Below are 57,671 nucleotides of genomic sequence, written 5' to 3'. Positions count from 1 at the left end.
GCCGACATTCGCGGCGTCGGCCCGCGCCAGCCCGCCACCCGCGTCCATGTCGACCAGACCGCGCTCTCGGGCGCCAACCGCGTGCGCGAGCATCTGCCTGACGAGGCCGAGGAGCTGCTCAAGGGTCGTGTGCAGGTGATCAATCTCTGGCGCCCGATCCGCGGTCCCTTGCGCGACTCGCCGCTCGCGATGGCCGACGGCACGACGGTGGCGCCGGATGATCTCGTCGCCTCCGACCTGATCTATCCCAACCGCCGCGGCGAGACCTATTCGGTGAAATACAATCCGAACCACCGCTGGTTCTATTTCCCGGAGATGACGCCGGACGAGGCGCTACTATTGAAGTGCTACGACTCCGTAACCGACGGCCGCACCCGCTTCGGGCCGCACACCGCCTTCGTCGATCCGACCACGCCGGCGGATGCACTGCCTCGCGAAAGCATCGAGGTCCGCACGCTGGTGTTTCACAAGCAGTAACAAAGTGTGATGGCACTGCCGGGCGTCGCCCGGCAGTTCCTGGAACTTAAGGGAACAAAGCGACGTTTGCAGCGCGGGGCAGGGCCAACCGGGAGCGGTGCCGTGCGAGCGCAGACGACATTATTATTATTGCTTTGTGTGACGACCTCTTCTCTCGCCCTCATTTCAATCGTGCATGCCGAGAGCGGGCTCGCCTCATATTATGGATACGGAAAAGCCGGCAAAGGCGGCGACCTGACCTGCGCCCACCGGACCCGCCCGTTTGGCACCGTGCTCAGGGTGTCCTACGGTAGCCGCTCGATCCAATGCCGCGTCAACGATCGCGGCCCCTTTATCCGCGGACGTATCGTCGATCTCTCCGTGCCGGCCGCCCGTGCGCTCGGCATGATGAGCGCGGGCGTGGTGCGCGTCTCGGTGGATTAGGCCCGCAAGCGCGCTATAGTGCCGCCCAAACCGGGGGTGAGGGGCGCTATGGCAAGAATCAGGGTGGGGCTCGTGGGCTGCGGCTTCGTGTCGGAGCTGCACATGTACGCGTTCCGGCGCGTCTATGGCGTGGATGTCGAGGTCGCGGCGGTGGCCGCGCGCGGCGACCACGTCGTTGAGTTCGCCCGCCGTCATCAGATCCCGCGCAGTTATCGCAGCTTTGCCGAGCTGATCGCCGACCGCGAGCTCGATGTCATCGACATCTGCACGCCGCCCAATCTCCATGCCGAGATGATCGTAGCCAGCATGCAGGCCGGCAAGCACGTGATCTGCGAAAAGCCGTTTGCCGGCTATTTCGGTCGTGAGGGCGACAAACAGCCGATCGGCAAGCATGTCCCGAAGGCCGTGATGTATGAGCGTGTGCTGGAGGAGATGGACGCGACCCGTGCCGCGATCGAACGCACCGGCAAGCTTTTCATGTATGCCGAGGACTGGATCTATGCGCCTGCGGTGACCAAGACCGCGGAGATCATCAAGGCGACCAAAGACAAGATTCTGTTCATGAAGGGCGAGGAAAGCCATTCCGGCTCGCACGCGGCGCATGCCGCGCAATGGGCGATGACCGGCGGCGGCTCGCTGATCCGCATGGGCTGCCATCCACTCTCGGCCGTGCTTTACCTCAAGCAGGTGGAGGCCAAGGCGCGCGGCGAAACCATCCGCGTCGCCAGCGTGACCGGTGACGTCGGCAATGTCACGGCTGGCCTGAAGCCGGAGGAACGCACCTACATCAAGGCCAATCCCGTCGATGTCGAGGACTGGGGCACGCTGACTGCGACCTTCTCCGACGGCACCAAGGCGACCGTGTTCTCCGGCGACATGATCATGGGCGGCGTGCGCAATCTGATCGAGACCTACACGAGTGGCGGCTCGCTGTTCGCCAACATCACGCCGAACACGCATCTGATGAGCTACCAGACCAGCGAGGAAAAGCTCGCCAACGTCTACATCACCGAAAAGGTCGACCGCAAAACCGGCTGGCAATATGTCTGCCTGGAGGAGGAATGGACCCGCGGCTATCTCCAGGAGATCCAGGATTTCATGGAATGCGCCGCGACGGGCCGGCAGCCGCTGTCGGACCTCGCGCTGGCGTATGAGACCATCAAGGTGAACTACGCGGGGTATTGGGCCGCGGACGAGGGACGGCGGGTGGTGTTGTAGGCCACCGGCGGAGCCGCAGTTCACCTCGCCCCGCTTGCGGGGAGAGGTCGGAATTCAAGCGCAGCTTGTATTCCGGGTGAGGGGGACTCTCCGCGAGTCCGACTATCACCACCCCCGTGGAGACTCCCCCTCACCCCAACCCTCTCCCCGCAAGCGGGGCGAGGGAGCGCAGTCCCGCTGCGGCGATAAACTTTCCCTACGTCCCGTAAGTCGAGCCCTTCGGCAGCGGAAATACCGGGTCCTGCGTGCGGATGTTCGTCGGCCACACCACGGAGATGTGCTCGCCGGCGTTCTGCATCACCACCGGTGTCGAGCGTTCGTTCTGGCCGGAGAGTGGCGTGCCCGGCGGGAAGAATTTCACGCCATAGCCCTGGATGGTGCCGCCGGCGGGGATGTCGACGTCGAGCGCGGCCTTGCGGATCGCCTCGGGCTCGAAGCTGCCGTACTTTTCCTTGGCGACCGGCAGCACRTTGTTGAGCAGCACCCAGGTCTGGTTGAAGCCCATCGAGCAGTGCGGCGGCACGTCGGTGGCGCCGGTCTTGGCCTTGTAGCGCGCGACCATGGCGTTGGTCAGATCGCCGATACCCGGTGCGAGCTTTGCCGGATCGAGCAATTGCGCCGGCACCGGATCGATGTTGCAGAAATTGTCGATGTCGGGACCAAAAGTGGCGCGCAGCTTGTCGAGCTGGCTGTAGCCGGCGCCGGCGCCGAACAGCATCTTGAAGCGCAGGCCGCTCTCGCGCGCCTGGCGCAGGAACAGGGTGATGTCGGGGTTGTAGCCGGCATGCGAGATCACGTCGGCCTTGGCCCGCTTGATCTTGGTCACCAGCACCGAGAGGTCGGGCGCCGAGGCCGAATAACCCTCGCGCAGCACCACCTGGATGCCGGCCTCCTTGGCGTAGGCCTCGTCGGCGGCGGCGACGCCAACACCGTAGGGGCCGTCCTCATGGATCAGTGCGACCTTGACCTCCTTGGGATCCATTCCGAGTTTTGCTTTCGCATGCTCGGCGAGGAAACCGGCGAAAGCCTGGCCGTACTGATCCGAGTGGATCTGCGCGCGAAACACGTATTGCAGGTTCTTGTCCTTGAACACGGCGGTCGAGACCGCGGTCGTGATCCAGAGGATCTTCTTCTGCTGCTCGACCTTCGCCGCGAGTGGCACCGCATGCGAGCTCGCATAGACGCCGTTGATGATGTCGATCTTCTCCTGGCTGATCAGGCGTTCGGCCTCGTTGATCGCAACGTCGGGCTTGCTCTGGGAATCCGCGGCGACTGGAACAATCTTGGTCTTGCCGCCGATACCGCCTTTCTCGTTGACGAGATCGATCGCGATCTGCGCGCCGATCGACGAGGCCACCGAGCCGCCGGCGGCAAACGGGCCGGTCAGGTCGTAGATCAGGCCGATGCGCAATGTCTCGGCTTGTGCCCTGGCGCGCGTCCAATCGAGGCTGAGTGCGGCGGCGGCCGCCGCCGAGGTCTTCAGCAGCGTCCTGCGTGAAGTGGGCATCCTATCCTCCCTCTGAACCGTCTTTGTGGCCGGCTTGCTATTTTTTCGAAGTATTGGGAGCGGGAGGTGGAAAGTCAACATCGCCCAAGGTCGATACCAGCGGCCGCGGCACACAACGCATGTGCGAAACGAGCCGGATCGAGCCCTCCGCTTCCCAACTCAGTCAGTTGGTGTCGGAACGGGTCGCCTCGAACACCGCGAAGCTCGCGCCGTCGAGCAACGGGATCACCCTTCCCAATCGGAAGCCGGCTCGCTCGAGCAGAGATCGATATTCCGCATCCGTGCGCTCCATGCCGGAAACATTGACCAGCATTTCCATGTCGATGTGAAGGACGCGCATCGCGTCGCGATGATTGGGCTCGATCCGCCGTTCGATCAGGAGAACCCTGGCATGCGCAGGCATCGCCGTGCGAACGTTTCGCAGGATTGCCAGCGATTGGTCATCGTCCCAATCATGAATGATTTGCTTCAGAATGTAGGCGTCCGCGTCCTTCGGGATGGATTCGAAGAAACTCCCGCCGATAGCCTCGCATCGCTCCCTCGCGCCTGCAGCCTCCAGTGCGGCGGCGGAGCCGGCCACGACGTCAGGCAGATCGTAGAGCACGCCGCGCATATTGGGATGAGCGGCCAGGATGGTCGCTAGCGTGAAACCGTGCCCGCCGCCGACATCGACGATGCGACTTACTCCTTGAAAGTCGTAGTGTTTGAGCAGCGCCGAACCCAATCGGGTGGAGCTCGTGGTCATCGTCGCGTTGAAGACCGCCGAAAGCCCCGCGTCCTTGCGCAAATAGTCGAACACCCCCATCCCATGTGCATGATCGAAGGCATGCTCTCCGGTTTGGACGGAGTGCAGGAGATGGCCCCAGGAATGCCAATGTGACTCGCCGAGCCACAGCCGCACCACTGGACAGATCGAGCCCGGAATGTCGGCGCGGAGGGTGGATCCCAGCTGGGTGAGCTCAAACCTTCCCGGAGAAATCTCGTCGAACAGTCCTGCTCCGGCCAGAAAGCGCAGCAGCCGATAAAGCGTGGCGGCATGGGTCTTGGTCGTCACTGCCAGATCGTCGCATTGTCGCGGGCCGGCCGACAGCAGGTCGGGAATTCCAAGCTCGACAGCGACGTGCAGCGCCTGCGAGATGCGGTACCCGCCGATCAGCCTGAATATCTGGGCAAAATCTTCCGGCGCAGGGGGACGCCCTGGGGAGATGCTTGGGTCCATCTGAGATGCTCCGCGCCAGCAGGGAGGCGGTCAGTGTCGCATCAGGGGAACGAACCGCATTGTGGTCAGGGGAACTGGGGGCAGGTCAACGCGACCCAAGGTCGCTGTGGCGGCCGGTAATGCGCATCGCGACAGGGAAAGAAAAAACCCACCGCGCAAGGAGCAATGGGCGCGATGTCGGCTGCTGCGCCGGTTACTGCGACAGTTTCACGAAGCTCGGAAACTTCATCTTGCCTTCGGCGATCTTCTCGGGCCAGACCACGATCTGCTTGCCGTCCTGCCACTGGAAGACGAGGCCGGAGACCGCACCGGGGCCGGACTTGATGCCGTGGGTGAACTCGTCGTTCTTGCCGTAGAACTGGATCTGGCCGATCGTGCCCTCGAAGTCGGTCTTCTCGAGCTCGGCGACCATCTTGTCGGGATCGGTCGAGCCCGCACGCTTGATCGCGTCGGTGATGATGTAGACCTCGTCATAGGCGGTGTAGCCGGTATAGGCCGGCGGCGTGCCGAACTTGGCCTTGAAGGCCGCGGCAAACGGCTTCGTCTTGGAGGTCACGGCGACGTCGGGCGTCGCAACTGCGAGCGAGGGCACGCCGTCGGCGGCGCCATTGGTGTCCTTCCAGAAGGTCGGGCTCAAGGCTTGCGCGCTGATGCCGAACATCGGGATCGGCACCTGCTGGTTCTTCCACTGCACCGTCGGCTGACGCCGACATGGGAGATGCCGGTCACGATCACGTCCGGCTTCTTGCCCTCGATGTTGTTGAAGATCGGCGTGAAGTCGGTGGTGTCGGGCGAGAAGCGCACATGCTCGACGACCTTGAGTCCGGCCTTGGGCAGGCAGGCCTCGTAGCCGACGTCGAGCGGCTTGGTCCAGGCCGCGTCCTCGCTCATGATCGCAACCGTCTTGAACTTGAGCTTGTCGACCAGCAGATCCTTGGCCGCGTCGCAGACGAGCTGGGCCTGCGCTGCCGAGGTCAAATAGCCGTGGAAGGTGTATTTGTTCTTCTCGTAGTCGTTGTGGATCGCCTTGGTGATCTCGTTCGAGGCGGCGCCGGGCGTGATCAGCGGCATCTTCAGCCGCGCCGCCCAGGGCTCGAGCGCCAGCACGACCTCGCTGATATAGCTCGCGATCACCGCCGACACCTTGTCCTCGCTCACCGCGCGCTGGAACGCGCGCACGGAGTCGGCCGACGAGCTCTTGTTGTCATAGGTGACGATCTCGACCTTGCGGCCGAGGATGCCGCCCTTGGCGTTGATCTCGTCGGCGGCGATCTGCGCGCCGCCCGGCGTCGCAGCACCCGCGATCGACTGCACCTCGGCGATCACGCCGATCTTGATCGGATCACCCGATTGCGCGTAGGCCGGCGCGGCGAGGCACAGCGCCAGCGCGGAGGCGAGGACGCTACGGCTCAAAATCGTCGATGGTCGCATGGTCGTTTCGCTTCTTTTGTTTTGTTGTCGTTGTGAACGTGACGTCAGAGATATCCAGCACCGGCCTCGCTCGCGAAGCGGCCGGGATCGCCCTCCCAGACGATCCGGGCGTGTTCGAGCACATAGACGCGGTCGGCATGCGGCAGCGCAAAGGTCACGTTCTGCTCGCCGAGCAACACCGTGATCGACGTGGTCTGCCGCAGCTTCGTTAGTGCCTTGGACAGGAGCTCGAGGATGACGGGCGCAAGCCCCAGCGTCGGCTCGTCCAGGATCAGGATTTGCGGCTGCATCATCAGGGCGCGGCCGATTGCCAGCATCTGCTGCTCGCCGCCGGAGAGCGTCTGTGCCATCTGGCCCTGACGCTCCTTCAGGATCGGAAACAGCTCGAACAGCCGCGCGAGCTGCGCGGCGCGCTTGTCGTCGGACAGATGCTGGCCGCCGAGATCGAGATTTTCCCGCACGCTCATCTCGCCGAACAGCTCGCGCGACTCCGGGCATTGCACCAGGCCGCTGCGGGCAATCTTCGCCGCGCTCGTGCCGCGCAGCTTCTCGCCGCCGCGCATGATCTCGCCACTGTACGGCAGGAAGCCCGAGATGGTGTTGAACAGCGTGGTCTTGCCGGCGCCGTTGAGGCCGACGATGGAGACGAACTCGCCCTCGTGGACGTGGATCGAGACGTTCTCGAGCGCCTGCGCCTTGCCGTAATGGACGCTGACGTTCTCGACCTGTAGCAGCGGCACCTTGTCCTTGAAGCTGGTCTCGGGCCGCGCATGGATTTCGAGCGCGCCGCCGAGATAGACCTTCCGCACGGTCTCGTTCTTCATGACGTCGTCGGCCTTGCCGGTGACGATTTCCTCGCCGAGATACATCGCCAGCACGCGGTCGACCAGCGCGGCGACGCTCTTGACGTTGTGGTCGACCAGCATCACCGCGCGGCCGTCGTCGCGGAAGCTGCGGATCAGGTCGGAGAAGACGTCGACCTCGGCGCGCGTCAGGCCGGCGAAGGGCTCGTCGACCAGCACCACCTTGGGGTCGCGCGCGATCGCCTTGGCAAGCTCGAGCCGGCGCAGGTCGGCGAACGRCAGCGTCGGCGGACGGCGGTTCATCACGTTGCCGAGCCCGACGCGATCGGCGATCCACTTGGCGCGCTCGACCAGCGCCTTGTCGGGGAATAGCATGAACAGGCTGTCCGGCAGCAGCGCGACCAGAATGTTCTCCAGCACGGTCTGCCGGTTCAGCGGCCGCGAGTGCTGGAACACCATGCCAAAACCTTTGCGCGCGATCTTGTGCGCAGGCAAGCCGGCGACGTTTTCGCCCTCGAAGATCACTTCGCCGGCGGTCGGGCGCTCGATGCCCATCACGCTCTTCATCGCGGTCGACTTGCCCGAGCCGTTYGGTCCGATCAGGCCAAAAATCTCGCCGGCATTGACCTCGAAGCCGAGGTTCTTCACCGCGGTTAGCCCGCCAAAACGCTTGGTCAGGCCGCGGACTTCGAGCACAGCCCGGTTTGAAAGCCTCATATCCATCACGAACGAGCCTCGCGCGAGAGGGCCGCTCCGAGGAAGCCGCCGGGGAAGAACAGCACGACCAGCAGTGCGACCGCCGAGACGATGAAGGTCGCAAGCTCACCCGTGGGCCGCAGGAACTCGCCGGCGACGATCAGGAAGATCGCGCCCAGCGCCGCGCCGAGCACGGTACGCCGGCCGCCGAGCACGGCCGAGACGATGACGTTCACGCCGACCGCGACGTCGACGACGGTACCGACCGAGGCGGTGCCGAAGTAGAACACCAGAAGCGCGCCCGACAGCCCCGAGAAGAACGCGCTGACGATGAAGGCGGCGAGCTTGTGCTTGACGATGTTGAAGCCGAGCGCGCCGGCCTGTACCGGGTCCTGGCCGCTCGCCTGGAGCACCAGCCCGATCGGCGATTGCGACAGGCCGTAGAGGATCGCCGCCGAGATCGTCATGAAGCCGAGCGCGATCCAGTAGTTCGCACCGGCGTTGATGGTGATGACGTCGGGGATGGTCAGCCCGATCTCGCCGCCGGTGAGGTCGGCGAACACCACGATGAAATTCTGCAGCATCAGCACCGCAACCAGAGTGGTCAGGCCGAAATAGGGGCCGCGCACCCGGAGCGCCGGCAGCGCCAGCACCAGGCCGGCGATGACGGAGGCGAGCGCCCCCAGCACGATGCAGAGATAGACCGACCAGCCGAACTGGGCATTCAGGATGCCGGCGGTGTAGGCGCCGACGCCGATCAGGAAGGTTGGGCCGAAATTGACTTCGCCCGCAAAGCCGAACAGCAGGTCCCAGGCCATCGCGAACACGCCGAAATAGAACGCGACGGTGAGAAGCCCGAGCACGTAGCCGGAGACATAAAGCGGCAGCGTTGCCGCGATCACGACCAGCGCGAGGGAGATGAAGAACAGCCGTGTGGTAAAGAAGCCGGCCATCTCAGCGCCTCCCCAGAAGGCCCTGGGGCCGGATGTACATCACGAACACGAGCAGCAGCAGCGCCGGAATGGTGCGGTAGGCGGGCGAGACCAGATAGGCCGTGAGGGTTTCGAGATAACCGACCACGAAGGCCGCGATCAGCGAACCGGAGACGCTGCCGAGACCTCCGAGCACCACGATCGAGAACGCGCTCGCCGTCAGCGGTCCGACGCTGTAGGAGCTGACGCCGAGAAACATCCCAAGCAGCACGCCGGCGATGCCGGCGAGGATGCCGTAGATCCCCCACACCACGATGTAGATGTTGGTGAGCTCGAGCCCGAGCAGGGTGACGCCGCGCGGATTCATCGACGCCGCCAGCACCGCCTTGCCGGTGCGGGTGCGGTTCACCAGGAGCCACAGCAGCGCGATGACGAGGCAACACACGATCGCGGTGAAGATCTCGTTCTTCGGCGTGCGGACGCCGAGGATCTCGACCACGCCCTCGACGATCGGCAGCACCGTCTTGGCGTTGTTGGTGAAGAAATAGGCGATCAGCTCCTGGATCATGATGCCCCAGAGCAGCGTGCCTGTGAGGACGAAGATCTCCTTCTCCTCATTGGGGATGCGCCGGGAATCCTGGATCGGCTTCACCACCGCGAAGTAGGTGGCAAACGCCGTCACGAGGGCGACCGCGACCCCGATCAGAGCGCCGGCATAGGTGCCGACATTGAGCACGCTGGCGGCGGCCCAGGCCGCCACGGCTGCCGCCACCATGATGGCGCCGTGGGAGAGGTTGAGCACGCCGGAGACGCCGAAGATCAGCGTGAAGCCGGTGGCACCGAGGGCGTAGAGAGCGCTGATGGCGAAGCCATCGATCAGGATCTGGAATGCTCGCATCTATGATTGGCAATCGGGTCTATGGCTTGAGGGAAGGTGCTGCGTACGACGCATGTGGAAGCTCCCGGGAGGTGGTCCCGGGAGCTGTTCCGGCTAGTTGCTGAGCTTGACGAAGCCCGGGAATTTGACGTCGACCTTGGCGACGTCCTTGGGCCAGACCGCACTCTGCTTGCCGTCCTGCCATTGCAGCATCAGGCCGGTGATCAGGCCCTTGCCGTATTTGATCGAGTGGGTGAACTGATCGTCCTTGCCGTAGAACTGGACCCGGCCGATGGTGCCTTCCCAGTCGGTCTTCTCCAGTGCATCGACCAGCTTGTCGGCCTCGGTCGAGCCCGCCCGCTTCACCGCATCGGCGATGTAGTAGACCTCGTCATAGGCGGTGTAGCCGGCATAGGACGGATAATTGCCGAACTTCTTCTTGAAGTTTTCGGCGAACGGCACCGATTTCGGCGTCACCGCGACGCCGGGGCCGGAGACGCCCTGGTAGAGCACGCCCTCGGCCGCCTGATTGGTGTCCTTGCCAAAGGTCTCGTTGGTCGCCTGGGAGGAGATCCCGAACATCGGGATGGGCACCTGTTGGTTCTTCCACTGCACCGTCGGCTGCACGCCGACATGCGAGATGCCGGTGATGATCACGTCGGGCTTCGATCCCTCAATCTTGTTGAAGATCGGGGTGAAGTCGGTGGTGTCGGGCGAGAAGCGGATGTGGTCGAGCACCTTCAGCCCGATCTTCGGCAGGCACTCCTCGTAGCCGATGTCGAGCGGCTTGGTCCAGGCGGCGTCCTCGCTCATGATGACGGCCGTCTTCATGTGCATCCTGTCGACGAGCAGGTCTTTGGCGCCGTCGCAGACCGAGAGCGCCAGCGCCGCCGAGGTCAGGTAGCCGTGGAAGGTGTACTTGTTCTTCTCGTAATCGGCGTGGACGCTCTTGCTGATCTCGTTGGAAGCGGCGCCGGGCGTCACGAACGGCGTCTTCAGGCGTGAGGCCCACGGCTCCAGCGCCAGCACCACCTCGCTGATATAGCTGGCGATGACCGCGTTGACCTTGTCCTCGTTCACCGCGCGCTGGAATGCGCGCACCGAATCCGCCGAGGAGGAGTGATTGTCGTAAGAGACGATTTCGATCTTGCGGCCGTCGACGCCGCCGTTTGCGTTGATCTCGTCGGCGGCGAGTTGCGCCGCTTGCGGAATGGAGGCGCCGGCGATCGCCTGCGCTTCCGCGATCACGCCGATCCTGATCGGATCGGCTGCAGTGCCGCGCCAGATGCCGTCATCAACGCACCGGCCGTGGCCGTACCGAGTGCTATTCGCAACGCAACAGAGAGTCTTTTTTTCATGTTGTTCTCTCCCTTGAAACAGGCCTCTCGTGAGCCATTGGCCGCGACTATAACGGTGGAGGCATTCTCGGCAAGTGAAACTGCGTTCAGGATTGTGAGAAACGGACCAAAGTGCAGTGCTGCGCAAATAGAGAGCAGCGTCGGGTATTTTGGCACGTCAGGCATGCAGATTTCGTCGGCGGGCATGCGTATGCGTTAAGGCGTACGTCAGGCGACGGTCGATGAAGTGCGTTACGGTTCAGCGCGCTTGCAGCAACGATGGATCGAGCGGCTGGAGCCGGGCGGGATCGAACGGCGAGAGGTCCACGTCGCGCGTTGCGCCCTTGGCGATCAGTTGCGCCATTGCTTCGCCGGTGGCGGGCGCATTGAGGATGCCCCAGACGTTGTGTCCGGTCGCAACATAGAGGCCGTCACTCTGCGGCACCCGGCCGATCAGCGGCAAGCCGTCCTGTGTCACGGGACGAAAGCAGGCCTGCTGCGCAATGATCTTCTCGGGCCGAAATAGTGGCGACAGCCGCTCGGACATGGTTTGCAGGCGCGAGATCGCGTCGCGCTCCGGCGTCACGGCTGCCGGGTCGAGCGGCAGCGGCGCGATGTCGGAGAGCGCCGTGATATGCGTGCTGCCGTCGGCCCGCGGGAAGACCTCGATCGAGACTGCGTTGCCGTGCTCCTCGTATTCCAGAAACAACGCATCGGCCGGCACGTCCGTGCCGGTGTCGTACACGATGCTCGGGCTGCGTTGGCCGTAGACGGCGGGCAGGCTCATCCATTGCGCGGCGAGCAGCGACCATGGTCCCATGGCAATCACGACCGCGTCCGCCTCGATGACGCCGCTCTCGACCTCGACGCCCTTCGCAGTCGTGCCATCCGCGTCGCGCACGATGCCCGTGACGCGTTCCGGACGAAGCGTAGCGCCTTGCGCGAGCGCTGCGCTCATCACAGCCGAAGTGAATTTGCGGGGATGAACGATCGCTGTGGTCTCGGTCGTGCCGATGCGCTGTCCGATGACGACGCCGTCGCTGAGCCAGCCGAGAGCGGAGCGTGCATTCCGGCGCGGATCGCCATCGGAAGCAACGAAGCCGCTATAGGCGGTCATCGGGCGGTAGCCCCAATCGTTCGCGATCTCTTCCGGCAGTTGCGCATGAAGCGCAAAACTGCGCTGCGCCAGCGCATCGAGCGGTGAACCGGCGCACCAGTCGCGCGCCAGGAAGCCGCCGGCCTTGCCCGATGCGGCAGCCGCGACCTCGGTTCGCTCGACGACGATGACGTCGATGCCGTGGCGGCGGAGGAACCAGGCGGTGCAGGCCCCGATCACGCCGCCACCGCAAATCACAACGCGCATGGTCACTCCCTTGCGTCAGGCATTCGGCCGCGCGGCCGGGGTCTTAGACGACGAAATCCCTGGCATGGAGATCCGCCGCATGGATCCCGTTCAACGTGATGGTATCGCTGGCCGTCAGGTGGATCACGGCATTGCCGGAGCCGTCGTCGCTGATCAGGCTCTGCAGCGCCGCCCAGTCAGCAAAGCCGTAGTCGTGCACGTTGATGACGTCATGCTCTCGGGCCGTGCTGCCGACAGCCTTGTTGCCCTGATCGAAATCTTTGATCACATCCTGGCCCGAGCCGGTGTTGAAGACGAACTTGTCGTTGTTCGGTCCGCCCCAGAGTTGATCGTTGCCGCGTCCGCCGTTCAGGATATCCCTTCCGCCCGTGATCGAACCCGGCGCGGACGGAGCGTAGGTGATTGCATCGCCATACAGCAGATCGTCGCGGGCGCTCCCGTGGAGGATGTCGTTGCCGCCATGCGCGTTGCCCGACATGTTTGAGGCATCGCCGACGAGCACAATGGAGGTCGAATCCGGATTGCCATCAACGACCGCGATCAGGATGTCGTTCCCGCCACGGGCGTTGTCACTCATGTAACCGCCGTCCCCGACCAGGGACGCGCCGCCGGAGCGGGCGCTGTCGCCGACTGTGTAGATGAGGATGTCGTTGCCGCCATGTGCATTGCCGCTCATGGACACGAGGGCATCGCCGGATATCGACGCTCCGCCGTAGATGCCGGCCTGGGTCACGTTGATGATGTCGTTGCCGCCATGGGCATTGTCGCTCATGGAATAGCCGGCGTCGCCGCTGAACGCGCCGGACGATCTGTTTCCCATCGACGCGATAATGGTGTCATTGCCGCCCTTGGTGTCACCCGACATGGTGCTATCGGCGTCTCCAAAAAGACTGAGACTCGAATTGATCGAGGTCGAGGCGTCGACGTGAAGCAGGTCATTGCCGCCATGGGCGTGGCCGGACATGGTCTGCGCATCGCCATCAACAAAGACATAATCGCCAAAACCGGTCACGGTCGCCGCAAGCAGGTCGTTTCCTCCATGAGAATGGCCCTGCAAGGTCTGGTCGTCGCCAACAAAAGTCAGAACTCCGTTGACCGCATCGACCGTCGCGATCATCGTGTCGTTCCCGCCGCGGCCGTCGATCGGCAGGCCCGGGTCTCCGAACTCGGTCACGAATTGCTGGTCCCCAACGCTGACGATGATCGTGTCATTTGGCATATGGCGCATCGTGCAACTCCCAGTTCATGTCGGACGTGGATCCAAGAGGACGTTATGCCTCCGCGCCGCGCTGCGGCCCTGCCGCGCGACCTATCTTCGTTGGATTGATGGCGGAGATTTGCCCGAGGCGTAACTTGATTGCGATCAAGGAACCGCGCCTCGGCGAACGTGTCTTGGTGTTGTCATAAGGCGCACGTCCACTGCGATGTCTGTGGCTGTTATTTAAGCAAATGGCGCGTGCCGAAAACGATCGGGCGCCGGAGGTTCACGCCGGCGCCCTTATTTTGGCTGCTCGCGCGGGCTCAGCCCGGCCCCGCGCCCTGTGTTGCCGTATACACCGCGTAGAGCGATTGGCTTGCGGCCATGAACAGGCGGTTGCGCTTGGGGCCGCCGAAGCAGACGTTGCCGCACACTTCCGGCAGGCGGATGCGGCCGAGCAGTTTGCCGGCCGGCGACCACACCGTCACGCCGCTATAGCCGACGGCGCGTCCGGCATTGCTGGAGGCCCAGACATTGCCGTTGACGTCGCAGCGCACGCCGTCGGGTCCGCACTTCACCCCGTCGATCACGCAATCGCTGAACTTCTTGAGGTTGGAGAGCTTGTTGTCGCTGCCGACGTCAAACACGAAGATTTCGCCGTTGCCGCCGGGCCCGGTGTCGCCGGGTCCCTTGCCGGTCGAGGCGACGTAGAGCTTCTTGTAGTCGGGCGAGAAGCACAGGCCGTTGGGATCGGGCACCTGCTCCTCGGTGACGACGAGGTCGAGGCGCCCCGAGGGATCGATGCGGTAGCAATTGGTCGGCAGCTCGCGCTTGCCCGGCGCAAAGCCGGCCGGCTGTCCGATCCGCGGATTGAGCTTGCCGCTCGCATTGCTCGGACCGCCCGCGACGTCGGGCTCGCCCTCGTAGAGCTGGCCGCCATAGGGCGGATCGGTGAACCAGTAGCTGCCGTCGGGATGCGCGGCGATGTCGTTCGGCGAGTTCAGTCGCTTGCCCTGATAGGAGTCCGCGAGCACGGTGGCGGTGCCGTCGTGCTCGTAGCGCGTCACCCGCCGGGTCAGGTGTTCGCAGGAGAGCTGGCGGCCCTGGAAGTCGAAGGAGTTGCCGTTGGAGTTGTTGGACGGCGAGCGAAACACGCTGACGCGGCCGTCGTCCTCGGTCCATCGCAGCTGCCGGTTGTTGGGAATGTCGCTCCACAACAGATAGCGGCCCTGTGCGCTCCATGCCGGGCCTTCGGCCCACAGCAGGCCGGTATGGAGCCGCTTGATCGCGGTGTTGGGCTGCGCGAGATCGTCGAAGGCCGGATCGACCGCGATGATGTCGGGGTCCCAGAAATAGGTGGTCGGCGCGCCGTTGGGGCCGAAATCGCGCGGCGGCGTGGTGATCGTCGTCGGTGGTGCGGCAGGTCCGGCCTGGGCCAGTGCCTGGCCCGCGCCCGCCACGGTGGCTCCGGCGCAGAGGGCAAGTCCCTGGACAAGTGTTCGTCGTGAAAGCGCAGCATCCTGGTCACGCTGCTCGTGGTCACGAGCCTCTTGGCGTGTCATCGCGTCCTCCCGGTGATGTTCGCTGGCCGGTTGATCCGGCCGAGCAGGGGAAGGTTAGTCCGGTCGGCGTCCGGTTGCGAGGGCTGGCTTGGCATCTTCTGCGCGATAGCCGCAACGACGGAACCGCGGCGCAAGGCGGGTGTGCGGTGCGAAGCGACAATTCGTCCCGCCCCTGAGGGGCTCACCGGGACCGGTTTTGGCGCCTGTCAAGCCTTGACCTCGCACGTGATGCTGGCAGAAGGTCTTCCCGGGGCAAATGCGGAGTTCGTTGTGGCCTTTGTCGTACTGTTCTTGTTGCTCGGGATCGCGTTCGCCGCCGGCTATTTCACCCGCGATTTCGTTTCCCGCAAACGGCGGGCGGAGGCGCGCCGCTGGCGCGAGTACACGCAGCCGGATTGGCTCCCCGCCGCCGCGCCCGCCAATACCAACGAGATCGCAAGCACCAACGGGATCGCGCCGCCGGCCACCGGCGAGCTCGGCCAGATGCTGAACCGCTGGGAAAGCCGGGCCCGCGCCCGCCGCGCCGGCTAGCTAGCTTTCAGCGGCTGATCCCCGCTCCGTTTCCGATCACTGCAATCCGACGAACTGAATTCCGAGATGTCAGAAGCGCGACGAGGATGACCGTCGCGTGTGCGCCCGCGCGGGTCTGCGCGCCGGGGTGCGCGACGAGTCCACGAAGCGTGCGTGCAATGAGAAGATCGCAGCGATGCTGCGCATCGCTGGCCGGCTTTTCATCCATCGTTCGTCGCGTGCTGCTCCGCGTTCATGTAACAGACATATCATTATGCGACATAAATTATGATATGAGGTGAATTTTCCTGGAGCGGGAATCGTGTGCCGTCTCGGCCTGATCTCTCGAAGATCCGCCGCATGAGTTCACGAAGCTCCGTCCCGCCGGACGGCAACAAGGCAAACAACCATGACCGACACACTCACCGCCGGCTCGATCGCATTCACCGGCTTCAACGCGGATGGCGACGACAGCCTCGCCTTCGTCTCGTTCGCCGACATCAAGGCCGGCACCGTCATTCACTTCACCGACAACGCATGGAATGGCACGAGCTTCGCGACGGACGAGAACGTCTGGAGCTGGACCGCCACCAGCGACGTTGCCGCCGGCACGATCATCAGCATGAGCGGCCTCGGTGCCGGCGGAACTGCGGCGTCCGATCTCGGAGCCGTGGCGTTCGACACCGCCAATGCGCGCGACATCGCCGACCTCAACGAAGTCGTCTACGCCTATACCGGCGACGCTTCCGCGCCAGTGTTCCTGACTGCGATCACCAATGCCACATTCAACGCCAGCCTCGGACGCGGCACGCTCAATGGCACCGGTCTCACCAACGGGCTCGACGCCAAGCAGCTGAACGGCAGCCCCGACATCGCCGTCTATGTCGGCGACCGGTCGAGCCTTGCCAGCATCGAGGACTACAAGGCCCACATCTATGACACGGCCAACTGGCAGCTGCAGGGTGGCAACGGCGACCAGAGCCATGACGGCAGCGCCCCCGACCTGCCGTTCTCGACCCAGGCCTTCACCGCCGATCCGACCGCGCAAAAGATCGAGTTCGCCTCCGTCACCGCGAGCGTCGCCGAGGGCGACAGCGGCGACACGGTGGTGACGCTGACGCTGAACCGCATCGGCTCGACCTCGGGGGTCACGACCTTCTCCGGCACGGTGGCCAACATGTCGGGCATGTACGGCTACGCCGACGCCGACGATTTCGGCGGCACATTGCCGACATTCAGCGGCAGCTTCGCCGACGGCGCCTCGACCGCGACCGTGACGTTCCATATCAGCGGCGACACCACCTACGAGCCGGATGAACACTTCTTCGCCATCCTCGATACGGTCGCGCGCGACAGCGGCCTTGTCTATATCGGCGACAAGGCGACGGTTGACGCCACCATCGTCAACGACGACCCGGTCCAGTTCTTCGGCTTTGCCGAGAACTCGCTGACGGTTTCGCAATCGGAGGGTAACGCCGGCGATGTCAGGACGTTCACCTTCGTGGTGGAGCGGACCCAGGGCACCGCAGGGGATCTCTCGTTCAGCGGCGTGATCTCGGCTGGCTCCACTGATGCAGCCGACTTCGGCGGCGCGGTGCCGTTGACGTTCTCCGGCGTCATCAAGGCCGGTGAGAGCACTGCCACCGTCACGATCACCACCACTGGCGATATCACGCTGGAAGGCAACGACAGCTTCAGCCTGCACCTGACCGATGCAAGCTCCAGCAACAACACCACCATCGTCAACACCTACACCGACGCCACCGGCATCATCGTCAACGACGATCCGCTGCACATCGGCGCCGGCGAGAGCGTCACCTCGCCGCTTACCCTCGCCGACGGCGACCACCTCACCATCGACCAGGGCGGCATGCTCGCGGTTCCGGACCCGCAGGATGGCAGTGACGTCAGCGCGATCCTCTGGTCGGGCGGCACAGTGACCGTCGACAATGCCGGTGGCATCGGGGTCGATGGTACGAACTATCATGTGGCGAGCGCCAATGGCGTGACCGGATCCTTCACGTTCAACAATGCGGCGACCGGCGCCATTTGGGGCAGCATCGGGGTCCGCTACCTTGGGTCCGGGTCCGTGGTCACCGTGAACAATGCCGGCCTGATGAATGGCGGCGTCGGCTACGCGCTGGATTTCACCGACGTCGGCAAGGTGTCCACGGTGGTCGTCAACAACCTCGCCGGCGGCATCATCACCAACAGTCAGGCCAATTCCGACGTGGTGCGCGGTGGCGCCAACATGGTGCTCAACAATTCCGGCATTATCCGGTCGGTGGCCGATGACGCTGCCAACGGCTACTATGGCGGCGACGCGGTCGACTACAGCGGCAGCGCCGGCGGGGTCGTGCACAATTTTGCCGGCGGCGTGATCGAAGCGTCGCGCCACGCCATCACCAACAAAAAGGGCATCACCGTCATCAACGATGCCGGCGCGACCCTGATCGGCCGCAACGGCTCCGGCGTCAATATCGACAATGACGCGACCGTCGCCAACACGGTCCATGTCACCAACCGCGGCACGATCATCGGCGCCTCCGCCGGATACGATGACAGCGACGGCGATGCCATCGACGCCGACGGCCTGGTCGAGCTTGACAATTATGGCCTGGTCGCGGGCATTGGCGCCAACGGCTATCACAACGGTGAAGTCAACGTCTCCGAGGGCGCGGCCATCGGCGGCGGCGTGATCAACAATTATGCCGGCGGCACGATCTACGGCTACGGGCGCGCCATCCAGGTCGACGATTCCTCGAACGGCGCCGCGCTCGGTGCGACCACCATCTACAATGAAGGCCTGATCCAGGGCGACGGCCATGGGCCCGAGGGCGTCGATCCGGTCGACGCAGCCGCAATGAACGCCAGGATTGCCGGCCGCGAGGCCATCGACATCCTCGGCAGCTTTGCCGACACCATCACCAACAAGGGTACCATCCTCGGCGGCATCTTCACCGATGGCGGCGCTGATGTGCTTGATAACAGCGGTCTGATGGTGGCGAGGGGTGGTGCGGCGGTCGATCTCGGCGACGGCAACGACACCTTCACCAACAGCGGCATCGTCTCCGGCGACGTGCTGGCGGGCGCCGGTGACGACACCATCAACCTCGTCACCCGCTCGACCATCAGCGGCACGCTTGACGGCGGCGATGGTTACGACACGCTCTATCTGTCGGGCAACGGCCTGAGCACACTCTCGAACCGGGTGACCCATGTCGAGAGCCTGGTCGTCGCCAGCGGCATCTGGACCGCGGAGCTGAACGGCGACGGAGTTCACCTCCCGCTGGCCCGGTCCTGGAGCGTCGATGCAGGACAGAGCGGTTATACCTCGATCACCGTGAAGAGCGGCGCGAAGCTCGGCGTTTCCACGTCGGAACGCCTCGAGATGGCCAGCGCAGCGGGTCAGGAGAAGAACGACCATCTCGTCGTCGAGGCGGGCGGCGAAGTCGGTGCCCTGGTCGATGCCGTGCAGCTCGGAACCGGCTCGACCACGATCGACAACGCGGGAACGATTGCCAGCATTTCCCTGGGCACGGATTCGGCGAAGGCCACCTTCGTGATCAACAACGCAACCACCGGACTCGTCAGCGGCACCATCTCCGGTCCCGGTGACCTTAATGGCGGCAGCCTGACCATCGTCAACGATGGCGCCATCTCCGGCCTCAAGGCCATCGACCTCGAGCATACCCGCAACGGTTCGGTCAGCGTCTTCAACCACGCGGGCGGGATCATTTCGGCGATCGCCAACCAGGACGTCATCCGTGGCGGCAGCGGCACCGCGATCGAGAATGCCGGGACGATCAGGTCCGACGGCGACGACGGCGAAGATATCTCGGGCGGTGACGCCATCGACTACAAGAAGAACGGCGGTGGAAGCGTCCACAACCTCGCCGGAGGCGTGATCGTGGGGTCGCACCACGCCGTGACCGGCAAGTTCGGGATCACCGTCGTCAACGACGAAGGCGCGACGATGATCGGCCGCAATGGTTCGGCGGTGAATGTCGACAACAATGCGTCCGTCGCCAACACCGTCTATGTGACCAACCGCGGCACGATGATCGGTGCCTCCGCCGGTTACAGTGACAGCGACGGCGACGCCATCGACGCCGACGGCCTGGTCAATCTCGACAATTACGGCCTGGTCGCGGGCATCGGCGCCAACGGCTATCACAACGGCGAGGTCAACGTCTCCGAAGGCGTCGCCATCGGCGGCGGCGTGATCAACAACTATGCCGGCGGCACCATCTACGGCTACGGGCGCGCCATCCAGGTCGACGATTCCAGCAACGGCGCGGCGCTCGGCGCGACGACGATCTACAACGAGGGCGTGATCCGGGGCGACGGCCATGGACCGGAGGGCGTCGATCCCGCCGACGCGGCCGCGATGAACGCCAGGATCGTCGGCCGGGAGGCGATCGACATCCTCGGCAGCTTCGCCGACACCATCACCAACAAGGGCATCATCGTCGGCGGCATCTTCACCGACGACGGCGCCGACACGTTGAACAACAGCGGCCTGATGGTGGCGATGGGCGGTTCCGCGGTCGATCTCGGCGACGGCAACGACACCTTCACCAACAGCGGTATCGTCTCCGGTGACGTGTTGTTGGGGGCCGGCGACGACACCATCAGCCTTGTCGCAGGCTCGACCGTCTCGGGCATCATCATCGGTGGCGATGGCAGCGACACCATCAACTTGTCCGGCACCGGAAACGGGACGCTGGGCAAGGGGACCGGTATCGAGAAGGTCGATGTGCAGAGCGGTGCTTGGGCGATCGATGGCGATGCCAGCTACAGCAATGTCACGGTGGAGAGCGGCGCTGGCCTCGTGGTGCGTGGCGCGGTCGCGACCGTGACGGTGGAGCAGGGCGCCGAACTCTCCGTTTACGGCAGCGCGAACGGGGCGATCGTGCTCGGCGAGCAGGCGATCCAGGCCGGCGCTGTTGCGTTCGATACGACCGGGCGGCGAGCAGCGCGTCATCCATGGCGCCGCGGCGAACGGCACCACCATCGAAGGCGGCACGCAGCATGTCTACGGCACCGCCGATGACACCACCATCGACGCGGCCGGGCTTCAGCACGTCCATGGCCGCGCGACCGACACCATCGTCAACAGCGGCGGCGAGCAGAACGTCTACGAAGCCGCCACCGCCACCGGCACGACGGTGAACGCCGGCGGCATCCAGATCGACTGGGGCAACGCGGTCGCCACCACGATCGACGGCGGCAGCCAGTATGTCTACGGCACCGCGGCCGACACGGTGATTCTATCGGGCACGCAATATGTCGGGGCCGGCGGCGCGACCTATGGCACGATGATCGGCAGCGGCGGCACCGCGCACGCCTTCGGCGGAGCCTCGGTTCACAACGTGACGTTCGCGGGTCCTGATGCCACGCTGGTGCTGGATCACGCCTCCGACTTCAGCGGCTTCATCTCCGGTTGGCAGGACGGCAACCATCTGGATCTCGCCGACATCCAGTTCAACCAGGGCATGACGATGGTCTATCTGGCCGACATCGGTCACGGCAGGGGGACGCTGACGGTGTCGGACGGCTCGCATACGGCGTCGCTGGCGCTGCTCGGCCAGTACACGGCGGCCGATTTCGCGCTGTCGAGCGACGGCCACGGCGGCACGATGATCAGCGACCCCGGCGCGCAGGTCCAGCAGAGCGCACTCGCATTGCCGCACGCGGCGTGAGGATCGGTGAAGCGGATGCCGGGCACCGGTTGGTGCCCGGCATCTGCGTTGCCGCTCGCACGGACCTCAATCTGTTGCGTTGCCCGACGGGCAAAACACGCAAGTCCTGGGTCAATTGCCCCGGTCAAGATATTCCACTTTACCGAAATTCGGATTTGTCGTATGTGTTGCCCATCCCGATCCGGGAAAAGGGGCGGTCGTACGTCGTCACGAACGTGGATCGGGCTGCGGTGGACGCTGAGCGGCGCCGTCGCGGATGCAAATGGCAGGGCGGGGCAGTGGATTGAGCCGAACCCCGTGAGCCGCTTGCAAGCCGCGTGAACGGACGGCGCTCAAACCCTGCGAGGCCCTCGGGCGAAGGATGCCCTGGGGCGAAGCAGGAGAAGCTTGCGTACGGCAAAACCGTGTGGTCCTGGCCGTCGTTGCTACGGTCAAGTCTTGCGGAGGTGCAGCGAGCCCGACCGGGCGAAGCGCACCGCCAATTCGCGAGGCGACGGAGGCAAGAGGGAATTCGTCTCCGGGGAGAGCGCGCATAAGCCGTTAGACCACTGCGCAGGGAAGGCCGGATGTTTCGGCTGCCCTGTATCGCTCCTGTGCCTTGCGTGTGCAAACATTCTTGCACGGGAGTCTTGCGGGTGCCAGCCGGCACCCGGCCTTCCCTGCGCCCTTACTTTGAGGAGGGCGTGACGAGAAGCACAAAGCTCGGGCGGAATGCGCCGCGAGAAGGCGAGGGTGTGTCTGCTGTTTGACATGTGAAGTAGATGCCGCACGTTATCTATCTCCGTCACCCTGAGGTGGCCGCTTCTTCAGCGGCCCTCGAAGGGCGACGGCCCGACTGCACCGGCGGGGCCGTGCGTCCTTCGAGGCTCCCCGCGCGGTGCTTCGCGCCGCGCGGCTCGCACCTCAGGATGACGGAGCCGATATGCGGGCCACTGCAACCAGGTCAGCCCCTCTGACCATCTTTTGGCGTTGCAGTTGCGCCCATTTCTCGTCTAGAAACGGCCCATCGAGCCACCCGGCAACCAACCGTCAACGGTTTTGACCGAGGATTTGTGGCTCAAAAGGGTCTGGCAATGCTGATTCGCGGCCAAATCGATGGGATTTCGGGGGAGGTGGCTCTGGCCGCCGCCACGATCCCGGCCGCGCTGCTGCCCACCCTCCTTATTGGCGGGCTTCTTCTTACTTGCCCCTGAGGGCCGGCTGGGCGCTGCGCGCCTGGGCACTCAGGGGATGTACGAGATCAGCGGACCCCCGACAGCGCCCCAGGAATAACCGGCGCGAAAGCTCAAAAGGAAATTTGAAATGGCCCCCGTGAACAAGTCCGACAAGGACCGCGTCATCATTTTCGACACCACGCTGCGCGACGGCGAGCAGTGCCCCGGCGCCACCATGACGTTCGAGGAAAAGATCGAGATCGCCGAGATGCTCGACGACATGGGCGTCGACGTCATCGAAGCCGGCTTCCCGATCACGTCCGAAGGCGACTTCCAGGCCGTCAGCGAGATCGCCCGCCGCTCCAAGAACTCCGTGATCGCCGGCCTGTCGCGTGCCAATCCAAAGGACATCGACCGCTGCGCCGAAGCGGTGAAATTCGCCAGGCGCGGCCGCGTCCACACCGTGATCGCGACTTCGCCGCTGCACATGCGTGTCAAGCTGAACATGACGCCCGAGCAGGTGATGGAGCTCTCGATTGCCAATGTCACCCGCGCCCGCAACCAGATCGACGACGTCGAATGGTCGGCCGAAGATGCCACCCGCAGCGAGATGGACTACCTCTGCCGCATCGTCGAGGCCGTGATCAAGGCCGGTGCCACCACGGTGAACATCCCCGACACCGTCGGCTACACCACGCCGGACGAATACACCCGCTTCATGAAGACGCTGATCGAGCGGGTGCCGAATTCCGACAAGGCGGTGTTTTCGGTTCACTGCCATAACGACCTCGGCATGGCGGTGGCGAACTCGCTGGCCGGCATCGCCGGCGGTGCGCGCCAGATCGAATGCACCGTCAACGGCATCGGCGAGCGGGCCGGCAACGCTTCGCTCGAGGAAGTCGTGATGGCCATCAACGTCCGCAACGACGTGTTTCCGTGGTGGAACAAGATCGACACCACGCAGCTCACCCGCGCCTCGAAGGTGGTGTCGGCGGCGACCTCGTTCCCGGTGCAGTACAACAAGGCCATCGTCGGCCGCAACGCGTTCGCGCATGAGAGCGGCATCCACCAGGACGGCGTGCTGAAGGACGCCTCCACCTACGAGATCATGCGGCCCGAGATGGTCGGCCTCAAGCAGTCCTCGCTGGTGCTGGGCAAGCATTCCGGCCGCCATGCCTTCGTGCACAAGCTGGAGGAGATGGGCTACAAGCTCGGCCCCAACCAGCTGGAAGATGCGTTCACGCGAATGAAGGCGCTCGCCGACCGCAAGAAGGACATCTACGACGAGGACATCGAGGCGCTGGTCGACGAGGAGATGGCGGCCTCGCACGACCGCATCAAGCTGACCTCGCTGACCGTGATCGCCGGCACCCATGGCCCGCAGCGCGCCACCATGAAGCTCGACGTCGATGGCCAGATCAAGATCGAGGAGGCCGAGGGCAACGGTCCGGTGGACGCGGTGTTCAACTGCATCAAGGCGCTGGTGCCGCACGAGGCCAAGCTCGAGCTGTACCAGGTTCACGCCGTGACCGAGGGCACCGACGCGCAGGCGGAAGTCTCGGTCCGACTGTCGCATGAGGGACGTTCGATGACGGCGCGCGCGGCGGATCCGGATACGCTGGTAGCGTCCGCAAAGGCCTATCTCGGCGCGCTCAACAAGATCGTCATGAAGCGCCAGCGCGACACGGTGACGACGGCGGCGGCAAGCTGACGCGTCATTCTCTGCAGTTCATCGGCAAACGCGGCGTCTCCGACGCCGCGTTTTTCGTTTTGGGCCCGATGATGTGGAGGAGAGTGCATCATAACATAACCGTTATTATCATGTCATGTTATCATTTCATTAACTGCAGCATCGCGGCCCGCGCCCCGCCGCTGGAGAATTGAAATGTCATTGACTGCTGGTTCGATCGCCTTCACCGGGTTCAACGGCGACGGCAACGACAATCTGTCCTTCGTTGCGCTGACCGACATCCCGCAGGGCACGGTGATCAACTTCACCGACAGCAACTGGAACGGAACCAGCTTCTCCACCGGCAGCAATGCCGAAAGCACGATCGCCTGGACCGCGACCAGCGCGATTCCCGCCGGCACCGTCATCGACATCAACAACATCGGCAAGGGTACGTTCGGCACGAGCGCGGGCTCGGCCACCTTCACCAACGCCAACAACACCGGCCTGTCCAACGACAGCGAGGTCGTCTACGCCTATATCGGCACCTCGACCGCACCGACCTTCCTCGCCGCGATCTCCAATGTCGGCTATGCGACCTCCGACGGCACGCTGACCGGCACCGGCCTCATTGCCGGCCAGACCGCCGTCAGCTTCACCGGCGGTCTCGACATCGTCGGCTATAACGGCCCGCGCGCGGGCCTTGCCGGCTTCGCGGACTACCTCGCCGCGATCGGCAACACCGCCAACTGGCAGACCCAGAACGGCAGCGGCGATCAGAGCGCCGACGGCAATACACCGGACGCGCCGTTTCCGACCACTGCGTTCACCCTGGCGGCCCCGGCGGCGCAATTGATATCGTTCTCGCCGTCGAGCGTGCTGGTCGCCGAAGGCGACAGCGGCACCAAGACCATGACATTCGTCATCGTGCGCAGCGGCAGCACCACCGGCGTCGCGAGCTTCTCGGGCACCTTCGCCGCCGGCACCACCAATGCCGCCGATTACGGCGGCACGTTGCCGCCCGTGACCTTCAACGGCACCATCGCCGATGGTGCCACCTCGGCGACCGTCACCGTCACGATTTCCGGCGACACCACCCCGGAGGCCGACGAGAGCTTCACGCTCACGCTCACCAGCGTCAGCAACCCAAGCGCAGCGGCCACGATCGGCACCGCGACTGCGACCGGGACGATCACCAACGACGATTCGTCGACCCCGATCACGCTGGCAAACAACGACCATCACACCATTTTGAGCCCCTCAACGCTCTCCGGTTCGACCCCGGTCACCTGGATTGGCGGCAGCACCTCGCCCGGCGCGCTGCTGGAAAATTTCGGCAACATCATCGGAACCAGCCGCGCGATCGCCACCAGCGGGTCCGCAAGTGGCAGCTTCACCGTGAACAACGGGCTCGGCGCGACCATCACCGCAACCAAAGATGCCGTGAAGATCTCAAATCTCGTAACCGGCACCAGCGGCACCTTCACCCTCAACAACCAGGGCACGATCTCCTCGACCGGAACCGGCAGCAATGCCGGCCAGGCGCTTGACCTCGACGACATCAATTCGAGCGGCGCCAATACCGTCATCAACAATGCGGCGGGCGGCGTGATTTCGGCGGCCGATGCCGACGCGATCCGGGCCGGTGCCCACGCCACCATCAACAACAACGGCCGGATCGTCAGCCAAAACGCCTCGGCGTCCTCGTCCGGCAACGATGCGATCGACTTCCAGTCGGTCAACACCGGCGGCGTGGTCAACAACTTTGGGGGCGGCAGCATCATCGACGGCGCGCGCCACGGCATCACCGGCGACCAGCCGATCACCATCACCAACGACGGCACGATCATCGGCCGCGGCGGGTCCGGCATCAACATGGACAGTGCCGCCAACACGACGACGACCGTCACCAACCGCGGCACCATCACCGGCACCTCCATGAACGGTGCCGACGCCGATGGCATCGACGTCGATGGTTTGGTCTCGATCGACAATTTCGGAATGATCTGGGCGGTCGGCCTGACCAGCGCCGCCAACGGCCTCAACGAGGCGCTCGCGATCGGTGGCGGCTTCCTCCATAACGAGGCCCGTGGTGGCGGGATCGTCAGCGATCAGCGGGCCATCACCGTCGACGACAGCAACGGTGGCGGTGCCTTCGGCGCCGTCACCATCGTCAATGACGGTTACATTGAAGGCAAGAACGGCCAGGCGATCTCCATCACCGGCACATTCGCCAATACCATCGCCAATAGCGGCTACATCGTCGGCAGCATCGCCATGGGCGACGGCAATGATGGCCTGAGCAACAGGGGCGTCATCAAGGGCGACGTGTCAATGGGAGCCGGCGACGACAGTATCACCCTCGTCAACGGCTTGGACGTGGCCGGGGGGCGCTCGGGCTTGAGCGGGACGATCGATGGCGGTGCGGGCACCGATACGATCAGTCTTTCGAGCACGGGCGTTTACTACGACCAGCTCGGCACCGTGATCAACGTCGAGAATCTTCACATCCGGAGCGGCAACTGGGGCCTCAGGACTCTCGCCGGCTTTTCCGATATCAAGATCGAAAGTGGAACGACCGCGTACTTCGTTGATGCGACCCCCAGCCCGTCGCTTGGCGCCAAGACCATCTACAATGAGGGCGGCATCACGGCCCCCATCAGGATCCTCGGCGACTTTGACGACATCGTCACGAACAAGGGCGGTATCAAAGGTGGTGTCTTTACCGACGGCGGTGCCGACACGCTGATCAACAGTGGCATGATCGTCGCGTATTCCGGCGCTTCCGCGGTCGACCTTGGCGACGGCGACGATACCTTCACCAACAGCGGCGTCGTGTCTGGCAATGTGACGATGGGCGCTGGAAACGACACCATTGACCTTTTCACCGGTTCAACCATCGCGGGCATGATCGATGGCGGCGATGGCAACGACACGATCAATCTGTCGGGCTTGGGAAGCTGGACGCTTGGCATGACGATTGGCATCGAGAATCTCGACGTGCGAAGCGGAAACTGGGCGACCAGCGTGAGTTACGCCCATGTCACGGTCGAGACCGGCGCCAGCCTAGTACTGGGGGGTCAGGTTTCAGCCGGCACGGTGGCGCAGGGCGCTGCGCTCTACGTTTACGGCAGAGCGGACGGCGCCACTGTGCGCGGCGAGCAGTGGGTTGTGGGTGGCGGCAAGGCCAACGGCACTATCCTGGACGGCGGCAGCCAGAACGTCTACGGCGCGGTGGTGACCCAGACCACGATCGGCAACGGCGCGATCCAGTATCTCCATGGCAGCGCCATCACCACGATCCTCAACGACGGTGGCGCGCAGAACGTCTATTCCGACGGCACGGCGACCGGCACCACGGTCAATGTCGGCGGCGTTCAGAACGACTGGGGCACGGCGAGCGGAACGAGGCTCGAGGGTGGGGCGCAATACGTGTTCGGCTCGGCAAGCACGACGACGCTCAATTCGGGCTTGCAGTTCGTTGAGAATGGCGGCGCCGCCAACACCGCGACGATCCATGGCGGCAATCAGGTCGTGTTCGCCGGTGGAACAGCGACCGGCACCACCATGGACGGCGGCAGCCAGGAAGTTTACGGCGCGGTGGTGACCCAGACCACGATCGGCAACGGCGCGATCCAGCATCTCCATGGCAGCGCCGTCACCACGATCCTCAACAGCGGCGGCGCGCAGAACGTCTACGCCGACGGCACGGCGACAGGCACCACGGTCAATGCGGGCGGCGTCCAGGTCGATTGGGGCGTCGCCGGCGCCACCATCGTCAACGGCGGCGTGCAATATGTGTATGGCAGCGCGGCCGGCACGACGGTGCTGGCCGGCACGCAATATGTCCAGTCCGGCGGCAGCGCGGACGACACCACGATCGGCTCGGGCGCGCTCGCCTTTGTCCATTCGGGCGGCGCGATGGACGATGTGATCTTCGCCGGTCCCAATGCCTCGCTGGTGCTCGCCCAGGCGTCGGCGCTCACCGGATCGATCTCCGGCTGGCAGGACCATGACAGCATCGATCTCGGCGACATCCTGTTCGGCGACGGCGTGACCTCGTTCGCCTATGCTCAGAACAGCGGCAACACCGGCGGCACGCTGACGGTCTCCGACGGCACGCACACTGCGTCGCTGAGCCTGCTCGGCCAATACAGCGCGGCCGACTTCGCGCTGTCCTCTGACGGGCACGGCGGCACGCTCATCAGCGATCCTGGCGCCGCCAACGCGCAGCAGCAGATGCTGGTGGCCTCGCTCGGCCGCTGAGCGAGCAATCCGCTCAAAGACCGTCCGCAAGACCGAACTGCCCGGCTCATTCGAGCCGGGCATTTTTTTTTGAGATCCCGAATTCAAGCGTGATTAACACTGCGCCGGCGCTCACAAGCTCCTGATGAGGCCGGCATGCCCCAGCCGCCTGTCCGCAGCGACACGCGGGCATCGACCAACCCCCTCTCGGTACTGCATTTTTTGCAAGCCGCCCCCCTGCTAACGGGCAATAGCGCCTGTCCCCGCTTCACTATAATCCTGCCCTCAGCTTAAATTTAAGCTCTGGGGCCGGCGATCCGCGCCTCACAAAAAATGCGGGAGGAAGCATGCGGAAACTCATCTTGGCTGCGGCGTCGGTTGCGGTCTTGGCCGGGGCGTGGACCGGGCCGGCATCGGCTCAATCGCCGATCATCATCAAGTTCAGCCACGTCGTCGCCACCGACACGCCGAAGGGCAAGGCGTCGGAGAAATTCAAGGAGCTCGCCGAGAAGTACACCGGCGGCAAGGTCAAGGTCGAGGTCTATCCGAACTCGACGCTCTACAAGGACAAGGAAGAGCTCGAGGCGCTTCAGCTCGGCAGCGTGCAGATGCTGGCGCCCTCCAACTCGAAATTCGGTCCGCTCGGCATCCGCGAGTTCGAGGTGTTCGATCTGCCCTACATCCTTCCCGACCTGAAGACGCTGCGGAAGGTGACGGAAGGCCCGCTCGGTCTCAGGCTGCTCAAGCTGCTGGATTCCAAGGGCATCACCGGTCTCGCCTATTGGGACAACGGCTTCAAGCAGATGAGCGCCAACAAGAAGCTGGTGACCCCTGGCGACTACCAGGGCGTGAAGTTCCGCATCCAGTCCTCGCGCGTGCTCCAGGCCCAGTTCAAGTCGCTCGGCTCGTTGCCTCAGGTGATGGCGTTTGGCGAGGTCTACCAGGCGCTTCAGACCGGCGTGGTCGACGGCCAGGAAAACACCTGGTCGAACATCTATACCCAGAAGATGCACGAGGTGCAGAAGTACATCACCGAGACCAACCACGGCTACATCGGCTACGTCGTGATCGTGAACAAGAAGTTCTGGGACGATCTGCCGGCCGACATCCGCGACCAGCTGACGAAGGCGATGAAGGAGGCGACCGACTTCAACAACACGCAGTCGCAGAAGGAAAACGACGACGCGCTCGCCGAGATCAGGAAGAGCGGTAAGAGCGAGATCATCAAGCTCACGCCGGAGCAGGACGAGGCGATGCGCAAGGCGATGGAGCCGGTCTACAAGGACGCCGCAGGCCGCGTCGGCCAGACGCTGATCGACGAGTTCCAGAAGGAAGCGAAGAGCACGACGAACTGATCCAGGGAAGCTATGTACAAAGGGCTTCTGTGCACTGCACCGAAGCCCTTTTTGTTGCAAAAGATTTCAGATTACGACTGAACAGACATTCAGGGGCGTTACATCTCTGTAAGAACGCTCACCCTGTCCAAGTTGTAAGTTGCGCGTCAGCCGTCCGGCGCTCATCCTCAGGGCACCCTTCCAGAGGAGGTCCGTATGAGGAAGTTCACCATCGCCGCCATCGCCGTGCTCAGCATTGCCGGCTCGGGCGCGGTCTATGCCCAGTATCATCACCCGTGGATGGAGCACTTCCGCCACATCCGCATGAACCCGGAAGACCGTGCCGCCTTCGTCGACGCGCGCATTGCCGCCGTCCATGCCGGTCTGAAGCTCAACGCCGATCAGGAGAAGCTGTGGCCGCCGGTCGAGAGCGCGGTGCGCGAGTTCGCCAAGCTGCGCATCGACCGCGCCAATGCGCGGATGAATGCCGGCCCCGGCGACGCCGCCAGGGACTCCGACAAGCCGGAGGATCCGGTCGCTCGCCTGCGTCAGCGCGCCGAGGACATGGGCGCGGCGTCGGCGGCCCTGAAGAAGATCGCCGATGCCGCCGATCCGCTCTACAAGACGCTGGACGAGGGCCAGAAGCGGCGCCTCGCCGTGCTGACCCGCCATCGCGGCCCGTTCGGCGCCGGCGAAGACGGTCCGCCGCACCACCGCTTCATGGAACGCATGGACCGCATGATGGAGCGCGGCATGGACCGCTTCCACGGCGACCACTTCGACCGGGACCGCGGCCCGGACCGGGATCGCGAAGGCCGGCTGTAAGCGGGGGCGGATTCCGCGGGGATTAACCTTGGCGAAGCCGCTGGAATCCAGCGGCTTTTCGCATTTTAGGGCTTGTGGACGAACCCTTGGAAAACCTTCGTTGCATCGCTTGCCATACCCGGTTCGCTTTGCTAAACGACCGGCCTCGCAAGGCTTTGACCGCCTTTCGGGCGCATAGCTCAGTTGGTAGAGCAGCTGACTCTTAATCAGCGGGTCCCAGGTTCGAGCCCTGGTGCGCCCACCATTGGAAAAGTCTTATTTTCCAAGACCTTCGCGAAGTGATCGCCGAGACAAAATGGGTCTCGTGCGGCGTTTTTTGCAGCGGGACGTGGCGCGGCCAGATTGCCGTGCGACTTTCCCTTTGTCTCTCTATCTTCACCCCATTCGATACAGCCCGCAGATCCGACGGTACAGGTCGATTACGTGCTCGTCGTAGAATAGGACATTAGGGCGAGCAAAACGGACAGTCTGCTCTGCCCGTCGCCGGGTGCTGCTTGCTGCAGAACCAGAACCAGAACCGGATCGTTCGGGTCGGGGGGTTCGATCCCCTCCCCCGGTACCGAGGCTACGATTTTTACGTCAATCTACGATCTTCCGCGATTTTGTACTCCCGATGCGGTTGGAGCCGCCGGTGCGAATTGCGTTGGCTGCAAAAGGTGGTCGCTCTCCGTTGCTTCTGAGAGCTAACTCCTCTGACTAATAAGCTGCTTTGGATTTCACGCTAGGCATGCGGGAATGACGGCCTTTGGCGCACAGTTGACGTCGCGCGGCCGTTCTCATTGTTCAGCCGGCAGGCTTCATAGGTTCGTCAATTCAATCTCGGAAATCTGCGTCAAGCTGGTTCGAACGCGAGAGCTTAGCCTTGCGTGCGGCCTCCGCATCCCAATCTGGCGGACTGCAGTACCTCGCAGTTCCGGACAAATTGCTCGACATTCGTTGTGGCCAAGCGGTTCAGCTCTTCGCGCCAGAGCCCCTCAGAGCGTCCCATGCGGCCCGACTTGCTTGATCGAAGGACTTGCGGGATTCTTCCAACGCGGCGCTTAGCACCGACCAGGACTCGTTCCCTCTCTCCTTGAATTCTTGAAGACGTGCTTCTGCTTCAGACGCGTCGGATTTCAGTTGCTTGAGCGCGGCATCGATATCGGTCGTCCGGGCCTCGGCCACTTTGCCCGCCGCCTCCCGGAATTGATCCGCCGCCTCGCGCCATGCCCTTGCCTGCGCCGCTGCTATGTCCTTGAACGTGGCCTGCTGCTGCTCGATCTGCTTGCCGGCGCCTTCGAAGTAGGTCTTCATCTGCGCTTCGAACCCGGTCCAGTGCTTTTCCAGATCCGTCTTCGCGCGCGCCAAAGCGGCTTCGCCGGCTTCCGCTTGCGTCTTGAGAAGCGCCTGAAAATCATCGCGCCGTTTTTTCAGATCAGCGACGATCTCATCGGCCCTGACCCTGGACTCGGCTTTGACCTCCGTCGCTTTCACTTCGAGCGACGCCAGTGCGGCATCCATTTCGTCGATGCGCTCCTTAGCCCAATTGAGGTAAAAATGCATGCTGCTTTGCTCGGACATGACGCATCTCCGTTGGCTACGAATGTACTGGTATTCATGCCTTAGCTCAGCTTCTCTTGACTTGACCTGCGTCAAGCTTCCTGAAGCGAGAGGCCTCGAGCAGTTGCATGCGGAAGCGGCGTTGTCGTTCTACGGGGAGCGGCGACTTGCTTGCGCGGCGCTTGCTCCCGGCTGCGGGGCAGACAACCCATGTTGGCCGCAGCGTAGAATTCGCGCGGCTCCTCCACCCTGGCACGGGGCGGCAACACGTCCCCGTTGAACGCGTGCTCGCACCAGCGCAGAGCGTCCGTCAGGTTCTCAGTTCCGGCAAGATCAAGCGGTGTGCCATTTCTCGTACCTTCGAGCAGAGCGTTATCGCGCTCGCCGAAGCGGATGACGGGCTGGCCACTGGATTCCTCAATGTGATCATTGTCAGAAGGCATATCTTTCACTCCGTGGTGCGTGCGCGGGGCCGATTGTTTGGCGGCCTCCGATGCCCGACGGGCGGTCCTACGCGGCCGTCCAGCCGCCATCGATCGCGAGATTGGCACCGGTGATCTGCGCGGCGTCGTCACTGCACAGGAACAGCGCGAGCGAGGCCACTTGCTCGGCCGTGACGAACTCCTTCGTGGGCTGCGCTGCGAGCAGGATGTCACTGATGACCTCATCCCTCCTCAAGTTGCGCGCTTTCATCGTGTTGGGGATTTGCTTCTCGACGAGTGGTGTCCAGACGTAGCCGGGGCTGATGCAGTTGCAGGTGATCTTCGACCGCGCGAGCTCCAGCGCCACCGTCTTGGTGAGACCCGCGATCCCGTGCTTGGCAGCGACATAGCCCGACTTGAAGGGGGAGGCGACCAGCGAGTGGGCCGAGGCCGTGGTGATGATGCGGCCCCAGCCGCGCTTCTTCATGCCCGGCACCGCTGCACGGATGGCATGGAATGCGGCGGACAGGTTGATCGCGATGATCGCATCCCACTTCTCGGGTTGAAACTCCTCAATGGGAGAGACGTGCTGGATGCCGGCATTGTTGACGAGGACGCCGACACTGTCGAAGGTTGCTGCGCCGAGTGCGATCAGCTCGGCGATTTCGATCGGTTTGGCCATGTCCGCGGGCGAATAGATCGTCTTGACCCCGAATTCGCTCTCGATCGCTGAGCGCTCCTTCTCGACATCAGCAGGTGCACCCATGCCGTTGAGCACGATGTTGGCGCCGGCTTCTGCGAAAGCACGTGCGCACGCGAGGCCGATGCCGCTGGTCGAGCCGGTTATGACAGCTGTCTTACCCTTCAGAATACTCATCTTATTCACTTTGCTCTGTGTGTTGCGTCAATAGCTGAAGCTCCGCGGCTGGCGAGCGCCTCGGCTGCGTGGGGTTGCGTCAGGTGACCAGACTTCGTTCTGAGGGCCGGAACACACGTCGGATTGGTTCTTGCAGATAATCGTGGGCCACTCTGCCAAGACCCAGCGTGAGATCTGCACGGATGTGGATCGCCGAGACGATCTCCAGGACGGGGAGATCGGCCACCGGCGCCAAGGCATGCGGCGTCAGGGAGAGAGCCGCGGGCCCGGTCCAGGCGCCCTTCAGCGCAATCTGCTCGAGGTGATATTCGACGAGCTCGCAGATGCGCGGGCTGCCGTCGACATGCGGGATGATCTTGAGCAGGAAGTTCGGCTCGCTGAGCGCTACCTTGACCTGGCCAAGATCGGCTTCGCGGTGCTTGTAGCCCATCGTACCCGTCGCAATCCGCAAGGGACCGTAGTCCAGCGTTCCGATCAGGGTGTCGATCTCGGTTCGCAATGTCGGCTGCGCCAGCTTTTTCGGAAAACCCCAGAGCTCGCGTCCGCCTGCAATCGGCCCTTCGTCGTTGAGGAACATGCAATGGCTGTAGCCGCCTCTGCGCCCGCGGAAGGAGACCGGGATGACCTGGCCGCTTTCCGTGTAGTCGCCAAAGCCATTCGAATCCGGCATGCGGATGAATTCATATTTGACGAGCGCTTCGCGTGCATCGAGCTCCAACGGCTCGGGCACCACGGCGCGCAGCTTTGCCGGATCGGTGCGATAGGTGATGATCAAATATTCGCGGTCCACAAACCGATACGGTCCTGGCGGATAGGCCGGACTGGTCAGCGGCATTGCAAAGGCCCGCTTTCGTACTTCACTCTCACGCATTTGGTTCTCCCTGCGGCCGATGACGGCCGGACCTATTCGCGACCATCGTTCTCGAGGTCGAATGTGAAGACGCCGTCCGCGCTGGCGGGGCGCGTGAGCACCTCGGGATGGCGCAGCGTGCGCAGCGCATCGTGGTAACCGGCACGCCAGTGATCCTGCATCGAAAGCCGGGAGAACTCGTAGTCCTTGGAGTGCCCTTCGTGAGTGCGCGCGCGATAGATCAGATGGACGATGTTGTAGACGTTGTGAGAGACCGCGGTGCTGAGGAGCTTCACGTCCTCATGTTCCTGCAGGTCTTCCGGAAGCCGGCCCAGCAGGGCAGTGAGCGCACGGCGGAGGCGCTGCACGCGCTTGAACTGGTCGGTGCTTGCGCGCGTGCGGCTCGAATATTGAATTTCCTTTTGACGCGTGACGACCTCGGGCAGATTGCCCGGAAGCTGGCCCTTCGCGCTCCAGAGGTCGACCTGAAACGCCAGCATGTCCTGCGGCGCACCCCAGTCGATCACCCATTGCAGCGGCGTATTGGACACCAGGCCGCCGTCCCAGTAGTGCTCGCCCTCGATCTCCACCGCGGGAAAGCCCGGCGGCAGCGCGCCGCTTGCCATGACGTGCTCCGGCAGGATCGTATGGGTGCTGTTGTCGAAATAGACGAAATTGCCCGTTCTTACGTTGACCGCACCTGCACTGAAGCGCGTCGTTCCCGCGTTGAGGCGATCGAAGTCGACCAGGCGCTCGAGCGTGCTCTTCAACGCGCTTGTGTCGTAGAAGCTGGTCGCCTCGGTCGTTCCGCCGGAATGCAACCAGGGCATGAGGGGGCGCGCCGAGAAAAATCCGTTTGCGCCGCATGCCGCGGCAAGGCCGGCGCTCATCTGGTTGAGGACATTGCGCGCATTGTCGTTGCGCCTATCGAGAAGTGGATTTCCAGACCAATCCCAGGGCGCAGTGGAGGTCACTTGCGTCCAGAAATCGCGGAGCCGGTCAACACGGGACTCCGGCGGGTTGCCCGCAATGATCGCGGCGTTGATTGCGCCGATCGAAATGCCGGCAACCCAATCCGGATGGATGCCGGCTTCGGCGAGCGCTTCATAGACGCCCGCCTGGTAGGCCCCCAGAGCGCCGCCGCCCTGCAGCAGCAGGGCAATGCAATCGAAGGGGAGCCGCCGATGGGTGGCCGGCAGGTGGGTTCGGGGCTGGAAGTTCATGACTTGGCTCGCTCTCGGGTGTGTGATGATCGAGGCTGACGTTGTGCGAAGGGATGGAAACGCGCAGCCTGAAAAGAAACTATACGGTTTAGTGTATATATGCGGTACGCCGATCAAGCAACTCACGAGATCGTGCTTCAGCGCCGGATCAGCACGTTCGCGCTCAGTGCTCAGTTGACCGCTGTCCGACCTTGGGCGGTTCGAGCATCACTTCCTTCAAGTGGCCGCCAGTGGCGACGACGACCACAAAGTTGAGTTTGCCATCCTGCTTCATCAGCCCGCCCGCGAGCGCACTTCCCGCCGCGGCTTTCTCAGCGATCCGCACCGCATCCGACAGCTCCTGCTTGATCCACTTCAGGGCGATGATGTTGGCGAGATCTCCTCGATCGAGCTCCTTCAGCGATGACGCAATTTCCGCTTGCGATACGCTGCCGGTGTTCGCATCTATGACATTTTCAAAGACCCGCTCGTTCTTGATCGTGCGCACGCGGTAGACTGGCGGGCCGGATATCTCGAAGCTGACGTCTGCTGTCCTCGAGCCGTCATGCAGACGCTCTGCAATCGCCATTGCCTGGCCGAGTGGGACCCGTGTGGTGCGGAATTGTTCGAGCACACGGTGCATCGTTGCTTCGTCGGCGTCTGCCTGCGCGGCTGTGCGGCGGCTTTCGGCGTCAGCAGGGGGCCGGGTGACATCGGCCATGGCTCCCGTGGCGGCGAGTGTGGCGGACCAAACGATGAGGGCAAACAACTGGTTCTTCGGCATTGAGTAGATCCTGTAGCGTCTTGTCTGAAGGTGTCTGGCGGTGCCGCTCGTCCGAGGCGGCGGCTGGGACGGTGCGCTCCGCTCAATCGAGCGGATCTCCCCACAATGTTTCGACATGCGGGTGACGGGCAGGTCGCAGCCCCCTTGCGGTCCGTCTCTGAGCGTGCAGGCGCTGTCGGGCCGTGATCTCTGGCGGCCTGCGGCCCGGGTCTGGTCGATCAGGAACGGCGGACTGCAACTGCGCCAGGCTTTCGCGCAGGCGTGCGTCCGTGGATGAAGTTGAGCCGGTCTCACTGACATCGGCAGCAGAATCGGCGACCTCAGGAGGTGGCATCGGCGATGTAGCCGCACCGCACTCATTTTCTGCGGGCGCCGGATTGACGAGGGACGCATTGGTATCGATGACAACCGCGTCCGGTCCTCTCATCTCAGAATGGATACGGATCGGCGGCCGCGCAGAATGCGAATCCGTGAGCCGGCTCGTCACAGGTGCGGGCAGCACCCAACCGGCCGCCAGAAGCAGCAAGAGCAAGGCTCCTCCAACCGACAGAAAATAGGCCCGCAGGGGAAGCTCGGGTTCGACAATGCTGCTCGCGTGTCGCGACAACGCAGATTTCCTGCTCACGACGCTTGGCTCCAGGACATGGAATGTTCTCGTCTCGTTGTCAGATGCCCCAGGGGCGTGGATGCCGGCGCGCGCGTTCGATATCGAGATAGCCGCGCTCGTCGAGCCATTCGATCGGGCAATAGGCCATCGCCTTCGGGTCGATCGCGTGGCCGTCGCGCTTGAGGGCTGTTCGCGTGCCGGTGAGTCCGGTCCACAGTGAAGCACCGGTGGCCGGCTCCACCTGCATGACGTCGAACACTTCGATGAAGTTGAGCATGTCGGAATTCCGGGATCCTCAGGCGGCGGGCGGGGAAGGGGGCTCGGCCCCTTCAAGCGCGACGCCTCTGCGGACCAGCTGCGATTCGATCATGTCGAACACGCATTCGACTGGCGCGACCCAGACGTTGACCCAATAGATGATGCAATCGCGAGCGAGCAGTAGTGCCGGGGTCATGCGCGGACCCGTCGGTTGGCCGCATGCCGCATCGGTGCCGGCGCGCGATCGGCGAGCGCATGCACCCAAGCAAGCACCGAGATCGCGACACCCAGCAGCAGGCTCACGCCCACGAGCGATATGGCCACGGCCAGATTGAGCGACGCGACGGCTATTCCCGGCCAGGGATTTTCGCGTGCGAGCGCAAAGAACAGGCTTGACATCTTCGACCTTCGAAATAAACTACACCGTATAGTTCATATACAGCGCGGATCGTGCAGCGTGTCAAGAGCAGAGACTCACAAGCGCGTGTTCGTACTGGTCGACAGCGGGGCCTCGGGCGCAAGACCGCGACTCCGGCTCGGAAAGCAGATGTCTCAACTTCAGAAAGGATCCGTCATGTTCAAGAATCGACTGATGCTCGCAGTCTTGGTGTTCGTTTCGTTGGGCGGCGGGGTTGCCATCGCCCAGGAGGACCGCGGCACAGCAGAGCAGAGGGCGGCATGCGCGCCCGATGCATTTCGTCTGTGCGCCGGCTACATCCCTGACCCCACCAATGTGGAAGCCTGTCTCAGGCAAAGAAAGTCGGACCTGAGCGACGCTTGCAGAGCCGTCTTCGAGAACGCCGCGGCCGCTGCTTCGGTGAGAACCATCGGATCGCACCGCTATCGCGGCGCAAAAGATGGGGAATGACCGTATGAACACGATCTATGCTCCCGCTTTCGCCGCGTTCGGGGGCTCGGCCTTCGGAGCCATTTCCACAATCGTGACGGGATGGGTGACCCGTCGTCGCAGGGTCCGTGAGCGTCATCATGCCCAGACGGTCTCCAAGCGCGAAAAGCTGTATCGATGCWTCATCGAAGAGGCGTCCCGGCTGTACGCGGACGCGCTGACCAGCGATAAATCCGAGATCCCGGCGTTGGTGAATTTGTATGCGCTTATCGGGCGTATGCGGATTCTGTCCGACGATGAGGTGGTCCACGCCGCGGAGCGGGCAGGCCGACTGATCATCGAAACCTACCTTGCACCCAACACGTCGTTCGTCGACCTGCCGGCTTTCCTGGAGGAGATGGATCCGCTGCGTGAATTCGGCGAGGCCTGCCGGCGTGAAATGCACACGATTCATTCGCGTTGAGGCCGACCATGCAGAAGGTGGAGACTCCCCGTCAGATTGGATCGTCGTGCACTCGTGAACGAATTGTGCAGGCTGCAATCCGCCTGTACCGCGAGATCGGGTACCGGAAGACCACGGTTGCCGACGTCGCTCGCGACGCGTCAATGTCGCCTGCAAATCTCTATCGGTTTTATGCCTCCCGCAGCGCGCTCGAAGAGGCCGTCGTGACCGAGCTGCTCGAGGAGGTGTCGGCGGCGGCTGCAAGTGCAGCGCGAACCGGGCGCTCGGGCCTGGAGCGGCTGAATGCGGTCTTCAGGGCGATCTCCCGGATCCATGAAGATAGGCTGGCAAACAATGTCCGATTGCACGAACTGGTGGTCGCCGCAGGACAAGCAAACTGGCCGGCCAGCCTGTCCCATGCCGATCGGCTTCGCGGTGTCGTGCAGTCGGTCATCGCGGCCGGGCAGGCCGGCGGCGAATTTCGAGCCGGGAGCCCGATGGCGTTGGCCTGCTGCCTGCTCGATGCGATGGACGCATACCTCAATCCGTCCCGCATCAAGGCGACCGCCGTTCGGCCGGCCTTCAACGAGATGATGAGATTTTGCGCGGGAGCGCTCGGCAACGCCGCGTCCGTTGACGCGGCGTCGTTTCAAGTGACCAGCATCGGGGCCGATTTGCGTTACAAGTCCGCCTGTCGAACCTGACGCGCGGCGATCGCCGGCTCACGGCGTCCAGTCTGCCTCGCAGGCCGCAAGGAAAAAGCCAACCCGCTCGCGCACGAAGGAGGGCAGCTCCCGTCTCAGCTCCTTGGGTGTTTCTCCCACCAACGAGCGAAACAGCATCGGCAGCAGGATCAGATCCAGGAAGATCTGAGCGGTGGCAAGGCTTCGCTTGCCGGTGAAGGGACCTTTTGGCGCGCGCGCGAGCTTCTGCGTGGTTTCATTCAAGAGTTGGGAGACGGCGTTCACGGAGCGATCGCGCGCGGCATCGTGGACGTTGCGGCTCAACTCGGGGAAGCGCTGCGCTTCGGCGATCGTGGCGCGGACCATGCCCATCGATTCTTCGATGACCTTCTCGACGACGGCGGTGCCGAGGCTCGAGAGCTTGTCCTGAAGGCTGCGGCCCTCGGGCTCGAAGCCATCGAAATCCGTCAGCCCGCTGATGGTGCGGGCCACGACCGCCGCGAACAGTGCCTCCTTCCCCGGAAAATGAGCATAGATGGTTGGCTTGCTCGCCGGCGCCAGCTCGGCGATGTCGTCGATACTGGCACTACGGTAGCCCTTCTCGAGAAAGAGCTGCTGGGCTGCATCAAGGATCCGGACCTGAACGTCACCGGCGAGGTCTTTGGGCGGTCTGCCCCGTTTCGGGGCGTTTTTCTTCGTCATCCGTCGGTCTCCCAATCACGAGCCTGTGCCCGCGCAGATCGCACTTGACATGCCCGGCGAGAAAAGGCAATAAAAAGAAAATATACGGTATAGTTTAATTTATCCGTCGCTTGGACCCTCATAGGACCGGCGACGGCCTTCCGGATGGTCGAGGCCCGCAAAAGTGCACGTTGGCCCCGATCATCAGGTCCACTTCAGGAGATCACAGTGACTATGTTGAGCCCGGACCCGCACCACCCAGAAGCTGGCGTCCTGCTGCGTGAACTGCATCACAGGGTCGATAAAGGGATCGCCTCGGCGATCGATCTGGTCTCGGTTGCGGTCCTCCGGGCCGATGGGGCGGAAGCCAAGGCCGCCTTAAGCGGTGTGGTCGAGCTGTTGCACGGACATGCCGAGCTGCATCGGGCGCTTACAATGCCCCAGGGCGAAGCCCTCAACGATGCCGCAACCTACATTCGCAGACTGGGCTGCGCCATGCGCCAGTCCCTGCTGGATCGGATGGGGATCCGGCTGACACTCACCACCGACTCTCTCCCGCTTCAAACAGAGCGGTGCTGGCGCCTTGGCCTGATCGTCCACGGCCTCATCGTAAACGCAGCGAAGCATGCGTGTTTCGATGGGCGAGCCGGCGAGATCAAAGTCAAGCTGGCGCGCATCGGCGCGGTGGCGAACTGCGTCGTGCTGGACAACGGCTCGCGGTCGGCGCGGGCGGCCCCGGGTCGGGAGCTCCAGATCAGCAGTGACCTTACCAAGGGGCTCGGGGGACGGATCGAGCACGGCTTCGCCGCCGAGTTCACATCCGTCGTTCTCTCGTTTCACTTGAGCGAGCGGGAACAACGGGCGAGCTGGTCGATGGCGACGCGCCGCATCAGGTCGCCGCGCCCGCTGAGGGCGAGGTCGTCCGTGACGCTTGGCTCGGGCTCCGGCCTCTCGGATCAGGTCGGACGCCAGGCCGTGATCGAAGCGGATCCAAACTTGTCGCGAGCGCATCCGAACGAACAGGCTCCGCTTTGCAAGGGCCCGGACGTTTTGGGCGAGCTGCTGTCACCCTCTCACCGCATGGACGCGCTATGAAACCGCGCTATTCGAACCCCGCCAAAATCGATCGAACCGAGTGCTTGCTGAGGCCTCTCGCCGGCTTGGCGCTTGCGCTCGTTGCAGCCGCGCTCAGTGGCTGCAACGATCGCACCGATATCCCATCCGCACATGCCGCGTTCGTGCGCACGGAGGTCGTCCAGCCGAAGGACCGGCAAGCCTCGATCACCTTGACCGGCGAGGTGCAGCCCCGCTTTCGCGCCGATCTCTCGTTCCGTGTCAGCGGACGTGTGATCGCGCGCTATGTCGATGTCGGGACCCACGTCAAGGCCGGCGAAGTGCTGGCCCTTCTCGACCCCGCCGAGCAGGAGGCCGATGTCGATGCTGCGACCGCTGCTGTCCTCGCCGCCGAATCCCAGCTGCGTGTGGCGAAGGCGACTTTCGAGCGGCAGAAGGCGCTGATCGCCAGCGGCTTCACCACGCGTACGGCCTACGACCAGGCGCAGGAAGGATTGCGGACCGCAGAAGGCGCGCTCGAAGCGGCAAGGGCGCAACTGGGCACGTCAAAGGATGTTCTTGGCTACACGGCGCTGCGCGCCGAAGCGGACGGCGTCGTCACCGCACGCAGTCTGGAAACCGGTCAAGTCGTTCAGGCTGCGCAACCCGTATTGTCGCTGGCGCAGGATGGGGAGCGGGACGCCGTCTTTGACGTCTATGAGTCCATTTTCCTCAGCAATGCCGACGACCGCAACGTTTCGTTGGCGCTGGTCTCCGATGCGGGCGTGACCGCAAGCGGCCACGTTCGGGAGGTTTCGCCGGCCGTCGACGCCAAGAGTTCAACCATTCGGGTCAAGGTGGCCATCAAGGACCCGCCTGCCGCAATGACGCTTGGAAGCCCCGTCGCGGGATCCGTGAAAGTAAAGGCCCAGCAGCAAATCGCATTGCCCTGGCGCGCATTGATGGCGGCGGGCACCAGCCCCGCGGTCTGGACCGTCGATCCGGCTACGCGGACAGCTTCGCTGAAGCCGGTAACAGTCGGTGCATACGAGGCCGGAGAAGTATTGATCAAGGCAGGTCTCGAGCCGGGCGAGCGCGTCATCGTCGACGGCGGCAAACTTTTGAGCGTGGGCCAGCCCGTGACTTATGAAGGAGACCGCTCATGACCAACCGCGCAATGATTGTGGCTGCCCCGCTTGCATGCGCACTCGCACTCGCACTTGCCGGATGTCAGCAGGAAACAAAGGCGCCGGAGCCCGCGCGGCCCGTCCAATCGGTGCTTCTCGAAGCGGACCACGCCGACGATACAGTTGCGGTGGGCGTTGTCGAGCCGCGCTACAAAACCAATCTCGGATTCCGTGTGCTGGGACGCCTGACGACGCGCCCGGTCTATGTCGGCGATCTCGTGAATGAAGGACAGACGGTCGGCATCATTGACCAGACGGCCCTTGAGCTCGCGGTTCGCTCGGCCAAAGGGGAGCTTGCCAAAGCCGAGGCCCAGTTCGCGACCGTCAGAGCCACGGAGGAACGGCAGCGAACGCTCATCACCACCGACGCGACCACAAAGCAGACGCTGGATAACGCMGAGCAGGCGCGCGCCGGCGCCGAAGCAACGGTGGCGCACGAACAGGCAAGCCTGACCAAGGCGATCGAGCAGCTCGGCTATTCTCAGATCAAGGCCGACTTCGCCGGTGTGGTCACCGCAGTCGGCGCGGAAGTCGGCCAGGTGGTATCTCCCGGCCAAAGCGTGGTGACAATCGCGAGACCCGATATTCGCGAAGCCGTCGTCGATATCGGACAGGACTTTCCGGTTCCACTGGAGGTCGGCCTGCCGTTTACGGTCAGCTTACAGCTCGTGCCCGCCGTTCAGGTGCAAGGCAGCATTCGCGAGATCGCGCCGCAAGCCGATCCGGTAACGCGCCTGCGGCGGGTCCGCATTGCGCTCAACAACCCGCCTGAAGGCTTCCGCCTTGGCGCGACCGTCACCGCGAAACTTGACAAGGGTCAGGCCCGGATATTGCGCGTGCCCGCCTCGGCGCTGCTCGCCAAGGACGGCGCGAACTTCGTGTGGATCGTCGATCAACCCGCCAGCACGGTGTCGCTGCAAAAAGTCGATGTCGTCGCTGACCCAATCGGCGCGCGCGTCACCGGCGGACTGGCTCCCGGCGCGCGCGTCGTCACCGCCGGGATCCACAGCCTCAAGCCAGGACAGCAAGTCCGTATCGAACAGGATCAGAAGCCATGAAGTCGTTCAACCTTTCCGACTGGGCGCTCAGTCATCGTTCGCTCGTCTGGTATTTCATGATTGCCTTTATGGCAGCGGGACTTTTTGCCTACCTTCAGCTGGGACGGCAGGAAGACCCCGACTTCACCATCAAAACGATGGTGATTCAGGCGCAGTGGCCGGGCGCCTCGCCTGAAGAGATGACACGTCAGGTCACCGACCGGATCGAGAAGAAGCTCGAGGAGCTGGAATCGCTCGATTACACCAAGAGCGTGACCGTTGCGGGCCAGACCACCGTCTTCGTTTATCTGCGCGACACCACCAAGGCTGCCGACGTCAAGCCGACATGGGTTCGCGTCCGCAACATGATCGCGGATATCAAGGGCGATTTCCCGCAAGGAGTGATTGGGCCCGGCTTCAACGATCGCTTCGGCGACGTGTTCGGCAACATCTATGCGTTCACCAGCGACGGCTTGAGCCAACGTCAGCTGCGCGATCAAGTGGAAGACGTCCGGGCCAAGGTCTTGACCGTGCCTGATGTCGGCAAGGTCGACATCCTGGGCGCCCAGGACGAGGTGATCTATCTGGAATTCTCCACCCGCAAGATTGCGGCCCTTGGTCTCGACGTCCACTCCATCATGAATTCTCTGCAGGGGCAGAATGCGGTCGCCCCGTCCGGCGTCTTTCAGGAGGGGCCGGAGCGGATCAGCGTGCGGGTGAACGGCCAGTTCACGTCTGAGGCAAGCCTGAAGGCAGTCAATCTGCGCATCAACGATCGCTTCTTTCCGCTGACTGACGTCGCAACCATCACGCGCGGTTATGCCGACCCGGCCAGGACGTTGTTCAGATACAATGGCGAGCCGGCGATCGCGCTTGCCATCGGCATGAAGTCGGGAGCAAATCTGCTGCACTTCGGCGAGGCGCTGAAGGAGGAGATGTCGAAAATCACGGCCGACTTGCCGGTCGGCGTCGGCGTTCAACTCGTCGCCGATCAACCCATCGTGGTCGAGCATGCCGTGTCCGGCTTCACCGAGGCGCTGTTCGAGGCCGTGATCATCGTCCTCGGCATCAGCTTTCTCAGCCTGGGCATGCGCGCCGGACTCGTCGTCGCGATTGCGATTCCGCTGGTTCTGGCCATCACCTTCGTCGTGATGGCCTACGCCGGCATTTCGCTTCAGCGAATCTCGCTTGGTGCCTTGATCATCGCGCTCGGCCTCCTGGTAGATGACGCCATGATCGCGGTCGAAATGATGGTGGCGCGGCTCGAGGTCGGAGATCCCCTCGAAAAGGCCGCGACCCATGTCTATACCTCGACCGCGTTTCCTATGCTGACTGGCACGCTGGTGACCGTGGCCGGCTTCATTCCGATCGGGCTCAATAACAGCAATGCGGGCGAGTTCACCTTCACGCTGTTCGTTGTCATCGCGGTCTCCCTGATCGTCTCCTGGATCGTCGCGGTGCTGTTCACGCCGTTGCTCGGCGTCACCATCCTGCCTGCAAAAATAAAGGGTCATCATGCGGAGAAGGGGCGCGTAGCGCAGTTGTTCGCGCGTGTCTTGCTCTTCTGCATGCACTACCGCTGGGTCACCATCGGCGTCACGGTTGCAGCCTTTCTGCTGGCGCTGTTCGGCATGAATTTCGTGCAGCAGCAGTTTTTCCCGTCATCGGATCGCGCCGAGCTGGTGATCGACTGGAACTTGCCGCAGAACGCGTCGATCGCGGACTCCAATGCACAGATGGCGCGCTTCGAGCGCGAGCAGCTTCAGGGCAACAATTCGGTCGATCACTGGTCGACCTATGTCGGCACCGGCTCGCCGCGCTTCGTCCTGTCCTTCGACGTACAGACCGCCAACACCTGGTTTGGCCAGATGGTGGTCGTGACCAAAGGCGGCATCAAGGCGCGCGACGAGGTCAAGGCACGGTTCGAGGACTATCTGAAGAAGACGTTCCCCGGGACCGACACCTACGTCAAGCTGCTCGAAGTCGGCCCCCCGGTGGGGCGTCCCGTGCAGTATCGCTTGAGCGGGCCCGACATCGCGAAGGTGCGAGACCTCTCGCAGAAGCTTGCCGGCATCGTGCGGAGCAACCCCGACCTCGGCAATGTCGTGTTCGACTGGATGGAGCCGGCCCGCGTCGTCAAGGTCGACGTTCTCCAGGACAAGGCGCGCCAGCTCGGCGTGACCTCGGAGGACATTGCGACGACCTTGAACTCCGTGCTCGAAGGCTCGCCGATCACCCAGGTGCGCGACAGCATCTACCTGGTCAATGTCACCGGACGTGCAACCGCGCCGGAACGTGCCTCCATCAACACGCTGCGCGACCTGCAATTGACCGGACTCGGCGGTCAATCCGTGCCGCTCGGGGCCGTGGCCAATTTGCGTTACGAGCTCGAGCAGCCGACGATCTGGCGGCGTGCACGGATCCCCACCATCACGTTGAAGGCCGGCATCGTTGGCAACGTGCAGCCCAAGACCGTCGTAGACCAGCTCGCGACGAAGGTGGCGGAGTTCAGCAAAGCGCTGCCGGCCGGCTATTCGGTGATGACCGGCGGCTCCGTGGAGGAGAGCGCCAAGAGCCAGGCGCCGATCATGGCCGTCGTTCCGCTCATGCTCTTCGTCATGGCGACGGTCCTGATGATCCAGTTGCAGAGCTTTCATCGCTTGTTTCTGGTGTTCGCCGTTGCGCCGCTCGCCGTCATCGGTGTGGTCATGGCGCTACTGCCGAGCGGCGCCCCGCTTGGCTTCGTGGCCATCCTCGGCGTGCTCGCCCTGATCGGCATCCTGGTGCGCAACTCCGTGATCCTGATCGTGCAGATCGAGGATTTGAGGAAGGAGGGGCGCGCGGCTTGGGATGCCGTCGTGGAGGCGACCGAGCATCGCATGCGGCCGATTCTGTTGACGGCGGCCGCGGCGAGTCTCGCGCTGATTCCGATCGCGCGCGAGATCTTCTGGGGCCCGATAGCCTACGCGATGATGGGCGGCATCATCGTCGGCACCCTGCTGACGCTGCTGTTCCTGCCCGCGCTGTATGTGGCCTGGTTCCGCATTCACCCTCATCACAGCGATCACTCAACCCCGCACGGGCCCACCGCGCCTGCGCACGACACGCCAGCCACGGAGGCGATCTCCGTATCCAAGCCCGCGCCAGTTCTCGAAACACAGATCTAAACAGGAGAAAAGACTATGTCCCACAAGATACTTCCAATTCTGCCGCTTACCGCAGCACTCGCAATCATGACCTTGTCTTCCAATGCAGCATTCGCGCAGTTCCCTCCGCCGCCCCCGATGGCCGGGCCTCCGCCGATGGCGGCCGCCGGCCCGCCTCCGCTGGCAGCGGGAGGTCCTCCGGCCTTCGCGGCTCGTCCTCCGATGGGACCTGGCGGTGCGCCGCGTGCCGGCCTCGGCGGCCCGGCGCCTCGTCTCGGTGCTGGAGCTGCACCGCGCGGTGCTCTCGCAGGGGCCGGGCGGGGCGGACCGGCGGTGGTGAACGCGGCTCGCGCCACATCGGTCACCTACAACCGCTTCGGGGACTACGGCCGCTACGGCCATCGCGCCGCCTATGCCGCAGGCGCCTATGCTGCCGGAGCCACTGCCGGCTACGCCTATGGCGGCTCGGGCTATGACTATTCCTCGGGCAGTGACTGCTACTACGTCTACAGGCGGTACCGGCGCGTTATGGTGTGCAATTAGCGCATCGCGATGTGCTTAGAACCGGCTTCATCCTGCAACATTGGCCGCTGCCTTCCGGAGTATCGCCGCGCGGGCAAGGTTGCGACCGTGCGACGAATGCCTATTATCAGTCGGATAAGCCCAGTGCTGCGACCAGTAAGTCATTGATTGTTCTCTATCCGTCGCTGACTCTTAATCAGCGGGTCCCAGGTTCGAGCCCTCGTGCGCCCACCAAGCTTTTCAATGGCTTGGCGACCCCTCGCAGAGGCCATTCCGACAAGCGGTCAGCGGCTACTGGTGCTTAGTCAATCTTTCGTCCGGAAGTCAGGTGGGGCGAGGCGGGAACAGGACAGATCCGCGCAATCCGCTGGGCAGAGGCGGCGGAAAGTCGAACGAAGGCGCAACGCAGCTCGGCGCGGGCCCCATCGCGCAACTGTTGCGTTGACCCATGCGAGCGGGCTCTTCGCATCTTCGGCGTCATATCGATGCGCCATCAGCCGCTCGCTTTCCGCAAGGCGGCTCGAAGCACGAACTCGGCAAGGGCATCGGCATCAACTCTTTCGTGGCAGCCTCGGCCTTTACGGCCGGCGCGCCAGTCGGATCGTTGATCATCAAATATTTCGGCTGGCACGGCCTGTTTGCAGTTAACGTGCCGACCGGCCTGATCGCGTTTCTGGTCGCGCTCTATTCGATCCCTAAAACACCGGTCTATGCGCGGCCGTTCGATCTTGGGGGCGCGTTTCTCTATTCGGCTGCGTTCGGTCTGCTGTTGTTCACATTCAACGGGTTCGGTCACGAACAGCCCTGGTGGCTCCTGGCCGCTTTGATCGTCGGGACGGTGTTGTTCTGGTGGGCCTATCTGCAGCGCGAGGGACAGAAGCCGACGCCGCTCCTCCCAATTGACCTGATCAGGCTGCCGCTCTTTCGGATGGCAGTGCTGACGTCGATCTGCTCGTTCATCGCGCAGATGTCGGCGATCCTGGTTCTGCCGTTCTTCATCGAACATATCGGCTATCATGACCCCGCCGTCATCGGCCTGCTGATCACGCCGTGGCCCGCGGCGGTCATTGTCACCGCGCTGGTGGCCGGCAATCTCGTCGATAAATTCTCGGCCGCGCAGTTGTGCACGGGCGGCCTATTGTTGCTGGCGGCTGGGCTCGCCTCGCTGGCCATTCTGGTGACAGGAGCGACACCGCTCCGCATCGCTTGCAGCATGGCCGTCTGCGGCGTCGGTTTCGGACTGTTCCAGTCCCCCAACAACTGGGCTCTGATCAGCGCGGCGCCACCGGCCAGAAGCGGGGCAGCAAGCGGCAGCCTGAGTTCGGCGCGGCTGGTGGGGCAGTCGCTCGGGGCCGCCATCGTCGCAATCATGCGGAGTTCGGTCCGAACGGTGCGCCCTCGATCTGCCTTTTCCTCGGCGCGGCGGTCGCGATCATCGCGGCATGCGTGAGCGCGCTCAGGCTCGGAGCTTATTCAACAAGCTCACGCGGAGCAGCCGAAGCGGCGGCAGTGTCGTCCGGCGCCGATGACAACAGGACGGAAGCAATGGAATCTGCGATGCTGAACGACGTTTAGGTACCTTCGCGTGAGCCTCGGCGACCGCTTTGATGCGGGACCGAATGTCCGGCGGAAGCCTTGACGATGTCGGGCAGGGCTACGACCATCGCGCAGATGGACGACGGCCGTGTCGCCTACACCCTGGGACGTCACGCACCGAACCTACGGCCTTGCGAGCCACGCGCTTGGGTGAGCCCCAGATCCGGTGTTGGTAACCGTTCGATCCCATTGCGAAGCGGGCATCCCCGCGAATAGTTGGGCATTTCTCTGCGAGATATGCGCAATGGAGGATGTGCTCTCTTCAATACAGCGACTGACCCGCGTCTAAGCCAGATGGAAATCGTGGTAGCTGACCAACGTTCCCGTTGTCTTATCTGCCTCGATCTGGAAGCCGGTGGGATCAAACGTTCCCAACAAAGCGATGTTGGCGGTATGGGCTCCGTCGGTGATGCTCAGAGTCCCGCCGCTGTTGTCGGCGTTGGCGGTGTAGTTCAGCGTCGGAGCATTGGCGAAGTTGAAGTCGAGAAGATCGATATGATCGTCTGCGGTCATCCCGGACACGGTCCCCGAGAAATTGAACGAATCGCCGAGGATGAGGGTTCCGGTTGCGCCTGCAGCAAACGTGGTATTTTCCGCCGAAGCATGTGCAAACGCCAGCGTCGCGGTCCCACTGATCAGCGCTGAACCACTGCCGTTGACGTTGCCGTCGATCGTGACGTTGCCGTCGTTGGCCCACAACAGACCCGTATTGAAGACGTCGCTGTGAATGACAAGCCCGCCGTCGCCGGTTGCCTCGAGGGTACCCGAGTTGGTGACGGCGTTGGTCCCGGTATCAATGTCGAGAGAATTGGTGCCGGTAGCGATAATGGTGCCCTCGTTGACGAGGGTCATCAGTCCATCCCCGATGTGTCCCGCGCCGGCGATGGTGTTGTCAACGTTCGTGAGCGTGACGTCCGCGACCGTTCCGGTGATGACGTTCTCGCTGCTGTCAGTCAATTCAACATGGCCACCGCCCAGCAGGGTGATGCCAAGCTCGATCAACTGCAGATCGGCCTCGTTTCCGGTTGAGTTCAACTCAATCGTGCCGGTGTTGTCGATGATGCCGCTCAACGGCAGCATCGCGCCATCGCCGATCACCAGGCTGCCTGAATTTTCCATGACCGGTGTTTGATCGAATACGAAGTCGCTTGAGGTTAGCGAATTCGTATCGACGCCATGCAGCGTGATCGACTGACCTTCTCCCAGTGTGATCACCGCGTTGCCGTCACCGTCATTGGCCGTGTGCGCCTGAATGTCGCCGAAGCCGGTGAACTCGGCATAGCCGATCAGGTCGATCTGGTCGTGCGCGGTGTCGAAATTGTAGATCGTATCGTGGCCGATCGGTTGGGCGAAAACGATCAAGTCGCTGCCGCTCGAAGCGGTCAGGTTGTCGTCCCCCGAAATGGCGAAGATTGGGAAGCCGGCCGCGTAGGCTTCGACATTGTCGAAAACAAGCCTGGTCCCCGTGCTGCCGTCCGCCTCGGTCCATGTCTCCGCGACGTTCAGGACAACCGCGCCCGCGAAGTCGGTGAGCGTGGTAACCGCCAGCGACCGGACATCACTTGTTTGCGCCGTCCAGGTGCCATCGCCGTTGTTCGTCCCGGCGTTCAGACTCCAACCTAACGGAACACCGCTGATTGTGACCGTGATGAGGTCGTTCGGGTCCGACGATGGATCGGTCAGGCCGAGGTTGATCTGCTCTCCGGCGATGCCGGCCGGAGCTACTCCGGTCGCAAAGTCGGCGGCGGTCAATGACGTTACCCCTGCGAGATGTATTTCCAGCAGGCCGGCGTTGCCGCCTGCGAGAGCACCATTCGTGGCGTTGCCATAGACGATCGTCTGGTTGTTGGCGGTATCGACGAACCAGGCAAACGTATGCGCCCCAACCGAGCTCGTCGCCGTGGCCAACGATGTGCCAATCGATGTGATTGCAAAGCCCGAGGTGGCCGCAATTTTATCGGACCCCGACGTAAAATCGGTGATCGTGTCGAAGCCGGCATGGTTCGAGTCGGTAGCAATCGTATATCTGAACGTGTCGTTGCCAATGCCGCCGGACAGAATGTCGATGCCCGCTCCGCCGGTGAGCGTGTCGTTTCCAGAACCCCCGAGAAGCAGATCGGAGCCGTTTCCGCCATTCAAGGTGTCGTCGCCGCCGAGACCCACCACGATATCGTTGCCGTCGTTGCCCGAGATGGTCTCACCGTTGGAAGTTCCGACCAGAGTATTATCCGAGGAATTGCCGGTTAACCCCGCCAGCAGATTAGGCAAGTCGTCGGTGATCGCGGAATAGGTCACCGTGCCGCCTCCATTGAGCGCGACCGCGAGATTTCCGTTTTCAAAGCCGGTGGCGCTAGCCTGCCAGCTCGAAGCCAGGAGATCGAGCGTTCCCGTTGGAGAACCGTCAAAGTAGTTTTGCAACGCGCTTTCGAACGTTGCATTCGAGAGGATTTGCTCGAGCTGGGTGGAGGAGAAAACCAGGGTGATGTCGTCTGTGCCATTTCCACCGTTGTAGGTGGTCGTCCCGTTGATGTGATTCCACGCTGTCACCAGCGTATCGCCGCCGTTGCCCATCAATATCGACCAATTGCCGGGTGCCGGTGCTGCGTTGAAGTCGAAAGTCGCGTCGGCGAAGTTCGCAATGTCGGTGCCGTTTGCGAAATTGATCGTGTGCCCGCTCACGCTGCCTGCAAGCGTAATCGTTACAGTCACCGGACTGCCGGACAGGGAGCCGTCGGTCGCGTGGTAGGTAAAGCTGTCCGTGCCCAGGAAGGAGGTGTCAGTTCGCGTATATGTAAACGAGCCATTTGCGTTCAACGTCACCGTTCCGTGGGTCGGGTTTGTGTCTTTCACCGCCGTGATCGCGCTGTCGGGATCGCTGTCATTGGCAAGGACACCCGTCGCTGACACAGTCAACGTATTACTGACGCTGGTATCCAGGATATAGCTGTCGCTTGCCGCCACGGGAGCGTCGTTTACGGCGGCGACGCTGACGGTGACGCTGTGCGAGACGCTGGAGTCGGTGCCGTCATTGACCACCACGTTCACCGTCCGGCTGGTCGTCGTCGGCGCGTCGCTGGTGTTGTTGTAGACGATGCCGTCGAGAATCGTCTGGTAGGTGGCCTTTGAGGCCGAGCCGGTGATCGAGAGGACACCGGTTGCCGCGGTGTAGGTGACGGTCAAACCGGCCGCCGCGGCCGTCGCAGCGGCATTGAGCGACAGTGACTCGACCGCGTTGCCATCGGGCCGCGCCGTCAGCGTGGCCGTCAGCGACTGCAGGTTGGCCGTGTCGACATCGGTGATGGTCGCCGACGGCGCAATGACCAGAGGCGTCTGCTCGGTGAACGCGGCCGTGGCGTCATTGCCGGCTCCTGCACCGTTGAGGTCGACAACCGGGACGTCGTTCACGGCGGCGACGCTGATGCTGACGCTGTGCGAGACGCTGGAGTCGGTCCCGTCACTGACCACCACGTTCACCGTCCGCGATGCCGTGGTCGGCGTATCGCTGGTATCGTTGTAGACGATGCCGTCCAGGATCGTTTGATAGGTGGCCTTTGAAGCCGAGCCGCTAACCGATAATACCCCGGTGGCCTGGCTATAGCTCACGGTCAGACCTGCCGCGGCTGCCGTTGCCGCCGCATTCAACGACAACGATTCGACCGTGTTGCCATCGGGTCGCGTCGTCAAGGTCGCCGTCAATGATGTCAGATTGGCCGAGTCGACGTCAGTGATCGTCGCCGACGGCGCAATCGCCAGAGGCGTCTGTTCGGTGAACGCGGCCGTGGCGTCGTTGCCGGCTCCTGCACCGTTGAGGTCCACAACCGGGGCGTCATTCACGGGGGCAACGCTGATGCTGACGCTGTGCGAGACGCTGGAATCGGCGCCGTCATTGACCACCACGTTCACCGTCCGGCTGGTCGTCGTCGGTGCGTCGCTGGTGTTGTTGTAGACGATGCCGTCCAGGATCGTCTGGTAGGTGGCCTTGGAAGCCGAGCCGATAACCGACAATACCCCGGTCGTCTGGCTATAGCTCACGGTCAAACCGGCGGCGGCCGCCGCCGCTGCGGCATTGAGCGACAGGGACTCGACCGTGTTGCCATCGGGGCGCGCCGTCAGCGTGGCCGTCAGCGACTGCAGGTTGGCCGAGTCGACATCGGTGATGGTCGCCGAAGGCGCAATCACCAGAGGCGTCTGTTCCGTGAACGCGGCCGTGGCGTCATTGCCGGCTCCTGCACCGTTGAGGTCCACAACCGGGGCGTCATTTACGGGGGCAACGCTGATGCTGACGCTGTGCGAGATGCTGGAATCGGCGCCGTCGTTGACCACCACGTTCAACGTCCGCGGTGTCGTGGTCGGCGCGTCGCTGGTGTTGTTGTAGACGATGCCGTCCAGGATCGTCTGGTAGGTGGCCTTTGAAGCCGAGCCGGTAACCGACAATACCCCGGTGGCCTGGGTATAGCTCACGGTCAGACCTGCCGCGGCTGCCGTTGCGGCCGCGTTCAGCGACAACGATTCGACCGTGTCGCCGTCGGGCCGCGTCGTCAAGGTCGCCGTCAATGAGGTCAGATTGGCCGAATCGATGTCAGTGATCGTCGCCGAAGGCACGACCACCAACGGGGTCTGTTCGATGAACGAAGCGGAAGCGTCATTTCCGGTTGCCGCACCATTGAGATCCACAATCGGAGCATCGTTGGTGCCGTTGATAGTGACGGTGACGATCTGGCTGGCCGAGCCGTCGGAGGAGACGGCGGTGAAGGCGTCTGTGATCGACTGCCCGGCGCCGAGCTGCTGGATGGCGGTCTGGCTATTGTCGGCGGTGTAGGTCCAGTTGCCGGCGGCATCGAGGGTGAAGGTGCCGTAGCCGTGGCTGCCGGCGGTGCCGGCTGTCGTGGTGAAATTGGCCTGGCCCTGGTCGGCGTCGGAGATGGTGAGCGCGCCGCTGGTTGCGATGTTGCCGGCGACGGGGCTTACGTCTTCGGTCACGCTGCCGGTGGCGACGCCGCCGATCACGGCGGTGTCGTTGGTGCCGGTCAGGGTGATGGTCAGCGTCGAGTTCGCCGTCGCGCCATGCTCGTCGGTGACGGTGTAGCTCGCCACCACGTCGGTGGTGGCGCCCTGCGCCAGATGCTGGTAGGCCGCGTTGGCGGCATCGAAGCTGTAGCTGCCGTCCGGGTTGATCGTCAGCCCGGCGACTGCCGCATCGAGGCTGTAGCTCAGCGTGGCGCCGTCATCGACGTCGCTGTCATTGCTCGCGACGGTGCCGGCGATGGTGCTGTCTTCCAGGCCGCTGTTGGCGTCGGCCACCGCGACCGGCGCGTCATTGGTGCCGGTCAGGGTGATCGTCAGCGTCGCGTTCGACGTCGCGCCATGTTCGTCGTTGACGGTGTAGTTCGCCACCACGTCGGTGGTGGCGCCCTGCGCCAGATGCTGGTAGGCCGCGTTGGCGGCATCAAAGCTGTAGCTGCCGTCCGGGTTCAGCGTCAGCCCGGCGACCGCGCTGGTCTGCGCATAGGTCAGGCTGGCCCCGTCATCGACGTCGCTGTCATTGCTCGCGACGGTGCCGGTGATGGTGCTGTCCTCGCTGCCCGCGTTGGTGTCGGCCACCGCGACCGGCGCGTCGTTGGTGCCGGTCAGGGTGATGGTCAGCGTCGCGGCGGCGCTCGCGCCATGCTCGTCGGTGACGGTGTAGTTCGCCACCACGTCGGTGGTGGCGCCTTGGCCCAGGTGTTGGTAGGACGCATTCGACGCATCGAAGCTGTAGCTGCCGTCCGGGTTGATCGTCAGCCCGGCGACCGCGCTGGTCTGCGCATAGGTCAGGCTGGCCCCGTCATCAATGTCGCTGTCGTTACTCGCGACGGTGCCGGCGATGGTGCTGTCCTCGGTGCCGGCATTGGTGTCGGCGACCGCGACCGGCGTGTCGTTGGTGCCGGTCAGCGTGATCGTCAGCGTCGAACTCGCCGTCGCGCCATGCTCGTCGGTGACCGTGTAGTTCGCTACCACGTCGGTGGTGGCGCCCTCGGCCAAATGCTGGTAGGCGGCGTTGGCGGCGTCGAAGCTRTAGCTGCCGTCCGGGTTCAGCGTCAGGCCGGCCACCGCGCTGGTCTGCGCATAGGTCAGGATCGCGCCGTCATCGAYGTCGCTGTCATTGGTCGCGACCGTGCCGGTGATGGTGSYRTCTTCCAGACCGCTATTGGCGTCGGCCACCGCGACCGGSGYGTCGTTGGTGCCGGTCAGGGTGATGGTCAGCGTCGCGGCGGCGCTGGCGCCATGCTCGTCGGTGACGGTGTAGTTCGCCACCACGTCSGTGGTGGCGCCCTGCGCCAGATGCTGGTAGGCCGCATTCGACGCATCGAAGCTATAGCTGCCGTYCGGGTTCAGCGTCAGGCCGGCCACCGCGGCATCGAGGCTGTAGCTCAGAGCGGCGCCGTCATCGACGTCGCTGTCATTGCTCGCGACGGTGCCGGCGATGGTGCTGTCTTCCAGACCGCTGCTGGTGTCGGCGACCGCGACCGGGGCGTCGTTGGTGCCGGTCAGGGTGATGGTCAGCGTCGCGGCGGCGCTCGCGCCATGCTCGTCGGTGACGGTGTAGCTCGCCACCACGTCGGTGGTGGCGCCCTGCGCCAGATGCTGGTAGGCGGCGTTGCCGGCATCGAAGCTGTAGCTGCCGTCCGGGTTCAGCGTCAGGCCGGCGACTGCCGCATCGAGGCTGTAGCTCAGCGTGGCGCCGTCATCGACGTCGCTGTCATTGCTCGCGACGGTGCCGGTGATGGTGCTGTCTTCCAGACCGCTGCTGGTGTCAGCCACCGCGACCGGGGCGTCGTTGGTGCCGGTCAGCGTGATCGTCAGGGTCGCGCCCGAGGTTGCGCCATGCTCGTCGGTGACGGTGTAGTTCGCCACCACATCCGTCGTGGCGCCCTGCGCCAGGTGCTGGTAGGCCGCGTTGGCGGCATCGAAGCTGTAGCTGCCGTCCGGGTTCAGCGTCAGGCCGGCCACCGCGGCATCGAGGCTGTAGCTCAGCGTGGCGCCGTCATCGACGTCGCTGTCATTGCTTGCGACGGTGCCGGTGATGGTGCTGTCCTCGGTGCCGGCATTGGTGTCGGCCACCGCGACCGGCGTGTCGTTGGTGCCGGTCAGGGTGATGGTCAGCGTCGAGCTCGCCGTCGCGCCATGCTCGTCGGTGACGGTGTAGCTCGCCACCACGTCGGTGGTGGCGCCTTGGCCCAGGTGTTGGTAGGACGCATTCGACGCATCGAAGCTGTAGCTGCCGTCCGGGTTCAGCGTGAGGCCGGCCACCGCCGCATCGAGGCTGTAGCTCAGCGTGGCGCCGTCATCGACGTCGCTGTCATTGCTCGCGACGGTGCCGGTGATGGTGCTGTCTTCCAGACCGCTGCTGGTGTCAGCCACCGCGACCGGGGCGTCGTTGGTGCCGGTCAGCGTGATCGTCAGCGTCGCGTTCGACGTCGCGCCATGCTCGTCGGTGACGGTGTAGTTCGCCACCACATCCGTCGTGGCGCCCTGCGCCAGGTGCTGGTAGGCGGCATTCGACGCATCGAAGCTGTAGCTGCCGTCCGGATTCAGCGTGAGGCCGGCCACCGCGGCATCGAGGCTGTAGCTCAGGCTGGCCCCGTCATCGACGTCGCTGTCGTTGCTCGCAACCGTGCCGGTGATGGTGGAATCTTCCAGACCGCTGCTGGTGTCGGCCACCGCGACCGGGGCGTCGTTGGTGCCGGTCAGCGTGATGGTCAGCGTCGCGTTCGACGTCGCGCCGTGCTCGTCGGTGACGGTGTAGTTCGCCACCACGTCCGTGGTGGAGCCCTGCGCCAGATGCTGGTAGGCGGCGTTGGCGGCGTCGAAGCTGTAGCTGCCGTCCGGGTTCAGCGTCAGGCCGGCGACCGCGCTGGTCTGCGCATAACTCAGGTTGGCGCCGTCGTCGACGTCGCTGTCATTCGTTGCGACCGTGCCGGTGATGGTGCTGTCCTCGGTGCCGGCATTGGTGTCGGCGACCGCGACCGGCGTGTCGTTGGTGCCGGTCAGCGTGATCGTCAGCGTCGCGCCCGAGGTTGCGCCATGCTCGTCGGTGACCGTGTAGTTCGCCACCACGTCGGTGGTGGCGCCCTCGGCCAAATGCTGGTAGGCGGCGTTGGCGGCGTCGAAGCTGTAGCTGCCGTCCGGGTTGATCGTCAGACCGGCCACCGCGGCATCGAGGCTGTAGCTCAGCGCCGCGCCGTCATCGACGTCGCTGTCATTGCTCGCGACGGTGCCGGCGATGGTGCTGTCTTCCAGACCACTGCTGGTGTCGGCGACCGCGACCGGCGTGTCGTTGGTGCCGGTCAGCGTGATCGTCAGCGTCGCGCCCGAGGTTGCGCCATGTTCGTCGGTGACGGTGTAGTTCGCCACCACATCGGTGGTGGCGCCCTGCGCCAGATGCTGGTAGGCCGCATTCGACGCATCGAAGCTGTAGCTGCCGTCCGGGTTCAGCGTCAGGCCGGCGACCGCGGCATCGAGGCTGTAGCTCAGCGCCGCGCCGTCATCGACGTCGCTGTCGTTGGTCGCAACCGTGCCGGTGATGGTGGCATCTTCCAGACCGCTGCTGGTGTCGGCCACCGCGACCGGGGCGTCATTGGTGCCGGTCAGCGTGATCGTCAGCGTCGCGCCCGAGGTTGCGCCATGCTCGTCGGTGACGGTGTAGTTCGCCACCACGTCGGTGGTGGCGCCCTGCGCCAGATGCTGGTAGGCCGCATTGGCGGCATCGAAGCTGTAGCTGCCGTCCGGGTTGATCGTCAGGCCAGCGACCGCGGCATCGAGGCTGTAGCTCAGCGCCGCGCCGTCATCGACGTCGCTGTCGTTGGTCGCAACCGTGCCGGTGATGGTGGCATCTTCCAGACCGCTGCTGGTGTCGGCCACCGCGACCGGGGCGTCGTTGGTGCCGGTCAGGGTGATGGTCAGCGTCGCGGCGGCGCTGGCGCCATGCTCGTCGGTGACGGTGTAGTTCGCCACCACGTCGGTGGTGGCGCCCTGCGCCAAATGCTGGTAGGCCGCATTGCCGGCATCGAAGCTGTAGCTGCCGTCCGGGTTCAGCGTCAGGCCGGCCACCGCGGCATCGAGGCTGTAGCTCAGCGCCGCGCCGTCATCGACGTCGCTGTCGTTGGTCGCAACCGTGCCGGTGATGGTGGCATCTTCCAGACCGCTGCTGGTGTCGGCCACCGCGACCGGGGCGTCATTGGTGCCGGTCAGCGTGATCGTCAGCGTCGCGCCCGAGGTCGCGCCATGCTCGTCGGTGACGGTGTAGCTCGCCACCACGTCGGTGGTGGCGCCCTGCGCCAGATGCTGGTAGGCCGCGTTGGCGGCATCGAAGCTGTAGCTGCCGTCCGGGTTGATCGTCAGCCCGGCGACTGCCGCATCGAGGCTGTAGCTCAGCGTGGCGCCGTCATCGACGTCGCTGTCATTGCTCGCGAC

General features: G+C 63.9%; 39 protein-coding genes, 1 tRNA gene and 1 pseudogene (1 of these 41 running past the window's edge). 20 read left to right on the top strand and 21 right to left on the bottom strand.

Features of this window, described 5'->3' with window-relative positions:
• The 3 genes from ACXJMY_RS13585 to ACXJMY_RS13575 all read left to right on the top strand — a co-directional run.
• On the top strand, positions 1–477 hold the 3' portion of the coding sequence (locus ACXJMY_RS13585) for a CmcJ/NvfI family oxidoreductase (protein WP_456619844.1). Its footprint begins 369 nt before the window's first position; only the last 477 of its 846 coding nucleotides appear in the window; its start codon lies off the left edge, out of view; it ends in the stop codon at positions 475–477.
• A 102-nt stretch (positions 478–579) separates the two neighbouring features.
• Complete coding sequence (locus ACXJMY_RS13580; RefSeq protein WP_456619941.1) at positions 580–900, top strand: septal ring lytic transglycosylase RlpA family protein; 321 nt, start codon at positions 580–582, stop codon at positions 898–900.
• A 48-nt stretch (positions 901–948) separates the two neighbouring features.
• Positions 949–2,118, top strand: a complete 1,170-nt coding sequence (locus ACXJMY_RS13575; protein ID WP_456619843.1) for a Gfo/Idh/MocA family protein — start codon at positions 949–951, stop codon at positions 2,116–2,118.
• 196 nt (positions 2,119–2,314) lie between these two features.
• Here the strand turns inward: ACXJMY_RS13575 and ACXJMY_RS13570 are convergent, their stop codons facing one another.
• The 11 genes and pseudogenes from ACXJMY_RS13570 to ACXJMY_RS13520 all read right to left on the bottom strand — a co-directional run bounded on the left by ACXJMY_RS13570 (position 2,315) and on the right by ACXJMY_RS13520 (position 15,043).
• Positions 2,315–3,625: an ABC transporter substrate-binding protein gene (locus ACXJMY_RS13570; RefSeq protein WP_456619842.1), complete on the bottom strand. Its 1,311-nt coding sequence runs from the start codon at positions 3,623–3,625 to the stop codon at positions 2,315–2,317.
• 163 nt (positions 3,626–3,788) lie between these two features.
• On the bottom strand, positions 3,789–4,844 hold the full coding sequence (locus ACXJMY_RS13565) for a methyltransferase (RefSeq protein WP_456619841.1): 1,056 nt from the start codon (positions 4,842–4,844) through the stop codon (positions 3,789–3,791).
• 193 nt (positions 4,845–5,037) lie between these two features.
• Positions 5,038–6,275 (bottom strand): annotated as a pseudogene (locus ACXJMY_RS13560) (ABC transporter substrate-binding protein).
• A gap of 44 nt (positions 6,276–6,319) precedes the next feature.
• Positions 6,320–7,801: an ATP-binding cassette domain-containing protein gene (locus tag ACXJMY_RS13555; protein ID WP_456619840.1), complete on the bottom strand. Its 1,482-nt coding sequence runs from the start codon at positions 7,799–7,801 to the stop codon at positions 6,320–6,322.
• Complete coding sequence (locus ACXJMY_RS13550) at positions 7,801–8,727, bottom strand: branched-chain amino acid ABC transporter permease (RefSeq protein ID WP_456619839.1); 927 nt, start codon at positions 8,725–8,727, stop codon at positions 7,801–7,803. The genes ACXJMY_RS13555 and ACXJMY_RS13550 overlap by 1 nt, the downstream gene beginning before the upstream one ends.
• Position 8,728: 1 nt before the next feature.
• Positions 8,729–9,604 (bottom strand): branched-chain amino acid ABC transporter permease, encoded by an 876-nt coding sequence (locus ACXJMY_RS13545; protein ID WP_456619838.1) that lies wholly within the window; start codon positions 9,602–9,604, stop codon positions 8,729–8,731.
• Positions 9,605–9,697: 93 nt separating this feature from the next.
• Positions 9,698–10,870, bottom strand: coding sequence for an ABC transporter substrate-binding protein (locus ACXJMY_RS13540; RefSeq protein WP_456619940.1), 1,173 nt, complete (start codon positions 10,868–10,870; stop codon positions 9,698–9,700).
• Positions 10,828–11,106, bottom strand: a complete 279-nt coding sequence (locus ACXJMY_RS13535; RefSeq protein ID WP_456619944.1) for a hypothetical protein — start codon at positions 11,104–11,106, stop codon at positions 10,828–10,830. The genes ACXJMY_RS13540 and ACXJMY_RS13535 overlap by 43 nt, the downstream gene beginning before the upstream one ends.
• Before the next feature lie 73 nt (positions 11,107–11,179).
• Entirely contained in the window at positions 11,180–12,283 is a 1,104-nt protein-coding gene (locus ACXJMY_RS13530; RefSeq protein WP_456619837.1) for an NAD(P)/FAD-dependent oxidoreductase, read from the bottom strand.
• A 43-nt stretch (positions 12,284–12,326) separates the two neighbouring features.
• Complete coding sequence (locus ACXJMY_RS13525; protein WP_456619836.1) at positions 12,327–13,511, bottom strand: calcium-binding protein; 1,185 nt, start codon at positions 13,509–13,511, stop codon at positions 12,327–12,329.
• A 293-nt stretch (positions 13,512–13,804) separates the two neighbouring features.
• Positions 13,805–15,043: an SMP-30/gluconolactonase/LRE family protein gene (locus tag ACXJMY_RS13520; RefSeq protein ID WP_456619835.1), complete on the bottom strand. Its 1,239-nt coding sequence runs from the start codon at positions 15,041–15,043 to the stop codon at positions 13,805–13,807.
• A 228-nt stretch (positions 15,044–15,271) separates the two neighbouring features.
• On the opposite strand from ACXJMY_RS13520, the gene ACXJMY_RS13515 reads away from it, so the two are divergent.
• Positions 15,272–15,574: a hypothetical protein gene (locus ACXJMY_RS13515; protein WP_456619939.1), complete on the top strand. Its 303-nt coding sequence runs from the start codon at positions 15,272–15,274 to the stop codon at positions 15,572–15,574.
• 7 nt (positions 15,575–15,581) lie between these two features.
• On the opposite strand, the gene ACXJMY_RS13510 is transcribed toward ACXJMY_RS13515, so the two are convergent.
• On the bottom strand, positions 15,582–15,782 hold the full coding sequence (locus ACXJMY_RS13510; protein WP_456619834.1) for a hypothetical protein: 201 nt from the start codon (positions 15,780–15,782) through the stop codon (positions 15,582–15,584).
• 180 nt (positions 15,783–15,962) lie between these two features.
• On the opposite strand from ACXJMY_RS13510, the gene ACXJMY_RS13505 reads away from it, so the two are divergent.
• The 7 genes from ACXJMY_RS13505 (at position 15,963) to ACXJMY_RS13475 (ending at position 30,729) form a co-directional block, all read left to right on the top strand.
• Positions 15,963–20,609 carry a beta strand repeat-containing protein gene (locus tag ACXJMY_RS13505; protein ID WP_456619833.1) on the top strand — a complete coding sequence of 1,549 codons (4,647 nt, stop codon included), beginning with the start codon at positions 15,963–15,965 and terminating at the stop codon, positions 20,607–20,609.
• Complete coding sequence (locus tag ACXJMY_RS13500; RefSeq protein WP_456619832.1) at positions 20,503–21,258, top strand: AIDA repeat-containing protein; 756 nt, start codon at positions 20,503–20,505, stop codon at positions 21,256–21,258. Before ACXJMY_RS13505 ends, ACXJMY_RS13500 begins: the two co-directional genes overlap by 107 nt.
• 1,302 nt (positions 21,259–22,560) lie before the next feature.
• The gene (locus ACXJMY_RS13495; RefSeq protein ID WP_456619831.1) at positions 22,561–24,123 is read left to right on the top strand and encodes a 2-isopropylmalate synthase; all 1,563 of its coding nucleotides are present in this window, start codon (positions 22,561–22,563) and stop codon (positions 24,121–24,123) included.
• 174 nt (positions 24,124–24,297) lie between these two features.
• Positions 24,298–28,347, top strand: coding sequence for a beta strand repeat-containing protein (locus ACXJMY_RS13490; RefSeq protein ID WP_456619830.1), 4,050 nt, complete (start codon positions 24,298–24,300; stop codon positions 28,345–28,347).
• 326 nt (positions 28,348–28,673) lie between these two features.
• Complete coding sequence (locus ACXJMY_RS13485; RefSeq protein WP_456619829.1) at positions 28,674–29,681, top strand: TRAP transporter substrate-binding protein; 1,008 nt, start codon at positions 28,674–28,676, stop codon at positions 29,679–29,681.
• Positions 29,682–29,876: 195 nt separating this feature from the next.
• Positions 29,877–30,485: a Spy/CpxP family protein refolding chaperone gene (locus tag ACXJMY_RS13480; RefSeq protein ID WP_456619828.1), complete on the top strand. Its 609-nt coding sequence runs from the start codon at positions 29,877–29,879 to the stop codon at positions 30,483–30,485.
• Between the two features lie 168 nt (positions 30,486–30,653).
• Positions 30,654–30,729: transfer RNA gene (locus ACXJMY_RS13475), tRNA-Lys, on the top strand.
• Positions 30,730–31,436: 707 nt separating this feature from the next.
• Here ACXJMY_RS13475 and ACXJMY_RS13470 read toward each other — a convergent pair.
• From ACXJMY_RS13470 to ACXJMY_RS13440, 7 genes are all read right to left on the bottom strand, one after another.
• On the bottom strand, positions 31,437–32,045 hold the full coding sequence (locus ACXJMY_RS13470; protein ID WP_456619827.1) for a sll1863 family stress response protein: 609 nt from the start codon (positions 32,043–32,045) through the stop codon (positions 31,437–31,439).
• Between the two features lie 489 nt (positions 32,046–32,534).
• A complete protein-coding gene (locus tag ACXJMY_RS13465; RefSeq protein ID WP_456619826.1) occupies positions 32,535–33,323 on the bottom strand; it encodes a 3-hydroxybutyrate dehydrogenase in 789 nt (262 codons plus the stop codon).
• 79 nt (positions 33,324–33,402) lie between these two features.
• Positions 33,403–34,194, bottom strand: a complete 792-nt coding sequence (locus tag ACXJMY_RS13460) for an acetoacetate decarboxylase (protein ID WP_456619825.1) — start codon at positions 34,192–34,194, stop codon at positions 33,403–33,405.
• A gap of 32 nt (positions 34,195–34,226) precedes the next feature.
• Positions 34,227–35,396, bottom strand: coding sequence for a patatin-like phospholipase family protein (locus ACXJMY_RS13455; protein WP_456619938.1), 1,170 nt, complete (start codon positions 35,394–35,396; stop codon positions 34,227–34,229).
• A gap of 163 nt (positions 35,397–35,559) precedes the next feature.
• The gene (locus ACXJMY_RS13450; RefSeq protein ID WP_456619824.1) at positions 35,560–36,159 is read right to left on the bottom strand and encodes a PepSY domain-containing protein; all 600 of its coding nucleotides are present in this window, start codon (positions 36,157–36,159) and stop codon (positions 35,560–35,562) included.
• Positions 36,160–36,824: 665 nt separating this feature from the next.
• Positions 36,825–37,043, bottom strand: a complete 219-nt coding sequence (locus ACXJMY_RS13445; protein WP_456619823.1) for a hypothetical protein — start codon at positions 37,041–37,043, stop codon at positions 36,825–36,827.
• A 173-nt stretch (positions 37,044–37,216) separates the two neighbouring features.
• On the bottom strand, positions 37,217–37,423 hold the full coding sequence (locus ACXJMY_RS13440; RefSeq protein ID WP_456619822.1) for a hypothetical protein: 207 nt from the start codon (positions 37,421–37,423) through the stop codon (positions 37,217–37,219).
• Positions 37,424–37,598: 175 nt separating this feature from the next.
• On the opposite strand from ACXJMY_RS13440, the gene ACXJMY_RS13435 reads away from it, so the two are divergent.
• The 3 genes from ACXJMY_RS13435 to ACXJMY_RS13425 are packed head-to-tail and all read left to right on the top strand — an operon-like array spanning position 37,599 to position 39,017.
• The gene (locus ACXJMY_RS13435; protein ID WP_456619821.1) at positions 37,599–37,892 is read left to right on the top strand and encodes a hypothetical protein; all 294 of its coding nucleotides are present in this window, start codon (positions 37,599–37,601) and stop codon (positions 37,890–37,892) included.
• A 4-nt stretch (positions 37,893–37,896) separates the two neighbouring features.
• Positions 37,897–38,334: a hypothetical protein gene (locus ACXJMY_RS13430; protein WP_456619820.1), complete on the top strand. Its 438-nt coding sequence runs from the start codon at positions 37,897–37,899 to the stop codon at positions 38,332–38,334.
• An 8-nt stretch (positions 38,335–38,342) separates the two neighbouring features.
• Positions 38,343–39,017 carry a TetR/AcrR family transcriptional regulator gene (locus ACXJMY_RS13425; protein ID WP_456619819.1) on the top strand — a complete coding sequence of 225 codons (675 nt, stop codon included), beginning with the start codon at positions 38,343–38,345 and terminating at the stop codon, positions 39,015–39,017.
• A gap of 18 nt (positions 39,018–39,035) precedes the next feature.
• Here ACXJMY_RS13425 and ACXJMY_RS13420 read toward each other — a convergent pair whose 3' ends face one another.
• Positions 39,036–39,698 (bottom strand): TetR/AcrR family transcriptional regulator, encoded by a 663-nt coding sequence (locus ACXJMY_RS13420; protein ID WP_129272913.1) that lies wholly within the window; start codon positions 39,696–39,698, stop codon positions 39,036–39,038.
• 213 nt (positions 39,699–39,911) lie between these two features.
• On the opposite strand from ACXJMY_RS13420, the gene ACXJMY_RS13415 reads away from it, so the two are divergent.
• The 6 genes from ACXJMY_RS13415 (at position 39,912) to ACXJMY_RS13390 (ending at position 48,072) form a co-directional block, all read left to right on the top strand.
• Positions 39,912–40,772 carry a sensor histidine kinase gene (locus ACXJMY_RS13415; protein WP_456619937.1) on the top strand — a complete coding sequence of 287 codons (861 nt, stop codon included), beginning with the start codon at positions 39,912–39,914 and terminating at the stop codon, positions 40,770–40,772.
• Positions 40,769–41,896, top strand: a complete 1,128-nt coding sequence (locus ACXJMY_RS13410; RefSeq protein WP_456619818.1) for an efflux RND transporter periplasmic adaptor subunit — start codon at positions 40,769–40,771, stop codon at positions 41,894–41,896. The genes ACXJMY_RS13415 and ACXJMY_RS13410 overlap by 4 nt, the downstream gene beginning before the upstream one ends.
• Entirely contained in the window at positions 41,893–42,975 is a 1,083-nt protein-coding gene (locus tag ACXJMY_RS13405; RefSeq protein ID WP_456619817.1) for an efflux RND transporter periplasmic adaptor subunit, read from the top strand. Before ACXJMY_RS13410 ends, ACXJMY_RS13405 begins: the two co-directional genes overlap by 4 nt.
• Positions 42,972–46,121: an efflux RND transporter permease subunit gene (locus ACXJMY_RS13400; RefSeq protein WP_456619816.1), complete on the top strand. Its 3,150-nt coding sequence runs from the start codon at positions 42,972–42,974 to the stop codon at positions 46,119–46,121. The genes ACXJMY_RS13405 and ACXJMY_RS13400 overlap by 4 nt, the downstream gene beginning before the upstream one ends.
• A 315-nt stretch (positions 46,122–46,436) precedes the next feature.
• Positions 46,437–46,643 (top strand): hypothetical protein, encoded by a 207-nt coding sequence (locus ACXJMY_RS13395; RefSeq protein WP_456619815.1) that lies wholly within the window; start codon positions 46,437–46,439, stop codon positions 46,641–46,643.
• Between the two features lie 427 nt (positions 46,644–47,070).
• Positions 47,071–48,072, top strand: a complete 1,002-nt coding sequence (locus ACXJMY_RS13390; protein ID WP_456619814.1) for an MFS transporter — start codon at positions 47,071–47,073, stop codon at positions 48,070–48,072.
• Between the two features lie 431 nt (positions 48,073–48,503).
• Here the strand turns inward: ACXJMY_RS13390 and ACXJMY_RS13385 are convergent.
• On the bottom strand, positions 48,504–57,671 hold a 9,168-nt coding region (locus ACXJMY_RS13385; protein ID WP_456619813.1), incomplete at its 5' end, for a VCBS domain-containing protein.

The organism is Bradyrhizobium sp. P5_C12 (assembly GCF_054049735.1).
Note: the sequence above shows the minus strand (reverse complement) of the source record. Positions and strands in the feature narration are given on the sequence as shown.

Coding starts and splice junctions, on each gene's coding strand:
- ACXJMY_RS13455 (WP_456619938.1), bottom strand. CDS start 35,396: ATGAACTTCCAGCCCCGAACCCACCTGCCGGCCACCCATCGGCGGCTC.
- ACXJMY_RS13520 (WP_456619835.1), bottom strand. CDS start 15,043: ATGACACGCCAAGAGGCTCGTGACCACGAGCAGCGTGACCAGGATGCT.
- ACXJMY_RS13445 (WP_456619823.1), bottom strand. CDS start 37,043: ATGCTCAACTTCATCGAAGTGTTCGACGTCATGCAGGTGGAGCCGGCC.
- ACXJMY_RS13490 (WP_456619830.1), top strand. CDS start 24,298: ATGTCATTGACTGCTGGTTCGATCGCCTTCACCGGGTTCAACGGCGAC.
- ACXJMY_RS13525 (WP_456619836.1), bottom strand. CDS start 13,511: ATGCGCCATATGCCAAATGACACGATCATCGTCAGCGTTGGGGACCAG.
- ACXJMY_RS13480 (WP_456619828.1), top strand. CDS start 29,877: ATGAGGAAGTTCACCATCGCCGCCATCGCCGTGCTCAGCATTGCCGGC.
- ACXJMY_RS13440 (WP_456619822.1), bottom strand. CDS start 37,423: ATGTCAAGCCTGTTCTTTGCGCTCGCACGCGAAAATCCCTGGCCGGGA.
- ACXJMY_RS13495 (WP_456619831.1), top strand. CDS start 22,561: ATGGCCCCCGTGAACAAGTCCGACAAGGACCGCGTCATCATTTTCGAC.
- ACXJMY_RS13400 (WP_456619816.1), top strand. CDS start 42,972: ATGAAGTCGTTCAACCTTTCCGACTGGGCGCTCAGTCATCGTTCGCTC.
- ACXJMY_RS13390 (WP_456619814.1), top strand. CDS start 47,071: ATGCGAGCGGGCTCTTCGCATCTTCGGCGTCATATCGATGCGCCATCA.
- ACXJMY_RS13545 (WP_456619838.1), bottom strand. CDS start 9,604: ATGCGAGCATTCCAGATCCTGATCGATGGCTTCGCCATCAGCGCTCTC.
- ACXJMY_RS13515 (WP_456619939.1), top strand. CDS start 15,272: ATGCTGGCAGAAGGTCTTCCCGGGGCAAATGCGGAGTTCGTTGTGGCC.
- ACXJMY_RS13575 (WP_456619843.1), top strand. CDS start 949: ATGGCAAGAATCAGGGTGGGGCTCGTGGGCTGCGGCTTCGTGTCGGAG.
- ACXJMY_RS13420 (WP_129272913.1), bottom strand. CDS start 39,698: ATGACGAAGAAAAACGCCCCGAAACGGGGCAGACCGCCCAAAGACCTC.
- ACXJMY_RS13565 (WP_456619841.1), bottom strand. CDS start 4,844: ATGGACCCAAGCATCTCCCCAGGGCGTCCCCCTGCGCCGGAAGATTTT.
- ACXJMY_RS13460 (WP_456619825.1), bottom strand. CDS start 34,194: ATGCGTGAGAGTGAAGTACGAAAGCGGGCCTTTGCAATGCCGCTGACC.
- ACXJMY_RS13550 (WP_456619839.1), bottom strand. CDS start 8,727: ATGGCCGGCTTCTTTACCACACGGCTGTTCTTCATCTCCCTCGCGCTG.
- ACXJMY_RS13470 (WP_456619827.1), bottom strand. CDS start 32,045: ATGTCCGAGCAAAGCAGCATGCATTTTTACCTCAATTGGGCTAAGGAG.
- ACXJMY_RS13465 (WP_456619826.1), bottom strand. CDS start 33,323: ATGAGTATTCTGAAGGGTAAGACAGCTGTCATAACCGGCTCGACCAGC.
- ACXJMY_RS13410 (WP_456619818.1), top strand. CDS start 40,769: ATGAAACCGCGCTATTCGAACCCCGCCAAAATCGATCGAACCGAGTGC.
- ACXJMY_RS13535 (WP_456619944.1), bottom strand. CDS start 11,106: ATGCCTGACGTGCCAAAATACCCGACGCTGCTCTCTATTTGCGCAGCA.
- ACXJMY_RS13505 (WP_456619833.1), top strand. CDS start 15,963: ATGACCGACACACTCACCGCCGGCTCGATCGCATTCACCGGCTTCAAC.
- ACXJMY_RS13435 (WP_456619821.1), top strand. CDS start 37,599: ATGTTCAAGAATCGACTGATGCTCGCAGTCTTGGTGTTCGTTTCGTTG.
- ACXJMY_RS13415 (WP_456619937.1), top strand. CDS start 39,912: ATGTTGAGCCCGGACCCGCACCACCCAGAAGCTGGCGTCCTGCTGCGT.
- ACXJMY_RS13425 (WP_456619819.1), top strand. CDS start 38,343: ATGCAGAAGGTGGAGACTCCCCGTCAGATTGGATCGTCGTGCACTCGT.
- ACXJMY_RS13485 (WP_456619829.1), top strand. CDS start 28,674: ATGCGGAAACTCATCTTGGCTGCGGCGTCGGTTGCGGTCTTGGCCGGG.
- ACXJMY_RS13450 (WP_456619824.1), bottom strand. CDS start 36,159: ATGCCGAAGAACCAGTTGTTTGCCCTCATCGTTTGGTCCGCCACACTC.
- ACXJMY_RS13530 (WP_456619837.1), bottom strand. CDS start 12,283: ATGCGCGTTGTGATTTGCGGTGGCGGCGTGATCGGGGCCTGCACCGCC.
- ACXJMY_RS13510 (WP_456619834.1), bottom strand. CDS start 15,782: ATGGATGAAAAGCCGGCCAGCGATGCGCAGCATCGCTGCGATCTTCTC.